Source organism: Metabacillus sp. 22489 (assembly GCF_052044855.1).
Taxonomy (GTDB): domain Bacteria; phylum Bacillota; class Bacilli; order Bacillales; family Bacillaceae; genus Metabacillus; species Metabacillus niabensis.
This window is the reverse complement of record NZ_JBQENT010000007.1, coordinates 57672-115342: the sequence shown is the minus strand read 5'-3', so window position 1 is coordinate 115342 and position 57671 is coordinate 57672. Positions and strand designations below refer to the sequence as shown.

49 protein-coding genes and 1 riboswitch (2 of these 50 cut by a window edge) are annotated in these 57671 nt (G+C 36.8%); of the genes, 27 read left to right on the top strand and 22 right to left on the bottom strand.

Annotation, left to right across the window (positions count from 1 at the left end):
- From ACTJJ9_RS06460 to ACTJJ9_RS06450, 3 genes are all read left to right on the top strand, one after another.
- A protein-coding gene (locus ACTJJ9_RS06460; RefSeq protein ID WP_145581620.1) for a carbonic anhydrase crosses the window boundary here: on the top strand, positions 1 to 350 show its 3' portion. Its footprint begins 157 nt before the window's first position; only the last 350 of its 507 coding nucleotides appear in the window; the start codon falls outside the window, past its left edge; it ends in the stop codon at positions 348 to 350.
- 710 nt (positions 351 to 1060) lie between these two features.
- Complete coding sequence (locus tag ACTJJ9_RS06455; protein WP_145581619.1) at positions 1061 to 1948, top strand: LysR family transcriptional regulator; 888 nt, start codon at positions 1061 to 1063, stop codon at positions 1946 to 1948.
- A 187-nt stretch (positions 1949 to 2135) separates the two neighbouring features.
- Positions 2136 to 2480 (top strand): hypothetical protein, encoded by a 345-nt coding sequence (locus ACTJJ9_RS06450; RefSeq protein WP_095299690.1) that lies wholly within the window; start codon positions 2136 to 2138, stop codon positions 2478 to 2480.
- Positions 2481 to 2551: 71 nt separating this feature from the next.
- On the opposite strand, the gene blaOXA is transcribed toward ACTJJ9_RS06450, so the two are convergent.
- Both blaOXA and ACTJJ9_RS06440 read right to left on the bottom strand, forming a co-directional pair.
- Positions 2552 to 3370 (bottom strand): class D beta-lactamase, encoded by an 819-nt coding sequence (blaOXA, locus tag ACTJJ9_RS06445; protein ID WP_255451851.1) that lies wholly within the window; start codon positions 3368 to 3370, stop codon positions 2552 to 2554.
- A gap of 281 nt (positions 3371 to 3651) precedes the next feature.
- Entirely contained in the window at positions 3652 to 4254 is a 603-nt protein-coding gene (locus tag ACTJJ9_RS06440; protein ID WP_145581618.1) for a LysE/ArgO family amino acid transporter, read from the bottom strand.
- 102 nt (positions 4255 to 4356) lie between these two features.
- Here ACTJJ9_RS06440 and ACTJJ9_RS06435 point away from each other — a divergent pair, with 102 nt between their 5' ends.
- Positions 4357 to 5781 carry an aminotransferase-like domain-containing protein gene (locus tag ACTJJ9_RS06435; RefSeq protein ID WP_145581617.1) on the top strand — a complete coding sequence of 475 codons (1425 nt, stop codon included), beginning with the start codon at positions 4357 to 4359 and terminating at the stop codon, positions 5779 to 5781.
- 780 nt (positions 5782 to 6561) lie between these two features.
- The gene (locus tag ACTJJ9_RS06430; protein ID WP_145581616.1) at positions 6562 to 7119 is read left to right on the top strand and encodes a competence protein ComK; all 558 of its coding nucleotides are present in this window, start codon (positions 6562 to 6564) and stop codon (positions 7117 to 7119) included.
- Between the two features lie 72 nt (positions 7120 to 7191).
- Here ACTJJ9_RS06430 and ACTJJ9_RS06425 read toward each other — a convergent pair whose 3' ends face one another.
- Both ACTJJ9_RS06425 and ACTJJ9_RS06420 read right to left on the bottom strand, forming a co-directional pair.
- Positions 7192 to 7965 (bottom strand): SH3 domain-containing protein, encoded by a 774-nt coding sequence (locus ACTJJ9_RS06425; RefSeq protein WP_145581615.1) that lies wholly within the window; start codon positions 7963 to 7965, stop codon positions 7192 to 7194.
- Between the two features lie 7 nt (positions 7966 to 7972).
- Positions 7973 to 8899, bottom strand: a complete 927-nt coding sequence (locus tag ACTJJ9_RS06420; protein ID WP_145581614.1) for a hypothetical protein — start codon at positions 8897 to 8899, stop codon at positions 7973 to 7975.
- 695 nt (positions 8900 to 9594) lie between these two features.
- Between ACTJJ9_RS06420 and ACTJJ9_RS06415 the strand changes: the two genes are divergently transcribed.
- A complete protein-coding gene (locus ACTJJ9_RS06415; protein WP_145581613.1) occupies positions 9595 to 10023 on the top strand; it encodes an HIT family protein in 429 nt (142 codons plus the stop codon).
- A gap of 57 nt (positions 10024 to 10080) precedes the next feature.
- On the opposite strand, the gene ACTJJ9_RS06410 is transcribed toward ACTJJ9_RS06415, so the two are convergent.
- Positions 10081 to 11160, bottom strand: a complete 1080-nt coding sequence (locus ACTJJ9_RS06410) for a nitronate monooxygenase (protein WP_145581612.1) — start codon at positions 11158 to 11160, stop codon at positions 10081 to 10083.
- A 274-nt stretch (positions 11161 to 11434) separates the two neighbouring features.
- Between ACTJJ9_RS06410 and ACTJJ9_RS06405 the strand changes: the two genes are divergently transcribed.
- A complete protein-coding gene (locus ACTJJ9_RS06405) occupies positions 11435 to 12295 on the top strand; it encodes a LysR family transcriptional regulator (RefSeq protein ID WP_145581611.1) in 861 nt (286 codons plus the stop codon).
- Between the two features lie 61 nt (positions 12296 to 12356).
- On the top strand, positions 12357 to 13139 hold the full coding sequence (gene murI / locus ACTJJ9_RS06400; RefSeq protein ID WP_145581610.1) for a glutamate racemase: 783 nt from the start codon (positions 12357 to 12359) through the stop codon (positions 13137 to 13139).
- A 119-nt stretch (positions 13140 to 13258) separates the two neighbouring features.
- Here murI and ACTJJ9_RS06395 read toward each other — a convergent pair whose 3' ends face one another.
- The 12 genes from ACTJJ9_RS06395 to ACTJJ9_RS06340 all read right to left on the bottom strand — a co-directional run bounded on the left by ACTJJ9_RS06395 (position 13259) and on the right by ACTJJ9_RS06340 (position 27013).
- Positions 13259 to 15538: an EAL domain-containing protein gene (locus ACTJJ9_RS06395; protein ID WP_255451850.1), complete on the bottom strand. Its 2280-nt coding sequence runs from the start codon at positions 15536 to 15538 to the stop codon at positions 13259 to 13261.
- 87 nt (positions 15539 to 15625) lie between these two features.
- A riboswitch (cyclic di-GMP riboswitch) is annotated at positions 15626 to 15706 on the bottom strand.
- A 161-nt stretch (positions 15707 to 15867) separates the two neighbouring features.
- On the bottom strand, positions 15868 to 17421 hold the full coding sequence (locus ACTJJ9_RS06390; RefSeq protein WP_145581609.1) for a polyamine aminopropyltransferase: 1554 nt from the start codon (positions 17419 to 17421) through the stop codon (positions 15868 to 15870).
- An 18-nt stretch (positions 17422 to 17439) separates the two neighbouring features.
- Positions 17440 to 17835, bottom strand: coding sequence for a DUF350 domain-containing protein (locus tag ACTJJ9_RS06385; RefSeq protein WP_095299701.1), 396 nt, complete (start codon positions 17833 to 17835; stop codon positions 17440 to 17442).
- A 114-nt stretch (positions 17836 to 17949) separates the two neighbouring features.
- Positions 17950 to 18561, bottom strand: coding sequence for a DUF4247 domain-containing protein (locus ACTJJ9_RS06380; RefSeq protein ID WP_186324181.1), 612 nt, complete (start codon positions 18559 to 18561; stop codon positions 17950 to 17952).
- Between the two features lie 141 nt (positions 18562 to 18702).
- A complete protein-coding gene (locus tag ACTJJ9_RS06375) occupies positions 18703 to 19371 on the bottom strand; it encodes a PspA/IM30 family protein (protein WP_095299703.1) in 669 nt (222 codons plus the stop codon).
- A 12-nt stretch (positions 19372 to 19383) separates the two neighbouring features.
- Positions 19384 to 19893 (bottom strand): DUF4178 domain-containing protein, encoded by a 510-nt coding sequence (locus ACTJJ9_RS06370; protein ID WP_095299704.1) that lies wholly within the window; start codon positions 19891 to 19893, stop codon positions 19384 to 19386.
- Between the two features lie 375 nt (positions 19894 to 20268).
- Positions 20269 to 21003, bottom strand: a complete 735-nt coding sequence (locus ACTJJ9_RS06365; protein WP_145581607.1) for an ABC transporter permease — start codon at positions 21001 to 21003, stop codon at positions 20269 to 20271.
- Positions 21003 to 21710, bottom strand: a complete 708-nt coding sequence (locus tag ACTJJ9_RS06360; RefSeq protein WP_145581606.1) for an ABC transporter permease — start codon at positions 21708 to 21710, stop codon at positions 21003 to 21005. Before ACTJJ9_RS06360 ends, ACTJJ9_RS06365 begins: the two co-directional genes overlap by 1 nt.
- Entirely contained in the window at positions 21688 to 22623 is a 936-nt protein-coding gene (locus ACTJJ9_RS06355) for an ABC transporter ATP-binding protein (RefSeq protein WP_145581605.1), read from the bottom strand. Before ACTJJ9_RS06355 ends, ACTJJ9_RS06360 begins: the two co-directional genes overlap by 23 nt.
- Before the next feature lie 342 nt (positions 22624 to 22965).
- Complete coding sequence (locus tag ACTJJ9_RS06350; protein ID WP_145581604.1) at positions 22966 to 24318, bottom strand: sensor histidine kinase; 1353 nt, start codon at positions 24316 to 24318, stop codon at positions 22966 to 22968.
- On the bottom strand, positions 24315 to 24983 hold the full coding sequence (locus ACTJJ9_RS06345) for a response regulator transcription factor (RefSeq protein ID WP_145581603.1): 669 nt from the start codon (positions 24981 to 24983) through the stop codon (positions 24315 to 24317). The genes ACTJJ9_RS06350 and ACTJJ9_RS06345 overlap by 4 nt, the downstream gene beginning before the upstream one ends.
- A 281-nt stretch (positions 24984 to 25264) precedes the next feature.
- A complete protein-coding gene (locus ACTJJ9_RS06340; RefSeq protein WP_186324180.1) occupies positions 25265 to 27013 on the bottom strand; it encodes an SEC-C domain-containing protein in 1749 nt (582 codons plus the stop codon).
- Positions 27014 to 27184: 171 nt separating this feature from the next.
- Between ACTJJ9_RS06340 and ACTJJ9_RS06335 the strand changes: the two genes are divergently transcribed.
- Positions 27185 to 27814 (top strand): 5-bromo-4-chloroindolyl phosphate hydrolysis family protein, encoded by a 630-nt coding sequence (locus tag ACTJJ9_RS06335; protein WP_145581601.1) that lies wholly within the window; start codon positions 27185 to 27187, stop codon positions 27812 to 27814.
- Positions 27815 to 27826: 12 nt separating this feature from the next.
- Positions 27827 to 28963 carry a toxic anion resistance protein gene (locus tag ACTJJ9_RS06330; protein ID WP_145581600.1) on the top strand — a complete coding sequence of 379 codons (1137 nt, stop codon included), beginning with the start codon at positions 27827 to 27829 and terminating at the stop codon, positions 28961 to 28963.
- Positions 28964 to 29151: 188 nt separating this feature from the next.
- Here the strand turns inward: ACTJJ9_RS06330 and ACTJJ9_RS06325 are convergent, their stop codons facing one another.
- The gene (locus ACTJJ9_RS06325) at positions 29152 to 29340 is read right to left on the bottom strand and encodes a hypothetical protein (RefSeq protein ID WP_095299713.1); all 189 of its coding nucleotides are present in this window, start codon (positions 29338 to 29340) and stop codon (positions 29152 to 29154) included.
- A gap of 348 nt (positions 29341 to 29688) precedes the next feature.
- Between ACTJJ9_RS06325 and ACTJJ9_RS06320 the strand changes: the two genes are divergently transcribed.
- The 6 genes from ACTJJ9_RS06320 (at position 29689) to ACTJJ9_RS06295 (ending at position 34798) form a co-directional block, all read left to right on the top strand.
- A complete protein-coding gene (locus tag ACTJJ9_RS06320) occupies positions 29689 to 30402 on the top strand; it encodes a response regulator transcription factor (RefSeq protein ID WP_145581599.1) in 714 nt (237 codons plus the stop codon).
- Positions 30399 to 31766 (top strand): sensor histidine kinase, encoded by a 1368-nt coding sequence (locus ACTJJ9_RS06315; protein ID WP_145581598.1) that lies wholly within the window; start codon positions 30399 to 30401, stop codon positions 31764 to 31766. Before ACTJJ9_RS06320 ends, ACTJJ9_RS06315 begins: the two co-directional genes overlap by 4 nt.
- A gap of 32 nt (positions 31767 to 31798) precedes the next feature.
- The gene (locus ACTJJ9_RS06310; RefSeq protein WP_145581597.1) at positions 31799 to 32521 is read left to right on the top strand and encodes a PepSY domain-containing protein; all 723 of its coding nucleotides are present in this window, start codon (positions 31799 to 31801) and stop codon (positions 32519 to 32521) included.
- A gap of 107 nt (positions 32522 to 32628) precedes the next feature.
- On the top strand, positions 32629 to 33162 hold the full coding sequence (locus ACTJJ9_RS06305) for a PepSY domain-containing protein (protein WP_145581596.1): 534 nt from the start codon (positions 32629 to 32631) through the stop codon (positions 33160 to 33162).
- A 111-nt stretch (positions 33163 to 33273) separates the two neighbouring features.
- Positions 33274 to 34092 (top strand): histidinol-phosphatase, encoded by an 819-nt coding sequence (locus tag ACTJJ9_RS06300; RefSeq protein WP_145581595.1) that lies wholly within the window; start codon positions 33274 to 33276, stop codon positions 34090 to 34092.
- Positions 34093 to 34279: 187 nt separating this feature from the next.
- Entirely contained in the window at positions 34280 to 34798 is a 519-nt protein-coding gene (locus ACTJJ9_RS06295) for a PilZ domain-containing protein (RefSeq protein ID WP_186324179.1), read from the top strand.
- Between the two features lie 99 nt (positions 34799 to 34897).
- On the opposite strand, the gene ACTJJ9_RS06290 is transcribed toward ACTJJ9_RS06295, so the two are convergent.
- From ACTJJ9_RS06290 to tagU, 3 genes are all read right to left on the bottom strand, one after another.
- The gene (locus tag ACTJJ9_RS06290; RefSeq protein ID WP_145581593.1) at positions 34898 to 35314 is read right to left on the bottom strand and encodes a hypothetical protein; all 417 of its coding nucleotides are present in this window, start codon (positions 35312 to 35314) and stop codon (positions 34898 to 34900) included.
- Between the two features lie 119 nt (positions 35315 to 35433).
- On the bottom strand, positions 35434 to 35691 hold the full coding sequence (locus tag ACTJJ9_RS06285) for a hypothetical protein (RefSeq protein WP_095299721.1): 258 nt from the start codon (positions 35689 to 35691) through the stop codon (positions 35434 to 35436).
- 175 nt (positions 35692 to 35866) lie between these two features.
- Positions 35867 to 36814 (bottom strand): polyisoprenyl-teichoic acid--peptidoglycan teichoic acid transferase TagU, encoded by a 948-nt coding sequence (gene tagU, locus ACTJJ9_RS06280; RefSeq protein ID WP_145581592.1) that lies wholly within the window; start codon positions 36812 to 36814, stop codon positions 35867 to 35869.
- A gap of 405 nt (positions 36815 to 37219) precedes the next feature.
- On the opposite strand from tagU, the gene ACTJJ9_RS06275 reads away from it, so the two are divergent.
- From ACTJJ9_RS06275 to ACTJJ9_RS06260, 4 genes are all read left to right on the top strand, one after another.
- On the top strand, positions 37220 to 41356 hold the full coding sequence (locus ACTJJ9_RS06275) for a leucine-rich repeat domain-containing protein (RefSeq protein ID WP_145581591.1): 4137 nt from the start codon (positions 37220 to 37222) through the stop codon (positions 41354 to 41356).
- 255 nt (positions 41357 to 41611) lie between these two features.
- Positions 41612 to 42424, top strand: a complete 813-nt coding sequence (locus ACTJJ9_RS06270; RefSeq protein ID WP_095299724.1) for an SGNH/GDSL hydrolase family protein — start codon at positions 41612 to 41614, stop codon at positions 42422 to 42424.
- A gap of 337 nt (positions 42425 to 42761) precedes the next feature.
- Positions 42762 to 43643 carry a UTP--glucose-1-phosphate uridylyltransferase GalU gene (galU, locus tag ACTJJ9_RS06265; RefSeq protein ID WP_145581331.1) on the top strand — a complete coding sequence of 294 codons (882 nt, stop codon included), beginning with the start codon at positions 42762 to 42764 and terminating at the stop codon, positions 43641 to 43643.
- A gap of 28 nt (positions 43644 to 43671) precedes the next feature.
- A complete protein-coding gene (locus tag ACTJJ9_RS06260) occupies positions 43672 to 45003 on the top strand; it encodes a UDP-glucose dehydrogenase family protein (RefSeq protein WP_145581330.1) in 1332 nt (443 codons plus the stop codon).
- Positions 45004 to 45134: 131 nt separating this feature from the next.
- Here ACTJJ9_RS06260 and ACTJJ9_RS06255 read toward each other — a convergent pair whose 3' ends face one another.
- Entirely contained in the window at positions 45135 to 47402 is a 2268-nt protein-coding gene (locus ACTJJ9_RS06255; RefSeq protein WP_145581329.1) for a cell wall-binding repeat-containing protein, read from the bottom strand.
- A 363-nt stretch (positions 47403 to 47765) separates the two neighbouring features.
- Between ACTJJ9_RS06255 and ACTJJ9_RS06250 the strand changes: the two genes are divergently transcribed.
- The 7 genes from ACTJJ9_RS06250 to ACTJJ9_RS06220 form a co-directional block, all read left to right on the top strand.
- A complete protein-coding gene (locus tag ACTJJ9_RS06250) occupies positions 47766 to 49619 on the top strand; it encodes an SH3 domain-containing protein (protein WP_145581328.1) in 1854 nt (617 codons plus the stop codon).
- A 280-nt stretch (positions 49620 to 49899) separates the two neighbouring features.
- Complete coding sequence (locus ACTJJ9_RS06245) at positions 49900 to 51747, top strand: N-acetylmuramoyl-L-alanine amidase (RefSeq protein WP_145581327.1); 1848 nt, start codon at positions 49900 to 49902, stop codon at positions 51745 to 51747.
- A 179-nt stretch (positions 51748 to 51926) separates the two neighbouring features.
- Positions 51927 to 52940, top strand: coding sequence for a methyltransferase domain-containing protein (locus ACTJJ9_RS06240; RefSeq protein WP_186324160.1), 1014 nt, complete (start codon positions 51927 to 51929; stop codon positions 52938 to 52940).
- Complete coding sequence (locus tag ACTJJ9_RS06235) at positions 52940 to 55153, top strand: glycosyltransferase (RefSeq protein WP_145581325.1); 2214 nt, start codon at positions 52940 to 52942, stop codon at positions 55151 to 55153. Before ACTJJ9_RS06240 ends, ACTJJ9_RS06235 begins: the two co-directional genes overlap by 1 nt.
- A gap of 59 nt (positions 55154 to 55212) precedes the next feature.
- The gene (locus ACTJJ9_RS06230) at positions 55213 to 55524 is read left to right on the top strand and encodes a hypothetical protein (protein ID WP_145581324.1); all 312 of its coding nucleotides are present in this window, start codon (positions 55213 to 55215) and stop codon (positions 55522 to 55524) included.
- 45 nt (positions 55525 to 55569) lie between these two features.
- Positions 55570 to 57177, top strand: a complete 1608-nt coding sequence (locus ACTJJ9_RS06225; RefSeq protein WP_145581323.1) for a glycosyltransferase family 4 protein — start codon at positions 55570 to 55572, stop codon at positions 57175 to 57177.
- Between the two features lie 303 nt (positions 57178 to 57480).
- Positions 57481 to 57671, top strand: the start of a protein-coding gene (locus tag ACTJJ9_RS06220) for a nucleotide sugar dehydrogenase (protein WP_145581322.1). It continues 1066 nt past the right edge of the window; only the first 191 of its 1257 coding nucleotides appear in the window; the start codon lies at positions 57481 to 57483; the stop codon falls past the right edge of the window.

The window sequence follows — 57671 nt, the reverse complement described above, 5'->3', positions numbered from 1 at the left end:
GAGCTGTTGTCATTGCTATTTATCAAGAAAATGTTGAGGAGATTTTAGTTGTTGGAACAAAAGATCAACGGACTCCCACAGTTAAAATACCAACTCAACTTGAAGCAATAAAAGACAAGATAAATACATTGGATTATCTTTTTCAAAATAGCACACCTGAGTTTCAGGGCGGTACACTAGATGAATGGCTAAATGGAAAAGAAAACATCATTGAAAATATCGAAAAGAGTGTTGATATCATCAGACATCATGCATTAGTTCCGCCAGAAGTTAAAGTTCGTGGATTAGTGGTGGACAATCAGGATGGGAAATTCTTAATTGATGATATTCCAACGAGTAATAGGGTTTAACGTTTGATTAAAAGAACATTTTGAATGACATATGATTATCGAGATAGCTGAAAACATCGAAACGTTTTTTGAGGATTGGAATATCCATACCAACATAATCATGAAGTCTCATCCATCAAGGTAATGTGAGCCCATGTCTCTTATTAGCGATTGTCAGCTTTCTTAACCGTAGCGACGTTAAAGCTTTTTTAAGGGGGAATTCCCACTAGGATAGATGCTGACAAGCGGAAACTTATAAAAATTCTCCTAGTACAAAAAAATGAATAAGATAATTAGAAAAAGCAACCTTCGACTGAAGTTGCAATGAGAAATAGGGGGAAGGGAATACTCTTCCCCTTTAAAAATGATTAGTGATTTCTCCAAAGACATTCATCTAAAATAGGTTACACTATCTGGCTACTAAATGATAATTCACCTTTAAGACAAAACGATCGATTCACTTATATAACAAAATAGCTTTCACGATTTCGTAATAATATTCTTTCCACTTGCTAGAGTGCTTTTTCACTCGCTTTCCTCCTTCCTCATCATTTTCTTTATTCAGCCATTTACAGTCATAATGATGTATACGTTCAGCAAAATGGATCCAATTTTAATACCTTGCAGCAAGATTACAAATATTTTATGATAGAATCATAAATCAATAAAGCTGAATATATTGATATAATCAATCGGAAAATTCGATTTATATAATAAAAGAGGTTATGGCAATGGAGATCAAACAATTAATTACGTTTAAAACAGCTGCGGAAAATTTGAATTTTACGCATACAGCAAAAATTTTAAATTTTGCTCAATCAAGTGTCACTGCGCAAATAAAATCATTGGAGTCTGAACTCGGGAAACCGTTGTTCGAGCGTCTAGGAAAGCGCCTGATTTTGACAGAAGATGGGGAAAAGTTTAAATTATATGCTGATAAAATGATTATGCTTAACGAAGAAGCAAAACAAGCAATAAGTGGTGATAAAGAGTCAGCAGGGAGTCTTATTATTGGAGCGCCAGAAAGTCAATGTACATACCGACTTCCTCAAATTTTAAAGGAATTTAAAAACCAGTATCCTAACGTAAAGGTCGTATTTAAGCCAGCATATTCCGACGAGAAAGCTAGGGAGCAGCTCTTAGAGGGGGCGCTCGACTTTGCATTTATAATGGACACCTCAAAGCCTGAAGATGTTTTAAAGGTCGAGAAGCTTATCCAAGAAGATTTCAAAATGGTAGCTTCACCTGATCATCCGTTTGTAACGAAAAAGGAGATCCAGTCAACTGATCTAATCCACGAGACGCTTTTGCTTACTGAAACAGGGTGCTCTTATCGCAATTTGTTTGAAGAAATGCTAAGTGCTGAAGGGGTTTATCCATTAAATAAAATTGAATTTGTCAGTGTGGAAGCAATCAAACAGTGTGTAATGGTTGGGCTAGGTATAGCGGTTTTACCTTCAATGGTTGTTGAAACTGAGCTGAAAATGGGAAAAATGACGGAGATTGCTTGGAATGGGTTTCCTTCTCCAGTTTTTACGCAAATTGCCTGGCATAAAGATAAATGGATGACACCTCACTTACAAGCCTTTATTCAGTTAACTCGTCACATATTAAATTAAGTGAGATACTTTCATTGTTGCAATTTTACAATTTATCATTACATAACAAAACTCTCTTGTTCAATTTTGAGTAGACAAGGGAGTTTTGTCTTAAAGGAGTACCTTGTTGAAGAGATTTTACTAACTAACGATGTTATTGTAACTAAAAGCAAAGGAGAAACGTCCATTTTGTAAAGGGAGGGAGATTGTGAAAAAGCTCGTAGTTAGTTCAGTGCTCATTCTTTTATCTGCTGTTTTATTTGGCTGTAATTTATTTTCGAAAAATGATTTGCCGATTGAAATGATTGCCTTCAACAGTTTATCTGAAAAAGAACAAGATTTAATCCCTGTAAGCCCTAAAGATTCACTTGTTAAGAAAGTGACAGTTGATCACGATATAGAATCATTCATTAATCATGACTATGACAAAGACGAGGTTTACTCTGTTACATTTAACCATACAAATACAGAAACCTCTGGCAATCTAATTGTTTTTGTTGATTTGGACAAAAAGAACGTTGTTGGCAAAGGGGTAGCCAGTAAGAAAAACTAGAATAGAGGGTAAGGTATTTTCATGAAGAAACCTGTAATTTAGGAGTAACTACAGGTTTCTATATCATGACCTTATTTATCCTCTTTCATTATGTTCATTTGCTTTAATGCTTCGTTTGCTATCGTTTTTGCTTCAGTTCCAGATCCATTAAGATTTACGGCAAATACCCATGTTTCTTTATCTGTTTCGATAAAACCGATGTACCACCCTAATCCCATATCTGAAAGCCTTGTTCCTGTTTTTCCGTGAAGAATATACTCATCCTGTTCATCTTGGATCATCATTCGTTTCACTGTCTTTTGGATCGTTTCCTGAAAGGGGAGTTCCTCTTTAACAAGGTCTTCGATGAACTCAACCTGTTCTTTGGCGGAAATCTTCAATGTGCTGTCTAGCCAGAATTGGTCAATGCCTCCTGATATATCTTTGTTTCCGTAGTTTATTTTGTTGATAGATTCCTGCATCTTTTCGTTTCCGATATCTCTTGCCATATCTTGATAAAACCAAACGGCTGATTCTCTCATTGCTGAGGCTAATGAATGGTCACGATTCCAGCCTTCGAATTCTCTTTTCACACCATCCCAACGCTTCACTTCATACTCGTCTCTTACTACACCTGTTTCCAATCCGATTAAAGAATTTGCCACTTTAAATGTTGATTCAGGAGTAAATCTTTTTATGCTTCTTTCCTTGTTATAAAGATAAATATCATCCTTTTTCACATTTTTAAGCACCATAGTCCCGTCTTTTCCATTAAACAAATTTTCGATGTTTAGTTCCTTTGTTTTTTGCGCCTTTGCTTCACTGACATTTACTAGATTTGTTTGAACGAGGAGCATTAAGAGCATAAAGAATGCTGCAAGCTTAAACCACCTTTTCGTTGAATCATTCATCAGTAGAGTGCCTCCCTTTTCCTTTGTTTTTCATTTGTGTATGTTGTTTCATTAGACGTAAATTACGCTTTTCTCAAAATTTCGCCACCCTTCACTATGATTATAAATTGGGAAACTCAAATATTACAAGTGTAATATTTAGATGCCAAAGAATGAAATCCTTCTTTTCATTGCGGTTTTCTCTAAAATTACTCAAAAAGTACTATAATCTAGGAACGTAGAAGAGTAGCAAAAAGATCGATTTCACAATGAAATCGATCCTTTATATGTATTTTACTGTATCACCGTAACCCAATCGCGATATAAATGGCTGTTCCCCAGATAAATATTGAGGAGCATTTGTTGAAGATGTTCATTAATGCTCCTGTCCCATCTAACCTTTTCATTGCTGCACCTGCGACCGTTAATCCGAAGAACCAAATCCAGGATACGAGAATGCAAGCAATCGTAAATAAAAATTGTTCTGTTCCGACATATTTTAATGCACTTGTTCCAATAACACCGACGATATCTAAGATCGCATGTGGGTTTAATAAAGAAACGGATAGAGCGAAAACAATTTGTTGCCGGATTGATAATGCTTTGCCCGTTTCCTTTGCTTTAGGTTCAGACCGCCAAATCGCATATCCCATGTAAAATAAAAACAAAATGCCGACAACCATTAGGCTTATCCGCAGCCATTCAAATTGAAGGACGATAACAGATAAGCCGAATATCGCTAAAACGATCAAAAGTGTATCACATAGGGCGGCAGTTATCGTCGCAGGAAGTGCTTGAAGTAGCTTTGGCTGTGTGGCTCCCTGTGAAAACACAAATACGTTTTGTACGCCTAAAGGTAAAATAAGTCCGAATGCTAGAATGATTCCGTGAAGAATAGGTTCCATTTTTATCAACTTCCTTTCAATTTCTATCTTACTATGATAAAACTTAAAGAAAACGACCAATTGGATGGCTTTTTATCCATCCAATTTAAGAGGGGATATATTTTGAAGTGGGTACCAAACCGCAAGTCTCATTTGACGATTCAAGAGCAAATTGTCGAATGGATAAAAGCTCGGATTGAAAGGGGAGATTGGACTGTTGGCACAAAGCTCCCGACACAGCGACAACTGGCAACACAATTTCATGTAAATCGAAGCACCGTCCAGCTTGCACTTGATGAATTAAAGGCAGATGGTTTACTTGAGTCAAAAATGGGCTCAGGTGTATTTGTTGCTAATCATTCATGGAATGTGCTTTTGAACAGGTCTCAGCCGAATTGGAAGCAGCATATTGAATCAAGTATTTATAAGCCAAACTATCACACGATTCAACTCATCAATGAATATGAGCAATACGACCATATCATCCGCCTTGGAACAGGTGAATTATCACCAGAATTACTCCCGACAAACCAAATTGAACAGTCTTTAAAGGAGATTTCCCTTGATGCAAAATCAATTGGCTATTCACCGCCAAAAGGGAATGAGCGGCTTAGAAACATCATCTGTGAATATGTAAAAAAGCGCGGTATTCAAACAGAGCCAGAGAACATCCTTATCGTTTCCGGTGCGCTCCAAGCCCTTCAATTAATTGCAATGGGATTGCTAGAGGAAGGCTCGATCGTTTTTCACGAGCAGCCATCATACTTAAGCTCTGTCCATCCATTTCAATCTGCTGGAATGCGGATGATTTCAGTTATGCGAAATGCCAATTTATCTGATCATTTAAGAGTTTTGAAAAGAAAAAGGCAGTCGTTATTTTACACTGTTCCGACTTTGCATAATCCAACAGGGGATAGCTTGTCTGTAAAAGAAAAGGAACAATTATATCATGTGTGCAATGAGCTCCAAATCCCAATTATTGAGGATGATGTATACCACGAATTGTTATTTGAGCCAGCTTCACCTGCAATAAAATCGTTTGATACATCTGGGCAAGTCCTTTATATAGGGAGTGTATCTAAAACGTTAAGTCCAGGCTTACGAATTGGCTGGGTTATCGCACCTTCACCTGTCATTACCAGATTAGCAGATATTAAAATGCAAACAGACTATGGTTCAAGTGCCTTTTCCCAAGAAATTGTCGCACACTGGATTTCAACTGGTTTATATGAAAATCATTTAACTAACCTACGTGAGCAATTGAAGAAAAGGGCAGCATTTGTTGAAAGGGTTTTAGAACAACAATTTAGTAAAATGGCTACATGGAAAAGGTCAGAGGGAGGCTTTTATTTTTGGCTACGATTTAATCAACCGATTGTAAATAAATCGTTATTTTTAAATCTACTAAAACAAAATGTGTTAATAAACCCTGGCTATATTTATGATTCAAGTGATTTACATCATATTCGTCTTTCCTATGCGTATGCTTCTTTGGAGGGATTAAAGCTAGGATTAGATCGTCTATTAAATGTAATAGGTTCTAGCTAGACCTTTTCATTGTGATCATAATACTCTATTTTCTCGCGAGAATAGAGTGTTTTTTATTATCATAGCAAAATCTAATAGTATGCTTGAAACACTGATAATTTCAGAGACCAATGTACAGGTTCATATAAGTAAAAAGCTCTATTATTATTTCACTAAGAAAACGTGATGTATTAGAACAACTAAATCTCTATTTTTTTGTAAAATCAGCTATTAAATGTAGTGAAAAATTAATTTCCAATAGGGAAAAAATGTTAAAATTTTGATAAGAATTTGTAAAATGGCTTTATTTTCCTAGGAAAGAAGTTATAATATATTCGTGTTCTTCACCTATGATTCGACTTCACCCTTACTCGCTTTTACCTCGCAAGTTCCGCAACATCTTAGTTTTCGACGTAAAATCTACATTGAAAACGGAGGTGATGATCAAAAATTCCAGTAGATGATAAGGTTTACAAGCTTCGATTCAGAAAAAATAATTAAATGAAAAGGGAGAGTTCAGTGTGATGGTGATGGTAGCAAACGAACATCCTAGATTATTTGATTATGACTACTCATGTATTTTATCCAGGCCATTTAACGTAGTACTAACATTAAAATAGGAGCTTTCAAATGTTAAAATTGTTCGCAAAGGTAGACAAAAATCCTTAAGCACGACAGCTTTGGTGAGGTGTGTGCTTAAGGACTGTTTGGAGTTGAAAAGATTCCAACTACATTTGGTATTATATCCAACTCCACATAAAAATGAAAGAATGAATTTTTTTGAGGGGAGCTATAAAAGTTATGGATGACCAATTATTACCGATCGTTGAGGATCCTTATATTATTCATGAAAATACAATGCTTATTACTCCATTTTACACAGAGCAAGCTTATCTTCATAGCCATGTGATGGAGGTATATCAAGAAATACAGGTTAAAGAGAATCCGAGAAAGATTGTCATGAATAGTTTAGAGTATTTTGGTGCTGATTTACCAGGGAGAAATCAATCGGCAGGCGGAATTTTGCGCAATCAAAGGCTGCTCCCGGTATTAATTAGTGAAAGATCAAAAATGTGTATGATTCCAACCTGTTCACCGACAAAGTCAGAAAATTGCTGGATTTCCTATCGGCATGTTCGAAGTATCGATCCGAAGGGGAATCGTTCAATTGTCACGCTAGAAAACCACAAGCGAGTCGAGCTTAACATTACCCGTGATACGCTAGAAAGACGAATAGAGAAGGCTGCACGATTAGTTGATACATATGAAATTCGTTATCAAAAGATCACCGACTTGTATCGCAGTCAAATCATTGCTGAAAGCCAAACGATTTATAAAATTCCTAGATTTGAAAATTAATGAAATTGAAATGAGAAGGAACGATTCGGACCCTTTTGTATGGTGAAAAGGATTGTTCCTTCTCCTTTAACCCTATGCTTTTACAACAATATTGGCAGAAATCCAGCCTTCTTTTCCATCAGCGGTTTTCACCTTTAGCCAAGTGATTCCACGATTATCAGTTTCTTCTTCCTCTAAGTATGTTACTGTTTCACCTAGTTTTAAGCTATCAACAATATTTCCGTCTAGGGAAGGGGTTTCCCGGATATTGCCGCCTTCTTCATATTGCTCCTTTAGTGTGTATTCTACGCCTTCAACCTGCTTTAAAGTCGTTCCTACCTTTCCTTGCAAATCACTCAAATCAAAGCCTAAAGCTTTTTTTACCTTTTCCTCTGATGCCCATTTTTCAAATTGGTACCACGATTTTGAATAGGTCGTCGTTGGGTTGTTGATAATGGCCATAGGTAAAATGATAGCTAATAAAAGGGCGGTAATCCGGAACGTTTTTCTTAGCGTGTATTTATTTCTTGTCCGTTTTTTGAACAGTTGCTCAGTTTTCATAAATCCCTTTAATAGGAAGGCAATGCTATCCTCCATCACGTCAACCCATGCTGGAATGACATAGTTGCCTTCTTCGCGTCGTTTCATTAGCTTGCGATGTGCAAGCTTCATGAAAGCCAATGAGACGAGTTCAGTTATTTTTTGTAGCAAAATACTGCCCCATTTAATTAGACGGGGGAGTAGGCGTATAATAATTGGTCTTAGGCATACAACCACGATATATGTGATGATGGCGATTCGTAGCCAAACAGGCAGTAATGACAGTGGGACCCAAAGCCAAAATAGTTGATTGATAATGGTTTCCACAGTTCACCTACTCTCCTTTTGTTGAATGATAAAGACGTTTCAAATCATCTAGAGGATCTGCCTCATAGCTGACATCTGATAGACGCTTGCTCTCAGGTATAGGGTCATGTGGGAAGTATGCTCTTATTTTCGCAATTTGCTCCTTCGCTTCAAACTCACTAACGGAAGGGTCAAGCAGCAATTTTCTGACTTGGTCCTGCACTTCGAGACGGAAGCCTTCCTCATTTTGTAAGCGAGCTTTCACGATATCACGAGCATCCTGATTTTCCTCAGCAATAAGTAAGGCAGTCAGCAAGTCGCCCTTTTCGATTGCATCCTGTATTTCCTTAGCAAGTGAGCGAGCCTTTATTAATCTCTTTTCCCGTCGGTGAACCTCAAGCTCATGCTCCTGGTCAATCTCTCTAAATTTCTTGTCATGCTCCTGATCATTTGTACTTTGCTTCACAAGAACATTTATATCAGTAATCGCAACACCGACTTGTTTTAACCCTGCAACCATTGATGAATGCTCGTGAAGATCCTCGATATGACGCTTCACTCGTTTTGACTCAGAAATTGGGTAATCGATCGTAATTTCCTCAAGCCAGTATGGAAGCTTCTTTTTAATATAGGTGACGATTTCTCCAGCATTTTGTTGGATTAATGAAATTGGGTCAACAACCTTATAATCAATCGATAAGTCAATTAAAAATTGGCGACCGCGATCCTGAGAAGGGACCTCTTTTTCAAAATGAAAATTTAACGTCGACATATTGACGATGTACATCTTCGTATATTTTCCTGCCCGTAAATCACTGCGTGAAATGCGGTCACCATTTTTCACGACTAAAAAATTATTATTTTCATTTGTATAAACAAAGGCTTGTGTCATTGATGATGCTGGTGGCTTCTCAAAAAAACTAAATTTGACTGGTTGTACATCAATTAAATTCATCTTGTCGTCCTCCTCTTTGTTCCATCAGTTCTATCGGTTCTGAAGTCATATGTAGCTTCAGCAAATGATTTATTCGGTTATTGGCATATATATGCTCGTAATTATGAGAGCAAAAAGAATTAAAATTCATCTTATTCATGTTAAGCTGCTTTAAAAAATTCGGAAGTCTCAAGAAATAGTTAGCTAAATTTAACCCAGCAATTGTTGACCCCATCAATAAAAGAATGGAACTCCTTGCAAACTGTTAAACTAGTCCTCTTCAAAAATAATATATTCGTTAAGTCGATGATATAACTACTTTTTGGCTGAAAAGGCATCTTAAAAAAATTGATAAGTGAAATTGTCGGGTAACCCTGCACTTCCTCCTCCAACATTTAAAAAGGACGTGTCCATCGTTTTTAATAACTTATTCACTTGAATCACAGGATAGAAGAGTCATAACGGATTTTCTTGTAAACGTAAAAAGCTTACTGATTCGCCTTGGCGATTTTCAGGTTGATTCGACTCCCAGACTAGTTGCTCGTTCTACAATTTCCTTTCTTGTTCGACATATCCTAATTCTATTATACAAAATAAGGGTCTTTATTCACAGGGGAAGACGAGCGGAGGAGGAGGGATGGCGGAAAAAGAGTAGTTTAGGAGGTAAAGAAGGAAATTATATAAAGGAAAAAGAAATACAACAGAGAGGTGATTCTGTGAAATGTTTAGGGTGTGAGTTAGCTAATAAGATGAAACCTGTGAATGTCGTTTATGAGGACGATTTTATTTGCTGCATTTTAGACCATGACCCATTTAATGAAGGACATGTTATGATCCTTCCAAAAGAGCATTTTGAAGATGTTGATGAACTGGATGAAGAAACGGCGAATGCTATCATGCTGATATCAAGGCTGCTTTCTAAAGCTATTAAGACACTATATAGACCTGATGGGATAACTATATGCCAAAATGGGGGAATATTTAGTGAATTATCTCATTATCATATGCATGTTGTACCAAGATATAAGCATCAGTCGTTTGCTGATTTCTATTTAGAAACCCCTTTAAATAATGAAGGCTTAAAGAGTAAATTGTTGGAGACAAGAAATAAATTAGTAGAAGTAATCAAAAGAATTCTTCAATAAGGTATACATGAAAACCTAGCTTTTATGGCTAGGCCTTTTGTGTATTTTAGCATTACCTTACTCCATAGAAATTAATTTTCTTGCTTCAGCTATAATAGTTTGAATTAATGATTCAACGGTTTGATTTTTCGCCAATCTTGGGCTTTGACCAGACCATAGTGACGTAAAATCTTGCTTGTTTTGGAGAATAGAAGCTTTGCGAATATCTTGAGTAAGTGTATTTTGAATAGGGAAGTCTGGTAAAAATTTTTCGTGTTTCTTCATTTCGATAATAAATTTATTATTAATACCTCTGGCCCATTTACCTGAAAATGAACGAGTTAAAACCGTTTCGTCTTCTTTAGCATGAAGGATTGCTTCTTTATGAACCTTATGTGCACCACTTTCAATACAGGTCAAAAAAGCCGTCCCCATTTGTACACCCATTGCGCCTAAACATTTCGAGGCTATTAACCCTCTTCCATCCATAATTCCTCCTGCAGCAACAACAGGAATGCTAACATTGTCAACAACCTGGGGAATTAAGGACATTAACCCAATCGAGCTTTCTTGTGAACGGTTAATAAAGTTCCCGCGATGTCCACCAGCTTCACTACCTTGAACAACAACAATATCCATTCCTGCTTTTTCGTTTTCAACTGCCTCTGTAACAGTTGTAGCAGTTCCGATCAGAATTATGTTTGATTTTTTTAATTCAGTCATCCATTCTCTAGAAGGAATGCCAAATGTAAATGAACAAATAGGAACCTTTTCTTCAATGACAACTTTTATTTGTTGAATAAATTCCTCAAAAACACTCTCGAAATTTGGTGGTTCAACGTTATCTTTTTGGGGTAAATGTAATTGCCGACGAATAGGGTCTAAGAGTTGATTGGAAGATTTTATTTCATTCTCTGTCACTCTAAATTCGTTAGGGACAAATAGATTAATCCCAAACGGATTTGAAGTTAGCTTCTTTATTTCCCTAATTTGTTCTCGTATTTGAACAGGAGTCATATACCCTGCGCCAATCATCCCTAGCCCCCCAGAATTTGAAACCTCAGCGACTAATGATGAGGTTGTTATCCCGCCAGCCATAGGAGCTTGTATAATAGGGTATTTAATGTTTAAAAGCTCTGTCATTTCATTATTAAACATTATTTCTCACCTCGTCTGTCATTTGATTTTCCTTTAGATTTCTCTCAAGATGATAAGGATTCCTAGAAAGATGGACCCCATCAACTGTCCAATCGTATAAATAGAGTTTAGAAAGGCAATGTTCAACTGCAATTAGAGATTCATTTTCGAAGTTGAAATTCTTCCAAAAAATAATCTATTTAAAGCATATCTCTTTTTTGGTATATTGAATAATACATAATAATGAGATTTGCTATCAGGTATTTTGATATCTGAAAAGTGGTGGAGGAATTTTATGGATTTGCACTCGTTGAAAATTTTCCAGACTGTCGCAAGGCTAGGGAGTATATCGAAAGCAGCAAGAGAGCTTCAATATGCACAGTCTAATATTACAATGAAAATTCAGCAGCTGGAATCGGATCTTCAAACAACGCTTTTCTATAGGCATAATCGTGGTACTGTATTAACAACTAAAGGAAGACTGTTGCTTTCGTATACGGAAAAAATATTTGATCTTATAGAAGAAACGAAACATGTGATGATGGATGAGCAAACGCCAAAAGGTTCTTTAATGATTGGTTCAATGGAAACAACCGCAGCAGTTCGCCTGCCAGTCCTATTTTCAAAGTATCATAGACACTTTCCAGAGGTAGATTTAACGTTAAAAACAGGCTCTACTGAACAAAGTATTCAAGGTATTCTTCAGTATGAACTTGATGGTGCCTTTGTGTCTGGACCTATTCATCACCCTGATCTCATAGAGAAAGAAGTATTCGAGGAGGAACTCGTTATCATTACAGATAACGTCCATCCATCAATAGCTTCAATCAAAGATATTCAAACAAGAACATTGCTTGTTTTTCATAAAGGATGTGCTTATCGGGAAAGGTTTGAACAATGGCTACACATAGAAAAAATGATACCCTATAAGATAATGGAGTTTGGCACGATAGATGGAATTATCGGTTGTGTAGCTGCAGGTCTCGGTATTAGCATGCTTCCTTCCAGTGTAGTCGAAAATCATGTACAAGCAGGAACTGTTAAACAGCATTCATTGCCGAATTCCTACGGGAAAGTCAAAACGATGTTTATTTATCGAAAGGAAAACTATTTACCAATAGCTTTGTTAAAATTTATTGAGATGTTAAGTGAATAGGTAATTCTTTCGGAGATGATGAAAGAATAGAACAGCATTAATAAAGGGAAGAGTGAAAGTAATGAGAATTGGTTTTTTTGATTCTGGTATCGGTGGAATAACTGTACTTCATCAAGCATTGAAGTACCTACCGAATGAAGACTATATCTTTTATGCAGACACCTTACATGTTCCATATGGAGAAAAGCCAAAGGAAGAGGTAAGGGATTATATTTTTCGTGCGGCCGACTTTATGGCAAATCAAGGTGTGAAGGCATTGGTGATTGCTTGTAATACTGCTACAAGTATCGCGGTTGATGATCTTCGAAAAAAGTATGATTTCCCTATTTTAGGGATTGAACCGGCGGTAAAGCCTGCTGTTCAAAGCTGTAAAGGAAAGCGAAAAAAAGTATTAGTATTGGCGACTAGCTTGACACTCAAAGAGGAAAAATTCCATAATCTCGTAAAAAGTATAGACCATCATGATATTGTTGAAAGCTTGCCACTCCCTGGTCTAGTCGAATTTGCCGAGAGCTTTGAATTTAGAGAAGAGGTCGTCGTACCATATTTAAGAGAAAAGGTAGGTGCGTTGAATTTAGAGCAGTATGGAACGATTGTTCTTGGCTGTACACATTTCCCATATTTTGAAAATAGCGTAAGGGAAATCTTTCCTGAAAAGGTGGACATTATTTCAGGAAGTGTAGGTACCGCAAAAAATCTAAAGCGAATTCTCGAAGCAAGGAATCAAATGAACGATGGAACAGGGGATATTGTCTATTTTCAATCTGGTTCTAAAGTTGTTGATAAAGAAACCTTGGTGAGCTATAAAAAGCTAATGGGAAGGTTAGATGAGCTGGAACTATAGTCACTTAAATTAAGTCATTTCTGCTTCATGCTAAAGGTAGTGGGGAAATTCAGGATAAGAAAAGGACATACCCTATTAGTCTAATAACATAGGATATGTCCTTATTTATCTTTCCCTTTTTAAAAATTCGTACTCTTACAACCTAGTGTGCTTCCGCCTATTTTTATTTGTATGAGTAGATGATTGAATTGTTCAGTCGGAATTGGTTTTGAAAAGAGATAGCCTTGTCCATAGCTGCAGTTGAAGCTTGAAAGAACCTGTGCTTGATGCTCATGCTCAATTCCTTCAGCAACGATATTTAAGTTGAAATTTAATCCTAAATCAATAATTGTTTTTACCATCGACTGATTTTTTGGATCTGAAATATTGTCAATAAATGATTTATCAATTTTTAGCGTATCAATTGGAAGCTCCTTTAAAACATGCAAGGACGAATAGCCTGTTCCAAAGTCATCAATCGATAGCTTTACTCCAAGCTTTCTTAGCCCGGATAAAATCAGTAGCGATTCATTCATGTTTTGCATGATGCTTTCTGTTATTTCCAGTTCTAAGTACTGTGGATCAAGTCCAGATTCAGTAATGACCCTTTTAACCGTTAATAAAAAATCACTGTCTTGAAATTGGCGGACAGAGACGTTGACGGAAACAGAAAGATAGGGGAGCCCGCTATTCTGCCACAGTTTATTTTGCTTGCAGGCTGTCATAAGCACCCATTCGCCAATGCTAATAATTTGTCTAGATTCCTCAGCAATCGGAATAAACTCACTTGGTGCAATGACCCCTAATGTAGGGTGTTGCCAACGTAATAATGCCTCCATACCAACTAATTTTCTCGTTTTCAAATCAATTTTAGGCTGATAATAGAGCTGCAGCTGATTTTTTCCAATGGCGTTACGCAGCTCAGTTTCAAGCAGCATTTTTCGATTCATCGTTTCATTTAGCTGAGAGCAATAAAATTGGTAGTTATTTTTTCCTTTTTCCTTAGCTAAATACATGGCGGCATCAGCATTTTTAAGTAAAGAGACAGGGTTTGCTGCGTTTTCTGGATACATGCTGATGCCAATACTCGGTGTTATCGTTATGTCATAGTCAGCAATTTTAAATGGCCTAGAAAATTCAGCTAGAATCTGTTTAGCTGTTGTGATACTATCGTCTTTTGTCGTATTGACTACTAGAAAGATGAATTCATCGCCACCCATTCGGTAAATGCGTGCACTTTCCTTTGCGATTGATTTTAGTCTTTTCGCCACTTCTTCTAATAGGCTATCGCCAATATAATGTCCAAACGAATCATTGATATTTTTAAATCGATCTAAATCGAATAAAAGCAATGCAATTGGGTTCGGGCTTGAATCCACTTTTTCTTGAAGCTGGGTAAAATCCTCTGTTAATTTTGCGCGATTGTATAAGCCTGTAAGAGGATCGTGGTATGCTAAATGATGATATTCAGCAATTAATAAATAATTTTTTCTTACTAAAAGAATTTGCCTGCCAATAATTAAAAACAAGGTTAGGCAAAGACCGATCGTAAGGGAATTAAAATACCAGTTTGTGCTTTCTAAATAAAGGACGAGTAAAATCATGACGCTTAAGTAAGGGAAGATATAGCCATTATTTTTTGTTAACGTATCTGTAAACCATTCTCGCTCATTTGCCTTTTCCTTCGTGTACAAGCCTCCAAGTCCAATGATTAAGATGGCAATCGTTAACAATGGATCAGTCATATTCCCTGGCAAAAAATCATTTTTTAGATTTTGGAAAATATAGATGACATCCGCGATAACTAGAATAATAGAGCCGCCCATAATAAAAAGGGAAGACCTTTTATCTTGGATAGCGGGAAACAGATAGAATAAGTAAGTGATTGTAAATGATATGCTCCAAATGATGACTGGAAAGCATAACGAAATAATCGTTGAGAAAAGCGAGAAATTTCTATAAGGCAAAATAGGATTTACGATGTAATGAATACTAACCGTCATGACAACTGTCATAAAGATGATGAGATTAAAGAAAAAAGGACGATTTGGATTTGTTTTGATTTGTCTAATTTTATATGCTAACCCGGTAAGAAATAGAAAATAAGCGGATAATAAAATGATAGCGATTTCTATATTGTGTGTCCGGTTAGTTAAAAGAAAACATAATAAGGTGAAATGAAATAGCGTAAAAAATAAAATCCCAATACTAAATAGGAGCCAAAAATAGCGATTTTTATCTGCCATCGTTTGATAAGCTTTAAACGTCCAAGAAAAGCTTACAAGGCCTGCGACAATGGGAAGAAAGGATGCGATAAAGGCTCTCATCCAGAGATTGTCGTGAAATAAAATGAGACTAGCGTAGTATACTGCAATAAGAATGAAAAAGAATAAGTAGGCTGAACGCTTTGATTTTAACATCGTAGTACCTCACAGTTAGTCACTAAAAGTAAATTGTGTAAATAAAAAAGGCTATTTCCCATTGGTAATAACCTTTTTCGCTATTCCTTTGGTAACTCAGCCACCATAGTTTCCTTTAGGTCTGTAGCTTTGCGTCTTCACCTTTCGATGAGTTTGCCTTTTTAGTAGAATAATTCTATTTTTTCTTACATTCTATCATAAAATGCCTCATCACATCATTCTTTTTTCCTAGATTATATGTGAAATTGTCGTAATTTGTCGACAAACAAATATAATAAAAACGAGCATCCTTCATTGGGGACTGTCCCCAAGAGGTTGCTCGCTTTGCTTTAGTAGCTTTTCCATGCTTTTTCGTATTTTTCGATAATCGTTGGACGGGTTAGTGTGTTTGTTTCGATTGGTACTTTTCGCCCCTTTTCATCGACGATATCTTTGTCAATATCCTTGCCGAACGTTGTAAGACCATCGAGGACATCATTCGTTAAAAATTCCGTTTCGACGGTTATTTTTGCATCTTTTAGGTTGACGGGCTCTCGTTTCGCAAGAACAAATCCCCAATCTCCAAAGCTTGGGACATCTACGTGAAGGTTGGCTGTTTGTAGGTCAGCAGCCTGAACGGTTTGGTTAATCGACCAATAAACCTCTGTTGCAAACGTTGGGCTCGTTGCCTGGATCATCATTGAGCCGCCTGGTGTTAAATGATTTCGCAGCAGCTGATAAAACTCAAGTGTATACAGCTTGTTCAATGATTCATTATTCGGGTCAGGCAAATCAACGAGAATGACGTCGTAAAATTGCTTGTCCCTTTTTAAATATTGAAACGCGTCCTCGTTAACAACATTGACACGTTCATCCTCATACGAATGTTTATTTAATGTGACGATATCACGATTCGTTTTACCGAGCTCAACGACCTTTGGATCAAGGTCTACGAGTGTCATCGATTTAACCTCATCATATTTTTGCAGCTCGCGTAAGGCTAAGCCGTCACCGCCGCCAAGAATAAGAATGTTTTCTCTTTTCTCCGCTGTTGCCATTGTAGGATGAACAAGTGTCTCATGATAGCGATGCTCATCAGTTGAGCTAAATTGCAGCTGACCATCAAGGAAAAGCCGCAAATCACCTTGTTCCTTCGTTAAAATGATTTGCTGGTAGGCGGTTTGCTCTGTATAAATTATCGGGTCTCGGTAAAGCTTTTGTTCAAACGTAAACGCTGTTTCCTCACCGAAAAATATCCCGACGATGAGCAGAAGGAAGATTGCAATCCCAGCTGTAAAATGGCGTTTGAACGTTTTTATTTCCTTTTTAAAATAGAGAAGGATCCAGAGTGCCACGATGACATTAATTAATGCTACGATAAACGCTGTTTTCACTAGGCCAAACTCTGGTCGAAACAAGTAGACGAAGAGGATACCACCAATTAATCCACCTGCGTAGTCTGAAAAAAGCACTCGTGCAGTACTTTTTTGAACGGTGACACCAATTTCATTTGCTTTACGAATTAAAATCGGTAATTCAACACCTGTTAATCCTCCAACAACTAATGTAATCGTATAAAGGAATAATGAATCCATTCCTTCGCTTAAAAACGCGGATACCCCGAAGAGGAGGAAGGTTGAAAATCCGGCTAGAATTCCAATGAGATATTCAATCCAAACAAATGATAAAATTAAATTTTTTGTTACTCTTTCACTTATTGACGCACCGATTCCCATTCCTGTTAGAAAAAGAGAAATGGTGAGGGTGTATTGCTTTACACCATCACCAAGTAAATAAGAACCAGCTGCGCCGAATAGAACCTCGAAGATAATCCCGCAAACGGAAACGATCCCTGAAGCCCAATAAATCGCTTTGCTTTGTTTATTCTTTTTCTCACTCACTATAAAAGTCGTCTCCTTATGTTACGTAATCGATGCACCGATGACAAATCCAAGGCCGATCGATACACACATGCTGATAATGCCGACTGAAATGTTTCCCTTTTGCAATTGTTCTTCAACAGAGAATTTTCTTGTGAAAAGCTCAAATAGAAGATAAGCAACCATTTGCAATAAAATTCCGTATGCGCCCCAAATCAGTGTATCTAACACATTCGCACTATGGTAAATCGAGAAGGATAGAATAATACAGATACCGACGATTTTCCCGCCAATCGAAAGAGAGACAGCGTGGTTTCCGTTTAGTACCTCATCCCAGTCTTTATATTTCTTTGTAAGGAATTCGAAAATAACTAATCCAATAAGTACAATAATAATGGCGATTACGAAGTAGACAGCCGTTAAAATAAATGGTTCCATCTGATTCATCCTTTCTCATATTCATTTTTTTGTGAAAGCTATAATGACAAATTTTGTTGCTTTCGGTTGAGTTCCTGAGGTTCCCTCTTGACTCTTTTTGCTCCTAGTGAAAATTTATTTTCCAGCACCAGGTCCGCCACCACGAACGGTTGACGTACTTCCTCTTACAGAAGTGGAACCGCTTGTTGAACTTTTATATGTACCGCCTGATGCTCCATATCCTTCATAGCAGTCATCATTTGTTGCAGAGCATTTTCTTTCCCTTTTGTTTGCCCAATTATCGTCCCTAAGAATATCATCTAAAATCCATAATGCAAATAATCCATTGAAATAATTAGGATGATAATTGTTCCGGACAAAGTCATAGGAGGATATTTCGACCATTGTGTCATCCTGATTTTCTTCAGAAAGAGTTAGACTAATAAAAACATCCTGGTAAATAAGGACTTGCTTATTATTGACCTTTTCGCTTATTTCACGTGGTTTTTCATGATCCTGTAGTTCTTTTGACACTTCATCGATTGATTTGTTTTCTGCGAGGTAGATTTCTGAGATGTCATTTGATCCTGACTGACCTGTGACAACGTCTTGAAGGATATAATTCGTATCGATATATTCGGCTATTTCATCTTTGAAAATCGTTCCGCTCGTTGATCCTTCAATATTTCCACAAGCGGCTAAAAGGAGTGAAAAAGATAGCATAACAAAAAGAAGTGGTTTTTTCATTGACTCACCCTCTTTCATTTTGGAATATGAATTTGTTTTCATGATAAAGGGGCTGTTTTTAGTAAGGATGAGCCCTCACGTTGAAACAGTCCCTTCATACGTATTTGTTTGATTCACTTGTAGTGTGTACGTAATAGGTTGTTACTCTTTTCCTAATTTACGTTTTAACGCAGCAAGCTCGTCATCAACATCATTTTTTTCTAATGATTCGAATTCATCATCAAGGCTTTTGTTTGAAGAGCGTAAGTCTTCACTTGTTTCTGCTTCTGCTTCAAATTGGAGAACCTTTTCTTCCATTCGTTCGAAGCCTCGTTTTGATTCGTCAGAACCAATACCAGAAAGGGTACGGTTCATTTTTGTTTTTGCCTTCGCAGATTCCGCACGAGCTTTTAAGGAATCCTTTTTTAGCTTCATTTGATAATATTCAGCCTTCATTTCATCAAGCTTTTTACGCACAGCTTCAGAATCAAGCTTCGCACGTTCGTATGATTCCTTTAATGTTTCCGCTGTTTGTGTGTGAAGCTTTTTATCCTCTAGCGCGCGGCGAGCTAAATCATCGTTTCCAGCTTCAACTGCTTTAAGCGCTTGTTCTTCACGCTTTTCAACCATTTTTTGTGCTTCTTCATATTTCTTTTGCAGCATTTTTTCATTGGCAATTTGCTTAGCAACAGCTGCTTCTGCCTCGCGAATATCTGATTCCATATCGCGCATAAATTGGTCTAGCATTTTTACTGGATCTTCTGCTTTGTCTAATAATGCATTAAGCTCTGAGTCAACAACTGTTTTTACACGTTTAAAAAATTTGAACATTGTTTATTCCTCCTATTTGCTTGCAATAAATTTTAATTCATATTCTTCAATATCATAACCAGCACTTACTTCAATTTCGCTTCCCCATTTTTCAACAGAGAGGTACTTTTCTTCTTCTTCATCACAATAATCATAGTACTCACAAATCATACCATTAATATTCTGATTTCTTCCTATGCCAGTTACGCGTGCTTTCCCTGATTCATCAAGGTAATAAGTAATTCCCTCATGACGAATTTTTTTCGGGATCGGTTCATCCAGCTTTAATTTTACCTTTTCATAAATACCAAGGTAAAGCTCATCGTCCATCTCAACGCTTAACCAAATCGTTTTTGCGACACCTTCAAGCTGGTATGCATACCATTTGAAGCCATGGTCATCATAACTAATCTTTCCAACAACCTTATAATCCTCTAAATCATATGTCACAATATCATTTGGCTGAAGGTTAAATACATTCCGTTCCTCGACGGACCTAGGAGCATCGTCCTTCTTTCCAAACAACCTGCTAAAAAAACTCATGCACCCACCTCAACTTCATATCCTTAAACATACTATAATCATCTCACAACACCTAATACGAATTAAATAGGAGAAAGTTTCGCATTTTCCAGATAATTTTAATAGATTTTTGGGGACAGTCCCCGTTGGGTAGGTAATTAGTCCCTTTTGGTGGGAGAGAGGATGGGAGGGGGGACAGTCCCCGAAAAGGATGTTTTACAAGGGAATTGAGCTAATGTCATTAAAGTGGGGGACTGTCCCCAATCTTGATAGAATAAGGTTTGTGGCACATTAATAGGGGGATTTCGTTGATTTGGGGACAGTCCCCCAAACGGTGTTACTTGTGTTAAAACTTTGGGGACTGCACTGTTTTGGGGACAGTCCCCAAATTGCTACTCACACTGCCTTTTTGTTGATGTAGATAAGACCGCTGGCGAAGAAGAGGATAAATCCGCCGATTATTGCATAGACGAGTGATTCGAATGACATGAAAAATCCGCCCCATGGTCCTTCGCCACCTTTTGGAATCATTGTGAGGAATGGTTGGACCCATGGATAGAAGGGTGCATATGTTTCTGAGTTTGCTACTAAAATATTCGGTACTGTAAACACCACGTTAAATGCTAAAGGTGCGGCGAAGCTAGACCATGCCATCGATATGAGTAACATAATCGCAGCAAGGGGAAGGGTGGCAATCCATCCGCCAACAAAGCTCCTTACCATGACATCATAAGGAATCGGGTCTTCAAATCCTTTAATAAACCCTATCGCAAGCCATTCTACTAAAACAAGACCTTGGTTAATCGCAATAAGCATAATCGTAAGAAAGAATTTCGATAGATACACATTCGTTCTTTTCACAGGAAGACTTAATAATTGCTTCCATCCGCCATTCTTGTGCTCATATCGGCATAAGAAGCTTGTAAACACACCAATAATGAGAGGGAGGAACAAGATGGTATGGATGGGTGTCATAATAACCAGTGGGATCACCCATTCATTTGGTGCCCCTTCAACCTGCTCGGTCAGAAATCCAGCAACAAATGCGAACGCTGGACTGACAAATAATAAAAGCCATATATAAGTTTTCCGCATTTTTAAAAATTCAGATTGCACTAAATTCCAAAACATTATTTCACATCCCTTTTTTGAAAATCAATCATCCCAAGGAAAAGAATGACGATGCCAACAGCTAGTCCAGCTGCTACATACCAAATAGGTTCCTGATCCCCCATTAATGTTGGCCACTTCCAAATGAACCAATCAGGAATATTGCTTGAAAAGAAAGGAGCAATTGTCCCGAAAATTCCAATCGTTAACGGAATCGCCTGATTGTCAAATGTAATCGAAAGCCAAGTTTGAATCGCTAAAATTGGCAGTCCAGCAATTAATGGATAAAAGCTGCTGATTAAAATATCATCGAGCGGCATTGGGGAAGAGCCAAACCCTAATCCAAGTCCTAAAAAAATCGTTCCAACGAATAAAAGGACACATGATAGAAGGAGCATAAACAAAATAATAAAAAACTTAGATGAATATACGACCCGACGTTTTATCGGTAAGCTTAGAAGATGCTTCCAGGAGCTCTGTTGATGCTCGATTGAAGCAATTTGTGATGCTAAAATCGTAATTCCAAGCAATAGTGCCAGTGATGTAAAGCTATTAAGATTACCGAGTAAATCCCGCCAAACATCCTTGCTTCCACCAACTAAATAGTCATAGCGAACCCCGTAATTCACCATTTGTAGTGAGATTACACCGAACGGACCTAGAAAAACGAGAAACCAAAACCATTTCCGTTTGACCTTTAATAAATCAGCTTGCAGTGCCGCCAACATGCTTCGTTCCTCCTTCATTCGTTAAGTCGAGGAAGATGCTTTCCAACGATTTTCGTTTTTCCTCAATACGATAAATTTCATGACCATGCTGAACTAGGTGTGTAATAATGCTTGCAATTTGTTCATCGGAAATATCCTCACATAGCAAATAATCATTCTCGTTTTCTACAATATGTCCCATTGTCAGTAACTGTGTTTTTGCCTTCATCGTATCCTTTACCTTAATGGCGATTTTTGCTCTCGCTTTATTACGAAGGACTTCAATTGAATCCTGGAAAATCATATTTCCCTTTGAAATAATGCCAACCTTCGTCGCCATCTGGTCAATTTCACTTAACAAATGACTAGAAATTAAGATAGTAATGCCATAATCCTTGGGCATTCTTTTAATCAAATCGCGTATTTCATGGATTCCGGAAGGGTCCAGTCCGTTTGTCGGTTCATCTAAAATGAGTAGCTCTGGATTTGCTAAAATCGCTGATGCAATGCCAAGTCGCTGCTTCATCCCAAGAGAATAGCCTTTCACAGCTCTGTCCGCATCCTTCGTTAACCGAACAATTTTTAACACCTCATCAATTCGGCTTTTTGGTACTTGAAGAATTTTCCGCACAGCCTCTAAGTTTTCTCGAGCTGTTAAATGCCCGTAATAAGAGGGAGACTCAACTAATGAACCAATTTTTTTTAATGCTTTTAAATGATTGCCTTTCACATTTTCACCAAATAGCTCAATGCCACCACTCGATGGCTTCATTAACCCAAGTAGCATCCGAATCGTCGTCGTCTTTCCAGCCCCATTCGGACCAAGAAATCCATAAATTTCTCCTTTTTCAATCGATAAATTCAACCTATCTACAACACGATTTCCTTTAAATGATTTTGTTAAATTCGTTGTTTTTATTAATGTTTCGTTCATTTTTATCACCTCATGTATAGCATAGGTGACGTTGGTTAAATCGAAGGATCGGTTTTGTTTAAATTTTGTTTAAAAAAGGGGGTTGGTGTTTTGGAAAAGTTAAATAAAATGAAAGCCTACTTCAGGAAAGGAGGGAGAATTAATGAATTTATACACTTAAACAAACGTTTGAATAACACTCAAAATCGTAATTTGTGTATATGAGGAAGGAAGTTTCTAGGGTGTATTTGTGAAGCTTTTCGGTGGTTTCCTCGTGCAATGCTCGCTTTCTGTGTGGTTGAACACCTGCTTACTTCTCACCAATCCCACATAAATCTCGAAAATAAAAACCCCTCCATATCATTATGAAAGGGGAGAATAGATAGAAATGGTCGTTCCATCGTTTGATGAATCAATCGTCCATTGAAGGCCCATTTCGTTTATCATGACATTAACAATCGTAAGACCGATTCCTGCACCTTGATGTTCACTTTTTTCCTGAAAGCCTGTGCCATGATCTTTAATAAGCAATTGACCGTCTTTTAAGAAAAAACCGATATATTTGCCATCTGAGGCATGTCGGATTACGTTTTGTAGCAGGTTTTCGATAATTCGCTCCATCCATTGTGGAGCAATTTCCCAACTAATTGCTTCAGTTTGAATGTCGATGTCAATTTCAAAGTCCTTTTCCTCAAAAACTGGGTACCAGCTCGCGGCGATTTTTCTTAAGAAGCGAGTCATCTCCGTTTTTTCTGGATGAAATGGATATTTTTTCGCTGATAGAAGGGTGTACGAAAACAAATTGTCGATTAGTTTGCTGACATAATCAATTTTTTCATCTATCGATGCAAGCGCATTGCTGCCTTTTGCTGTCATGACTTCTTCTTTTAGAAGAGAAAGCTGAGCACGAATCGCTGTTAATGGTGTTCGCAGGTCATGTGATAAATTAGCGATTAAATCTTTTCGTAATGTTTCCTCCTTTTGCTCACGGAGGCGGCTTTGTTCTAGCTCTGTTATCATCTGATTAAAGCTGTCCTCAAGCTGGCCGATTTCATCCATTTTTGAAATGGCGATCGTTTGGGGAATTCCAAACTCACTTTTATTTTGCATCGCATTTGATAAACGAAGCAATCGTTTATGAATTTTTCTAAAGAATAGCCATGATATTAAAATAAATACTAGTAGGAAGAGAACTAGAACGTAAATATAAACGTATCCAAAGCGACTCATATGTTTTTGAAGAAGAGGCTCGACTAAGGAGCGCTTCACTTCAATGACCATGAAGCCGTCTGATAGGTTATTACCAAGGAAGGCGACAACGGTAAATGGATCGGAGTTATAGTGATCCTTCATATATTGAACAGTAAAGGATGCTGTCCACTGCTCAGGTAGGTTTTTTTCATACGAGAATTTGTCTCGGGTTTTCCCGTTTTTGTCGACCCAAAAGATATGGGAATCATCGTACTTATTGTGAAGGGTTGCTAGTTGCTGCTTTATTTGCTCATCACTAGCCCCTTGTAACTTTTTCGCTTCACTGTGCCATTCCTTTTCTAACTTTTCAAAGCCATCATATGCATCTGATTTTTTCTGATCATCTATGGCCATTAGCGGAAGTGTGACAATTGTTGAAATGATTGGCATTGAAAATGGGATTAGCAATACCGCGAAGAAAATGATCAGTAAGTATTTAAATTGTAATGATTTTACTAGCTTCATGCTCTCACCCTGTAGCCGATTCCACGGATCGTTTCAATGATTTCAGGTTGTGATGGGTTGATTTCTAGCTTTTCTCGTAAAAAACGAATATGGACCATGAGCGTTTTATCTCCCTCAATATAAGGCTCCTCCCAAACCCCTTCATAGAGCTGTTCCTTTGTGAGAATTTGATTTAGGTGACGGAGAAAATAGGAGAAAATTTGAAATTGCTTGCCTGTAAGGAGAATTTCTTCACCTGTTAATGAGTTGATAATGAGATTGCTAGAAAGGTCGATTTCTAAATGCTTTATTTTCCTTTTAGACGTTGTTGTCCGGTCAAACCTCCGCAATAAAATCTCCACACGTTTTGCTAGCTCATCGGGGTGAAAGGGCTTCGTTACATAATCCTCAGCAAATTCAAGGCCCTCGAGCTTGTCCTCAATTGAACTGCGTGCTGATAGCATAATAATTGGCATCTCAGGCTTTACCCTCTTAATACGCTTTCCGATGGAAAACCCATCTAAACCAGGCAGCATCACATCTAAAATCACCAAATCAACATCAGCGAAGCTCTCCGGCAAGTTGAGCCCAGACGTCAACCAAACAACCTCATACCCTTTAGCCGTCAACTCATCCTTAACCCACTGACCGATCTCAACCTCATCCTCTATATATAAAAGTCTCATACTAAACGAAACACCCTCCTTCATAGTAAATATCTTACAGGAGAATTGATATGGGGGACAGTCCCCAAAACAAAGATAATCAACAAAATTTAATTGTACAAGTGGAATTTGGGGACTGTCCCCAAAAAATAAAAAAAGCACCTATCCTTATCATTTTGCAATGATTGAAGGGTAGATGCTTCTTATTAAAGCAGTAAAAGGGCATGATTTGGGGACTGACCCCAAATTATGCCCCTTTACCAATAATTAGGTGAAATATGCAAGCGTGGGGACTGTCCCCCTTACTTAAGCCACTTCGCAAATGCTTTAATGGTGCTTGTGAAGTCCTTTATTGCGGTTTTAGATAGGGTTTCATAGAGCGCTGGAAAGTCCTTTTCGATGACCTTTGTCCAAAACTCTTCATTGTTACATTCTGCCCAGCTTGTGAGGGTAGGGTATGATTCTAAAATGATTCTTAAATCAAAGAGACTGCTACGATATTTACGTATTGTCCCTTCAGATTTCCCATCGGTTTTTTCCTTATAAAATTGAACGATATCATCTGAATAGAAGTTGTTCACCGTATCAGGTGTGAAACCAAGCTGTTCCAAGTATTCGATATCCTTTTCGTTCACGACTGGCTGATTTGCTTTGACAACCTCTAATGTTGATGTTCGCGCTTCGCCACCTGTAACAAATGGTGATAATGGAAGACCGAGCTTCCTCCGCATTGAATTGTAATCAGCGGTTATCTCAACTTTGTCAAATTGCTTTTTCACTTGTAAATACATATTATACTCGATTTGTTTTAATAGATTATCGGCATCATCAAATCTTCCAGCCTCAACTAATTCCATAATCGAGAGACCATCAAATTGACGAAGAGGGCGATCGAATACAAAGCGAATATCATTTTGTGCGTATAAGGCAACATACTTTGGTGTATCATTGTCTAATGTCACCATGACATCGCGAATCTCTGCTTGGAACGGTATTGTAAAACGACTAGTTTCTTCCTCTAAGAAGGTCAAAACACCACGGTCAAGTAAATCTTGAATCATCGCTTTAAACTCATTCACATGTTCCAAAGCAAGACTATTATATTTTAATCTATTTTTTTCAATAAATAGCTTTCCATATACTTCAGCTAAAAAGACAGGCTGAGAAAATTCGCTATCTGTGTATTGATACCAGCTACCAGCGAGGCTACCTTGCTTTTTCTCGTCTTCCCAAACATCAATCTCAAAAGATTGTTGCTCTTGAAGGAAGCTAGTTAGCTTGAGTTCATCTTCAACTTGATAGTGAAGAATATATTCTATGATTTCCTGGTCAGGCTGATTTTCTCTTTGCTCGTCAAACATCAATGCCGTTAAAATTTCTGGATAATAATCTAGTAAAATTTGTTGATGATCCTGCTTTTTCTCTTCAACAAGAGCTTGTACCTTCGCCATAGCACGAGCCACCCCATCGGGACCTTCAAGGCTACGAACACCGTTGAAATAATGCAAGTCTTCAAACGGCTCGAGCATTGTGATTGTTCCGAACCATGGAGCAAAATAAGGAACATTTTCTTTCGAGTTTGCTACCTTAAACGTTTCAGATGTGAAGACATCTTCAAAGGTAAGAGTCTCGTCCTGTTTTTCGACACACTGAACAATTTTCGGCGTTAACGTATTCCAAGTATCCGCCATTTTTCTTTCATCCTCTGAAAGTCGTCCACCGGTCTCGAGAATAAACCATTCAATACCGCGAAGTCCGTTTTCAAAGCGATGGAAAAAATAAAGCCAATATTGAAAAAGGCCTTTAACGAGTCTTTCCTCAATTTTATAATTTGTCCGTTTTTTAAATTCTGATTGCAATTGATAATATGAAGTAGGAGGGACCTGCTTCGTTATAAAATCACGCACCTGTAAAACGAGCGCTTGTTTCGCTTGAAAAAATTTCTCTTCCTTTACTTCATGTAGCTGAATGATGCTTTCTTTTTGCAAACAGCATTTTTTATATTTTTTTCCACTTCCACATGGACATGGATCATTTCGTTTTATAGCCAAAAATATCACCTATCTATCTTTACAGTTAAATTTACAGACATATGTGATTTTAGATGATTAAAGAAAACTATTCAAGTTTTCATGATTGAAATGAAACTTTCTACCTTCAATATCCGTACTATAAGTTGTATGATAAAGATAAGATTTCACTTCAAATAGGAGTCGATATAAATGAGGCAAATTGCAAATTTTTTTATACGCTCATCGGTAGCGACCGTTTCAACAGGGACGGTTTGGCTTGTCAGCTATTTCGCACTTAGCCAGCCTTATCTGCTCGCCAGCGTATATGCCGTAGGTGGAGGAGCAGTCGCTTACTATTCTGTAAAAGGGATAACAAATCAAAAATTTTTAAAACAGAATCAACTTTCTCGCAAAGAATACAAATACATTAAGAAAAATCTACAAGAGGCGAGCAAAAAAATCAGCAGGCTGCGAAAATCGCTCTTACATGTTCGCTCGATCTCATCAATTAAACAAAATCTTGAGATATATCGAGTCGTGAACAAAATTTATACGATTGTCAAAAATGAGCCAAAGCGGTTTTATCTCGTCGAACCATTTTTTTATTCCCATTTAGATTCATTAGTGGAAATTAGTGAAAAATACGCCTTTTTAGCCTCACAGCCGAAGAAAAATGCCGAATTAAGCATTTCATTAAGTGAGACGCGCAGGACTATTTCAAGTTTAGGCGAAACATTAGAAAAGGATTTATATGATGTCCTTGCAAAGGATCTAGATAACCTGCAGTTTGAAATTGATGTTGCCAAGCTTACTATTGATAAAACGAATAATCGAACGTAAGGAGTTATGAGGATGAATCAACACAACGAACTAGATGATTTATTAGCGAATCCTTTTGGGGAAAATGAACTAGTTATTGATAAGGACGAACCAGTAGCTGAAAAGCCGAAGCGATTAATTGATGTACTACCTGAAGAAAATCGTCAAAAGGCGATTGAGCTTGCGGCGCAAATTGATCCGAAAAATCAACAGGCGATCTCACTTTATGGGTCTCAAGCTCAATCAAAGCTATTAAACTTCTCGCACACGATGCTCGACCATGTGCAAAAGAAGGATAGCGGAGAAATCGGCGAAATTATTAGTGATTTAATGAAACGGCTTGAGCAAGTAAGCCCGGATGATTTAAAGCCTGAAAAGAAAAACCTGATTACACGGATGTTTGGAAAAATTTCAAACTCTGTTCAAGAGGTGCTATCACGCTATCAAAAAACGGGAGCACAAATTGACCGAATTAGTGTGAAATTGGATCATTCAAAAAATGAGCTGCTCCGCGATATTAATGTTTTAGAGCAACTCTATGAAAAGAACAAGGAATATTTTCACGCCTTGAATGTCTATATTGCAGCTGGTGAATTAAAGCTCGAGGAATTAGAGAAAAAGCTTATTCCTGAGATGAAAAAGAAGGCCGAACTAACCCAAGACCAAATGGCGTTCCAAGAGGTAAACGACCTTATGCAATTTGCTGACCGTCTTGAAAAACGGACGCATGATTTAGTATTGAGCAGACAAATTACGATTCAAAGTGCACCGCAAATTCGCTTAATCCAAAGCACGAACCAAGCGCTCGTCGAAAAAATTCAATCGTCGATTACAACAGCGATCCCGCTTTGGAAAAACCAAGTCGCCATCGCCCTTACACTTCTTAGACAAAAAAATGCTGTCGAAGCGCAAAAGCTTGTTTCAAAAACAACAAATGATTTATTGCTGAAAAATGCTGAATTGCTTAAAGTGAACACAATTGAAACAGCGAAGGAAAACGAACGAGGTCTCGTCGACATCGATACGCTCAAAAAAGTCCAAGACCACCTTGTCTCAACACTTGAGGAAACCTTGCGAATTCAAGCAGAAGGACGTGCAAAACGCCTTCAGGCTGAACAGGACCTTGCTTCAATGGAAACAGATTTAAAAAATAAGTTAGCAAGACTATAAAAAACGAAGCCCCATCTCGGTTAATATGAGAAGGGGCTTCGTTTTTTTGGATGGGGGACAGTCCCCAATCCTTGCTTATGACACAACTATTTATAACGATTGTTTTTTAATATTGAATGGATGCTTTCAATTTTATAAAAATATGACCTAATTAGACCTAATGGGAAAGTCTAGAGAAAGAATCAGCCTTAACTTCGCTCATCTTGTTCAAGAAATGATTCATCTGGCAATTGTTTAAGCTCTCTTTCAATCTTCCTCTGTGGCGAATGCTCCCTCGGTTCCTCAACAGTAGTGTCTCCATTAAAAGCATATGCACTACCAACCGACAATAAATAAAAAAGAATAAGCAAAAAAATAGCAATCTGTTTCTTCGTCACACCATACACCTCCTAAATCCTTCTAGCACCTATTCTCGTCAAAAAGAAACAAATCTAAACGTGAAAAACTAACACCTCAAACCCGAGGGACAGTCCCCCGCCCCTTATTGGGGACTGTCCCCAATAAGCGATAAATCCCAATATTAATAGGTTTCTAGCTTGTAAGGTGGGCGAAACAATAGAAATTGGGGACAGTCCCCAAAAAAATCATAAACCTTCAAAAATAGATATTGATTGGATCATTTTGGTATGATGAAAGTATGGAAATGAACGGAGAGGGACAGTCCCCAAAACAAGGGTGGTGGGGACTGTCCCCGCCAAACGTCCCTACAAAAGGAGGTCTTTCAAATGAACAAACAAACTATTCTGATTGTTGAAGATGAGGAGAAAATCTTGCGTTTGCTTGAGCTTGAGCTTGGTTATGAAGGGTATGAGATAGGGAAGGCGATGGATGGAGTGGAGGCGCTTGATGCTTATCGTAATGGAAAGTGGGATTTAATTTTACTCGATGTGATGCTACCTGGATTGAGTGGTATTGAATTGCTTCGGCGAATTCGCGCGAATGACTTAGTAACACCAGTTATCCTTTTAACGGCAAAGGGCTCAGTTGAGGATAAAGTATCTGGTCTTGACTTAGGGGCAAACGACTACATCACAAAGCCATTTCAAATCGAGGAGCTGCTCGCAAGAATCCGTGCGGTTTTACGAATGCGCTCCAATCTGCCAACACAAACGGAAGCAGAGACAGGAGAAGCTGATGAGTGGCTTACTATCTCTGATTTAAAACTAAACGAAAAAACCCGTGAGGTTATCAGACAAAATCAAGAAATCGACCTAACACCAAAGGAATACGACCTGCTTCTCTACCTGCTCAAAAACAAGCGTCAAGTGCTAAATCGTGATCAAATACTAGAGGCTGTTTGGGGCTATGACTACTACGGTGATACCAATGTTGTTGATGTGTACATTCGCTATATTCGAAAAAAGCTTGACTATCCATTTGAAGCACCACTTATCCATACCGTTCGTGGCGTTGGGTACGTGCTAAAGGACGCAAAATGAGATTACGAAATAAAATCAACCTATACACAGCAGTCCTTTTTGTATGTTTATTACTCATCATGAACATCTCAATCTATCTTGTTTTTAGCAACCTCATGATAGCGAATGAACGAAACCAAATAAAGGAAGAAACTGAAAAAGTAGCTAAGGATATCAGCCAAGGGATAAAACAAATCAACCCAAACGAGCTGCTTCGTGCCTATGTGCCGATAAACGGAAAGGTTCAAGTCATAGCTGAAAATGAAGCATCTCTTATATCCGGTACATCGATAACAGAAAAACAATTAAGTGAACGAAAAACGGAATACTACCAAGGGGAAACAAGTAAAATCATCACCTTTCAGCAAAAAAAGTATGCCTTCGCATCGATACCAATTATTTGGTCTGACGGAAGCGTTGTAAACCTACAATTAACAAGCAGCATCGCAGATATCGAAGAAATTTTATCAACTCTTCGCATTGTGTTAATTATCGTAACGCTGATTGCGATGATACCTGTTATATTATCAAGTCGAATTTTAAGTAATCTTATTACCCGGCCCATTCAATCGATGATTGCCACGATGAAGGAAATTCAACGAAGCGGTCAATTTAAACGCCTCACACTTAATAAAAAATCTAAGGATGAGCTCTTTGAAATGGGGAGCACATTTAATCATATGATCGATCTATTAAAAACAAATTTTGAGAAGCAGGAGCAATTTGTTGCAAATGCATCACATGAATTAAAAACACCGTTAACGATCATTGAAAGCTATGCTGATCTATTAAAAAGACGTGGGAAGGATCGCCCGGAATTATTTGACGAGTCGGTTGAGGCAATCCATTCTGAAGCAATCCGAATGCGAGAAATGACCGAACAACTCCTGCTTCTTGCAAGACATGACGACCAATGGAAGCTTGAAATGAAGCAAATGAAATTAACTGAAACTGTAACAGAATCGGCAAAGGTCTTTCAAAATGCGTACCAGCGAAAAATCAACATTCAAAGTACGGAAGATATTTTTGCAATAACGGATGAGCAAAAGCTAAAGCAGCTACTCTTTATCTTTTTTGACAATGCAAGGAAATATAGTGAAGACGAAATAACTGTACACATAGGTAAACTTCAGGAAAGTCCTTACATCAAAATAGAGGATAGGGGAATTGGGATACCAAAGAGTGACCTGCCGAAAGTGTTTGACCGATTTTTCCGTGTCGACAAAGCGAGGAGCCGAAAGCAAGGAGGGACAGGCTTAGGACTTTCGATGGCAAAGGAAATTGCCGATGCAATCAATGTTCGGATCGAGCTCGACAGTCTTGAAGGAGTTGGGACAACTGTAACATTGTTTTTCTCAGCAAATTCTCATTTTCCTAAGCTATAATTCAAGCAATAAACGTTTAGAGAGGTGGAAAAATGAAAAAAACGATATGGCTAATCGGCATAGTCCTAGCAGCTATCCTTCTTGTCTATATTGGCTTCCAATGGCTCTCACCGGCTTTTTCAGCAAAAGCATTAACAGAGGAAGAAGCAAAGAACGTAGCTTTAGAAAGATATGCTGGTGAAATCATAAAAACAACTAAGCAAAATGATAAATATCAAATTGAGCTTCAGGCTGAGACAGGGCTATACCAACTAGAAATTGACGCAAATAGTGGTGATATAATCTCAGTTTCTCAGCTACAGAAGCAAGTGAACAAACAAGAACAACGAACAGAGGAGCAACCAAAGCAATTAACTGAAGCCGAGATAAAAGAACGAATTTCCTCTCAAGGGACAGTTAAATCACTGAAGCTAATTGAAGGAGAAAAACCTCATTATGTAGCAGTCATTGATCAAAATAACGAAGAGATTACGTTAGAGCTTGATGCTTACACAGGCGAGACAACGAAAGAAACGCCAAATGCAAAACCTTTGTTGGAAGAAGAGGAAGCAATAGAGATTGCCAAGAAAGAGTTTAAGAAGGAGGGGGAAGTTGAAGACGTAGAATTTTTTCCTTCTGGTGAGCCAACTCCTTATTACCTTGTTGAAATCGAAGGAGAAGATGATGAAAAAACCTATGAAATTGATGCATATACTGGTGCTTTAAGAAATATTTTTGATAGCTCTATAGATGATGACGATGATGACTCTGAATAAAATATTATCGTTTTCTCATCAAATTTTAATCTTTCTCTCTCTTTCCTCTCATCTAAGGTGTTTAAAGTAGTACATGTAAGAGAAAAACAATCTTAGGAGGAAAAGAAATGAAGAAAATTATTGCGATTACATTAGCAGCCGTTGTTGTTCTTGGTGGCGGAGTAGCAATCAATCATAGCTTTGCGGAGGAAAAACAACCAGCTGATGTCATAGGGATTGATAAAGCGAAGGAAGCAGCTCAAAAAAAGGTTGATGGGGTTGTCGAGGATGTCGAGCTTGAAATGGAAAATGGTAAGTCAACTTATGAAGTAGAGGTAGATAAAGATAATAAGGAATATGACATTCATGTTGATGGTACAACAGCAGCTATTTCAAGAGTAGATGAGCGTGACGACAACGACGATGATGATGACTTTGATGACACGAATGCAACAGCTACAAATAAAACGGTGATTACAGAAAAAGAAGCAATTGAAATCGCTAAAACAAAAATTGACGGAGAGCTAATTGAAATTGAATTGGATCATGATGACGGTCGTTATGAATATAACATGGAATTTAGAACAGCAAACGGTGAAGCAGAAATAACAGTAAACGCTGAAACAAAGGAAATCATTGAGCTAGAGCATGATGATGAGTAAGCAAAATCGAAGGGTCAGTCCCCAAGACTGGCCCTTTTCATCTAGATAAAAGCAAAAATCTACGCTATGATAGGTATTGAGATTGGATAATTTTAGTAGGAGGGAATAAAGATGACGAGTACTGTTAAATTTGATTTGCATACCCACCATCATCGTTGTGGTCATGCGATAGGGACAATTGAGGATTATGTAAAGCAAGCGATTGAGTATGGACTACATTATATTGGTATTTCCGATCATTCACCTTATTTTTATAGTGATGAGGATCAGCTCTATCCAACAATTGCGATGGCAAAAAGTGAATTTGTTCCGTATATTGAAGAAGTCCTCCGTCTGAAAGAAGCATACAAAGATAAAATTCATGTTCTTTTAGGTGTGGAAAGTGATTTTTTCCCAAACTATGTAAACATTTACCGTGATCAATACCTCTTACATCCTTTTGATTATATTATTGGGTCTGTTCATTATGTACAAGATATCAATATTTTTAAGAAAGAGCGCTGGGACGGCTTGTCTACAGAACAACAGATAAAAGTGAAAGAGGAATATTACACTCTTATCCAACAGTCGGCAAAAAGTGGTTTGTTTCAAATCCTTGGACATATTGATGCGATGAAAGGCTTTTATCCAGCGTTTTCCGATATCAAAACTGATATTATTGAACAAACATTAAAAATCATTTCTGATTCAGATGTCGCGATTGAAATTAATACTTCAGGAAAAACAAAGGATTGCGGTGGCTGGTATCCTGCTGATGATATTTTAGAACGGGCGCTTTATTACAATGTTAAGGTAACCTTTGGCTCAGATTCCCATAAACCAGAACGAATTTGTGATGATTTCGACCTTGTCAGAAAAAGATTGAAGGAAATTGGTTTTAAAGAATGGGCATATTTTGTTGAGAAAAAAAGGGTGATGACTAGCCTATAATGTTTGATGGACTTTTGACCTATTTCACGATAAACTAGCAGTAAAGATAAAAATTGATTACTTATACATATAAGCAGCTTCAACACGACATCTAGACTTAATTTAAAAATAGCTTTTCCGGACTTGGTAAAGCTATTTTTCTCACGGAGAATGAAAGCGGTTTAAAATGGTGGATGGAGAGTTGAGAATGGAGTATATCTTAATCATACAAGGGATCTTTATCATTGTGTTGCTCGTATTATATTTAAGAGGGGAATACTTGTTAAATAAAAAGGGGGACCAAATATCTCTAATCGATAGTGAGGAAAGCTGGGAACAACGGTTAAATGGAAATAGACGAAAGCACTATCGACTGGGAATAGAGGATGTTATTTGTTCAATTGAAATCATTCATTTTGGAAGCTTAGATAATCAGATGAACAATACGGAATTCGAAGGATATATTGATAATATAAGCGCAGGAGGATTAAAATTTACGACAAAGCAAGACCTACCAGTAAAAGGTAACATCACAATAGAGGTGAAATTTCAAATAAAAGAGAAAAACTATGCAATCCAAGGGAAAATTGTAAGAAGAGAAGAATTATTAGAAAACGAACTTTACGGATACGGAGTCGAATTCAACCACTCCTCTCGCTCACAAATGATAAACCTAACAAACACCCTACTACAACTAGAAATCGAAACCTTGAAAAAAGCCCGCTGACGTGGGGACAGTCCCTACAAAGACAGTATTTCTAAAAAACTAGCTAGGGAAAATCAAAATTTAATAGCTGGTTGGGGACAGTCCCCAACATAATCAGCTCTAGCTATATTTATTTTTCACCTTGCGAAAAAGGAAGCGAATGAAAATAAAGAAAATCGCAATTACGACATAAATGAAGAATATGGCAAAGAATCCCCATAGACCGATGATCGCATCAGCAAACTCCATATTTCCTCTGTTCGTTATCCCTTGTTGGATTTCGATCGCGAATACGAGTACAAACATAAAGGTTAATGTATATAAAAAGGCAATGATCTGGATACCATATGGTAATTTAGACAACCACTTTGACACTACATATACACACGCAAACGTTGTCATCCCAATAAACCCCATAATCCAAAAATGCATGTCCTTATCGGACATTTGCAGCCCTAACACATCATTCAACACAACAATTAATAGATCATGAATATTATTCATAATCTCAACAAAAAAACGAATCCACTCTCCCATATAACCTCTCACTCGCCCCACATATCATTTTTACCTATTATACCACGCAAATAAAAAATGGGGGACAGTCCCCCATCATAGCAATGCGTTAAAACAATAAAGTGGGGACAGTCCCCAAATTACATTCCACTAAAAATCAAAAACATTCCTGCAGCAAAAAGCAAAATAAATAATAATATTAGAAGGATGGCGATAATTAAAATAATCCAGCCTACGACCTTTCGTCCAGTAACAATTAAATAAATACCTAAAACAATTGGTCCGAATAAGAATCCTAAAATTCCCCATAACCAAGGGCTACGATTGAACTTAGGAGCATCAATTGCTAAATAAATTGCAATCACTATGGATACAATAAAACCAAAAGATAATTCCATTATATATCCCTCCCAAATATCCGCTTACCTTATAGGATATGGTTAGAAATTAAAATTATTCATATGGGGACAGTCCCCCAATCAGTTAATGCGTTAAAATCACAAAGTGGGGACAGTCCCCCACAACAGTCCCCCACAACAAAAAAATGCCAGCCCCTACAGGCTGGCATTTCAATTAATTTGCGTTCGCAGTGTTTGCTGGAATTTCTAAATGTTCCTTCAGTTGGTTTGATATTGCTAATCGTTCATCTTCAGGAACTATATAATAGTAGATACCGTCAATTTTTTGTCCGTCACCTTTTACTTCGAATTGTTCTAATTTTTTGCTAGCTTCTTTATAGTTCGCTTGGATATCCCACATTTCATCAAATGTTAGATTTGTTTTTACATTTTCACGAACAACGCCGAACATGTCACCGAATTTTGTGACAGATGAGATGTTAGCACCTTTTTTAATAACAGCCTCGATAATTTGGCGTTGACGATCTTGACGACCGAAGTCACCGCGTGGGTCTTCCTTACGCATTCTTGAATACGCTAAAGCCTTTTTCCCATCCAATTGAATAGTCCCTTTAGTAAAATGATATCCTTCGTATGTGAAGTCTAAATTGTTCTCAACCTCTACTCCACCAACAGCATCAACCGTATCTTTAAAGCTTTCCATATTGATTTTTACAAAATAATCAACAGGTACGTCTAAAAAGTTTTCGACAGTCGCAACAGTCATTTCTGTACCGCCGAATGCGTAGGAATGGTTAATTTTATCTTGCTTCCCTTTTCCGATGATTTCTGTTCTTGTATCACGAGGGATACTGACCATTTGTGTTGATTGAGTATTCGGATTTACCGTCATTAAGATAAGTGTATCAGAACGTCCACGGTCACCTTCACGCTCATCGACACCCATTAGCAGAATCGAAATTGGATCCTTTTCGGTAAACTTCACTTCTTCTGTACGTTTATCTGATTTATCTCTACCAATATCCTCATGGATGCTAGCAACTGTATCGGCAGCTGTTTTGTATAAATAGAATGCATAGCCACCTGTACCTAACACAAGTACCCCAATGATACTAAGTACGATCCATAGCCATTTTTTCTTCTTACGTTTCTTTTCACGCATATATCATTTCATCCTTTTTTAATAAATTTAATGTTTTAGCCTATAAAAGATTATAGTTCTCTCCTACTATTATCACAATCTTTTTTTGTAAAAAAATGTTTCCAATTATGCATATTTAGTTGACAGTTACACACTACTTGAAGGTTACAAGAAGACGCTAAGTAAAATCTAACAAATTTCGCCGCTAATTCAGCCTTTAGGGGAAAACAACCTAGTTATTTAAAGTCTTACATTATTAAGACGTCTAGCACATCGGAAAAGTTACAAAAAAATGAACGAAAGGGGGACAGTCCCCGAAACTCGGCTTTTGTAGAAATTTGTCTAAAAGATTTGCTATCTAATAAGCAAAAATATCACTATAATGTTTCTTACAATATATAGAAATTAATAGGAGGAAAGACGAGCTTGATTAAAAGAATTGTTACTTTATTACTAGTTTTTATGGTGATTTTTACAATGGTAACGCCATTTTCAGCAAATGCTACTGCTGCTTCAAGTGATAGCATACGTCTATTACCAGCACTTAGCAATGAAAAGGGCATCCAGCTTCAATGGGAAACGACTACATCGTCCGAAGTTGAAGAAAGCTTTACATTAATCAAAAATAATGCACAGAGCACAATTTCAAGTGCACAATTAATCTCAGAGAAAACGGACGAAGAGGGTACAATACATAAGGTTTATCAGTTTATTGATGACCAAGTGATACCTGGGGAAACGTATCAATATTCCGTTACACGAAATGGTGAGGAGGAGCTGAAATCTGAAGCAATCTCCGTCACATATACTCAAGCGGAAAAGCTAGAAATAAATGCAACAAACGTGTCAGAAGCTGGATTTGAGTTAAATTGGACTGAAATCCAATTAGCGGACGCTTATCAAGTATTACTTGATGGAAAAGTCATCAAACAAGTTAGTCAGACCACACAATATCAAATGAACAACCTTGAAGATGGGACAAGCTATACAATTAGTGTTCGTGCCATCCAAGGCGAGGAAGTCATTGCAGAAGCAACAAAGCAGGTTGAAACACTAGCGGCAACAACAAAAGCTGTCGAAAAATCAACTGAACAGGCTCAACAAAGTGAAGAGCTAGCTGTAACCTCTACCGAAGCAACAGAAGAAGCAGTTACAATTCCAGACAAAAACTTAAAACGGGAAATAAAATCAGCCCTAAAGCTAAATCGTGATGAGATATATCCATCTGATTTAGAAAAGCTTACTTCACTTGATGTCTCTTACTCAGACATTCATGATTTGACAGGCTTAGAAAAGGCAACGAATTTAACAGAGCTAAATTTAACAGGAAATTCATTGTCTAACTACTCTAGTATTCAAAAACTCACAAGCCTTAAGTCTTTAAATCTATCAGAAACAGATTTTGCTGATTTAACAGCATTATCAAGCCTGAAAAATTTAGAGGTGCTAGATATTAATCTTACAAATGTAACGGATATATCCGCCATTACAAATCATCCAGCATTAAAAGAATTAAATCTTAGTTATCTTGAGCTTCATACACTTTCACCAATTCAACAGCTAAATCAATTAACAACATTGATTGTCTATGGGGAAACGTATGCTCATTTAAACGACCAAATAAATGAATTAAAGAAAACAGGCTTAACAATCTATAGTGATCTAGGGAGTTCTGTTTATTTATATGAAATAAAAGCGACCGAAAATCGTGCAACATTGGAGTGGGAATATGAAGGTGATGAGGATGTTGCGTATTATGAAGTAAAGGTTGCTGAGCAAACGACAAAGGTAGCAGCCGAAGAAAATACGCTAGTCATCGATTCATTAGCTAGCAATACGGAATACCGTGTTGGGCTTTTTGCTTATAACAGCAAGGGCGAGGTTATCGCGAGTACGTTAGAAACGTTTAAAACATTGCCAGCCCCATCAGGTGAGGCCGTTCAATTTAAGGATGAACGACTTGAAAAGGCGATAAAAGCAGAGCTTGGTATTGACCGGGCAATTTACGAAAGCGATATGGAGTCACTAACAGATCTATTATTAGATTATAAAAAAATCAGTGACCTTTCAGGACTAGAAAAGGCAGTAAATCTTGAATATTTGAGTGTTGATGGAAATCCAATTAAGAACTTTGAACCAATTTCCCATTTAACAAATTTAATCAGTCTCTCATTAGGTAATACGGGAATAAGTGATTATTCTATTTTGGAAAATTTGGCTAATTTAGAGTTTTTATCTCTACATGAAAATAATCTTGAAAGTATTGATGTATTGCCAGCGTTAGAAGGTTTAACGTATTTAAATCTTTACATCAATAACTTGAAAAATTTGAAAGGTATTGAAAAATTTCCAGCATTAGTTTCACTTGATGTTGATGATAACCCATTAACATCAATCGCAGGGCTTAACAAGTTAACTGAATTAGAATCAGTTTTATTAAGCAATACATCATTAGATAATATTGATGAGTTATTAAAATTAGCTAATCTTAGCGAAGTTTACCTTTACGGGAATGACTCATTAAACCTTGAGGATGAATCATCTCCAGCACGACAAGTAGTTGAACAGCTAAGAGGTAAAAATGTACAAGTTGAATTTGACAGTTCAGAAGAAGAGCCTGGGGAAGAATGGCTGGATGTATACATTCCAACGGTAACAGAAAACAGAATGGATCTGTTCTGGGATTATTACGGTGAAAGTGAAATCACTAAGTATGAAGTATATGTAAATGATAAGCTTCATTCAACCGTAACTGGTGATGAAATGTATTTGGAAATGGATAAGCTTACACCAAATACAGCATACACGATTGTTGTGAAGGCATATGATGCAAACGGTGAGCTAGTGATTAGCAGTGAGCCAATCACTGAAACAACATGGTCGGAGCCTTCAGGTGAAACAGTTGTCTTTAAAGATGAAAATTTAAAAGAGCTTGTAAAAGAGCAGCTTGGAATTGAACGTGATCCGAGAGTAAGTGATATGGAAAGATTAACTTCATTCTATATTTACGGCTCAGCCATCGAGGATTTAACAGGCTTGCAATATGCAACAAATCTATATGACTTAAATGTGTTTGACCATCAAGACAGTCCATTAGATTTATCAGCAATTCAAGGTTTAAAACAATTACGTTCTATTTTAATAAGTGATGCGCAAATTAAAGATTATTCTGTTTTTGCAAAATTACCTGATCTTGAAGCTCTAAATATAACAAATAGCAATGTAAGTGATCTTTCCTTCTTAAGTGGAATGAAAAACCTAACAGAATTGTCACTTGAAAATAATCAAATAAAGGATATCACTGCTCTTGCAGCACTAACAAACTTAATTTTTGTTAATCTAGCAGACAATAACATTTCAGACCTTTCCCCATTAGAAGGGTCAAAGCATCAGCTAGTCTATTTGGATGTAAGTGGTAATCCGATTGAGAATATTTCAATACTAGCTCAATTTGATCAAATAATCGAATTAATTTTAGATAGAACAAAAATTACTGATATCTCTCCATTAGTAGAGATGGATAGCTTAGGAATGGTATCTCTTTATAATATTTCAACACTTGACTTAACTGAGGGAAGCGCAAATGCTCAAGTGATTAAGAAATTAAAGGAATATCATGTCCATGTTAATACTGAGGTAGATAGCAAGGCTGATATAATCATTGACGATGTAACAGAAACAACTGTTTCGTTCTCATGGGGACAAATGCTACCAAATGGGGTTGGGAAATACAAGGTTTCCTTATATTCCTATGAAAGTGATGAGCCAATTATCGAGGAAGAGATTGATAGCTCGATAAGAAGTCATACGTTTAAAGGACTTGACCCGTTTACAGATTATTACATTACGGTTGATGTGACAGAGGAAGGATATGAGAATACTCTATATGCTGAATTCACAACATTACCTATCGAAGGAACTGTAAAGGACGTCAGCATGTATGTATACAAAACAGTTCAAGCTCCTGAAGCTGGTGCAGCCTTTGACCTTTACGGATTAGATAAAGAAAATGAAGATGTCTATTATTTTGGCGAATCAGATGAACAAGGTCAATTAATCAATTATGCAACAGAGGAGCCAATTGACATTTTTACTCTTCCTATTGGGAACTATGAAATTGTCTTTACTACAGCGGACGATAAAGAATATGTGTTCCAATTTGAAATTACAAGCACTGACGATTATCTTGAGAACCCACTTTTCTTCTTATTAGAGGATGAGGGAGACGAGGATCCTGTAACACCTCCAACTAATGGGGAGAATCCAACAGTCCCAATTCAAGGTGGAGGGGACAAAGACCCGACTCAAGGTGGTAATGACAATGCTCCGACACCAAATAATGATAGTGAAAAACCAACAGCTCCTATCAAAGTAGTTGACAAAAATGGAAAAGATGATAATGCTTTAACACCAATTAAAGCTGGTTCATCAAAAGAAACAAAAAATGAGCTTCCAGAAACAGCTACAATGATGTATAACCTATTACTTATTGGTTTCATTGCTTTATGTTTAGGTGCTGCAGTATTATTTATCCAAAAAAGAAAACAAGTTAAAAATAGTTAAGCGGTAGAAGGGGACCTTTAATGTTCCCTTCTTTTTTGTTTATCCCACAATGCCAATTTTCCGGAGAACAACACCTCAGGCTGGAGGAGGAGCTTATTTGTTATAACATCGCAATACCTCCCCTTTTTCTTACTAGATAAGAAATAGAGTTTACTAGAGTAAGTGAGAAGAAAAAAGAATGGAAATAGTTTGAAATGCCTTTGTTTTTGTGTATAATTTTGAATAGAACATGTCGAAAATTGGAGGATTCTTGTTTTGAATAAGCTTTATGTCTTACTAACAGTAATAGTGTGTGGGGCCGCAATCATTATTGGTAATCTACACTGGAATCATAAAATCTCCGCAAAGGCAGAGAAAACGGTAGCTGAAAAAAAGGTCGAGCAAGTGAGTCCTGTTGAAGAGGAAACTTCCTCCGAAAAGAAGGCGATCGATGTGACTGCACTCTCTGCGAATCTACCAAAAGAGGTACAAGAAAAAATAAAAAATGCTGTAAATACAAAGAAGCCTTTACAGTTCGTCATTTATGGTTCAGATTCAACGGCAACAGACAAAGAGGCATGGCCAGAACTTTTCAAGAAACAATTAACCGCATCATATGGTGAAGGAATCTTTAACATAACTGTTCTTTCAGAAGGAACGAAGACATCAAGAGAAGTTGTAGATGAAAAGTCGTATGAACAAGTAAGTAATGCAAAGCCTGACATCATTCTTTATGAACCGCCTATGTTAAAGGATAACGAAAGTGTAATCGGCATTGAAAACACACTTAAAAACATCGAAACGATGATGGACGCATGGAAGGAAGTAAATGAAGATGTAACGATATTCATACAACCTTCAAATCCATTATACAATGCTAATTTTTATCCAAAGCAAGTAAATCAATTAAAAGAATATACAGAAACGAATGACATTGTTTATTTAAACCATTGGGAAAATTGGCCGGAATTAGATGATGAAAAAATGGAAGATTATTTAGCAGATATGGGTGAACAGCCTAGCTTGCCTAATCAAAGCGGGCATAAGGTATGGGCGGATTACCTAACTAAATATTTTATCGGGAAGTAGACAGGGGAGTGCCCTTGTCTATTTTTTTTTGAGCGAATATCCCTTGCAGTAAATTTAATGATGACACTTAATCGTAAAGCTGAAGGAAAAATCAAGTGGTGACAAATCGGAAGCCTAGTCAAGCTTAAAGCTAAGTACTTAAATGAGTGCATAATTTTTTTTTCAAGCTAATGAGCCAAAGCATTTCCTCGAGTAACTTGAACTTTATAAATATTAAAATTGCGTATTAATAAGACTAATCATGCAGAAAATTTACGAAAGATTAACGTTGGTATGCGTAAAATACGATAAAATGAATACGTATCTATAGTAGTTACTTATTAAAGGAGGAGTTATCATGCAAATTAAAAAAGCAATTATTCCTGCAGCTGGACTAGGGACGAGGTTTCTACCAGCAACGAAGGCGCAGCCGAAGGAAATGCTGCCGATTGTTGATAAACCAACCATTCAATATATTATTGAAGAAGCTGTAGCCTCCGGAATTGAAGATATATTAATTGTTAGCGGGCGTGGAAAGCGGGCGATTGAGGATCATTTCGACAAATCGTATGAGCTTGAGGAAACGTTAGCAAATAAGGAAAAGTGGGACATCCTAAACGAAGTTCAGAAAATTTCTGAGCTGGCAAATATTCACTATATAAGACAGAAGGAACCAAAGGGTCTCGGTCATGCGATCTATTGTGCACGAAGATTTATTGGCAATGAGCCATTTGCTGTCATGCTTGGAGATGACATCGTTCAAACAGTAACTGAGCCTTGCTTAAAACAGCTAATCGATGTTTATGACATGTTCCAAAGTACAGTTGTTGGCGTTCAAAAGGTTGCTGAGTCTGAAGTATCTAAGTATGGAATCGTAAGCTATCGAGAGGAATTAGCGCATGATGTCTTTAGAGTCGATGATATGGTGGAAAAGCCAACACCTGAAGTAGCACCTTCTAATAGTGCAATTCTTGGCAGGTATATCCTAACACCTGAAATTTTTGATATTTTAAGTCAGCAAAAGCCAGGAGCTGGTGGGGAAATTCAATTGACAGATGCATTAAAGCAGCTTTCCGCACAACAGCAGGTTTTAGCCTATCACTTTATCGGGAATCGATATGATGTTGGAGATAAGCTCGGTTTTATTAAAGCAACGATAGACTTTTCCTTACAACGAGAAGATATAAAGCATGATTTACTCTTATATTTGGAAGATATCATAGCGAAAAAGAACGTTTAAAAAATGAATGTTGTAGGAGGGGAAACGGTTGAGAATTACGATTGCTGGAACTGGATATGTTGGATTGGTGACAGGTGTTGCTTTAGCAGAAATTGGTCATGAGGTGATTTGTTACGATATTGACGATGAAAAAGTAAACCGATTAAAGGAAGGAATCTCACCTATTTATGAACCAGGAATTGATCAGCTTTTAGTAAAGAACCAGCTTAACAATCGGCTTTCTTTTAGCTCAGATTGTAGTGAGGCATATTCCACCCTTGACATCATTATGATAGCTGTTGGTACACCGGAAAAAGAAGATGGATCGGCTAATTTATCTTATGTGTATCAAGTAGCAAAGGACATTTCAAAATATTTAAATACTCAACAGGCAATTGTTGTGACGAAGAGTACAGTTCCTGTCGGGACAAATCGTAAGGTGAAGCAATGGATTGAAGAAGAGATAGATTTTCACTCGAAAATACATATCGTTTCTAACCCTGAGTTTTTAAGGGAAGGCTCTGCCTTATATGATACCTTTCATGGGGATCGAATTGTCATTGGCAGTGAAGATGAAGAAGCAGCAACAAAAATGGAGGAGCTTTATTCGCCGCTAAATATCCCGATTATCCATACAGATATTGAAAGTGCAGAGATGATAAAATATGCCTCAAATGCATTTTTAGCTACGAAGATTAGCTTTATAAATGAAATCGCGAATATTTGCGAAAAGGTTGGCGCGAATATTGAAGATGTTTCGAAAGGGATTGGAATGGACCAACGAATCGGTTCTAAGTTTTTACAGGCGGGGATTGGATATGGTGGGTCTTGTTTTCCAAAGGATACGAAGGCACTCGTACAGCTAGCAGGTGATGTTAAGCACAGGTTTCATCTTCTAGAAGCCGTTATTAATGTGAACAATAACCAACCGCTCCTATTACTAAAAAAGGCGAGGAATTATGTTGGCTCTTTTAAAGATGTGAAGGTAGCTGTCCTTGGTCTTGCATTTAAGCCAAACACAGACGATATACGGGAATCGGCAGCTTTGGTCGTTTTAAAGCATTTGTTAAATGAAGGTGCACAAGTGAACGTTTACGACCCGATTGCGATTGCAAATGCCCGAAAGGTTTTAGGGAATACTGTTTCTTACTATGAAACGATTGAAGCTGCTATTAAGGACACAGAGATCGTCTTTATTGTCACCGAGTGGAAGCAAGTAAAGGAGTTTCCTTTACGCAACTATCTCGATTTGATGAAAACACCAATCGTTATTGATGGACGAAATTGTTATGAAGTAAAAGAGGCTGCTGCATTGAATATGACCTATTCTTCAATTGGACGTGAGAGTGTTACTGCGTTAAAAATGGAGATAAGTGAATAAGAAAAATTAAAGGCTAGAAAGGATTTTTATCACCTTTTTAGCCTTTTTGTGTGCCTATCATTATGTAGTTTTCTATTAAAAAACCCCGAAAAAAGCCTTTCTTTCATTCGGGGTTTAGAGTAAATGCTAGATTAATATAAGTCTGTTAAAGTTGTGTTTGGATAATAGAATTTCAAGATCTGAGCATAGGTATAACCTTCTCTAGCTTGCTTTTGGGCACCGTATTGGCTCATTCCAACACCATGACCAAACCCTAATCCACTTAAGTGTAGAGTTGTTATAACGCCAAGCTTATCTTTTAACTGTGAAACCTTTTCTTCATCAACAGCAACCGTTCCACCAAGCACATGAATAGTTTTAATTGATTGTTTATAGCCTGTCAAAAAGCTATCAAGTTTTGTACTTAAATCTGCCCCAACTAAGATAAGTGGAGCTTTTTTAGCAGCAGATAAAGATGAGCTTGTTAATGCGTCTGGGAAGTCAGTACCTGTTGCATAAATAACATCAGTTCCGCTAAAGGATCCTTTGAATTTTTCAAGTAATGCAGCTAAAGTACCGTAACGGTTAGAACCTGACAATCTTGCGACATTGCTTTGCACCTGTTGTACTTGTTGATAGGCAGTAGCAGAAACTGCAACAGGTCCACCTAATACATAGGCTGGCTTGCTTGCATGTGTTGAAATGAAGGTTTTGCTAACTGCAGGTAATGAGCTTGCTCTTGTTAACACAATCGCATAGTTATTTAAAGCTGCAATAGAAGAGCTAGCAAGTGCGTCTGCAAAATCTTCTCCAGATGCAACAAATGTACCTGCAATATTTTTGAGACGTTTATTTATTTCAGCATTTGTTTCATAACGATTATCGCCATATACGCGTTGGACATTATTGTCAGCAATTGTACTAATTTGCTTGATTTGCTGAACAACAGTATCAGAAACAGCTGTATTTCCGCCAAGTACAATGACGTTTGTTGCTTTTAAACGAGTAATTTCATTTACAATCTTCGTGCTTAGACTTTTAGAATCTGTCAACAATATAGGAGCATTCCCATATTGATAAGCTAGTGGTCCAGCTGATAAGGCATCTGCATATTGACTTCTTGTTGCAATAAAGACGGTTTTGTATGGATGACTTGAAGAGAAGCCATTCGGATACAATTCCTTTGAAATTTCTATTGAAGTTTCAATTCGATCATCGCCATTAATTCGTTGGATATCTGTTGAAGTCGGTGACGTAATTTGATCGACAAGTGTGCTTTTCATTGTCATTGTTCCGAACATAGAGCGCATTTGCTCAGCAGATATACTTGTTGGCGCATATGTTTGAACCGAAACATTATTTTGTGCATCCTTCACAACATATTGTATCTTAATCTTTCCGCTTTTGATTCGTTTTCCAGGTGTACGTTCTGGATTAATTGAGAACCCTTCGATAGATAAAATTTTCAGATCAGATGTCGATGGCAACTTAAGTTGTGTTTTTAGCCAAGGCTTCATACTATTTCTTGCAATAGCGTCAGCTTCTTGGATTGAACTCCACCATGCACCAGGATTGTTAAGGTCATAACCGTCTAAAGAAATTTGCTTTGACTGAACATCAACAGTCCAGCGTTGTTTTGGATCGAAAGAATCTTCTTTAGCGATTAGATAAGGGAATTCTGCTTGACCCCAAGCTCCATAGGCAGATTCAATGTATCCTCCGTTACTAGAGGTATAGACAGTATCAGCGACTGAGCTTCCGTATTTTAAAATTTTACCTTCCGTTGCATCAACAACTTCCGATATTTTTGTTGCATAATCAGGATCGCCTAATCCACCATATACTTGATTTCCTTGAGTGTCATTCAATTTATAGTTTAGCTTTGCAGCCTTTGAACGCGCTGCAACAGCTTGTGCTTTAAGTGCCTCTCGATCCCAGGATGCTAGCATTTCTTCTGGAACAACACCCTTAATATAATCTTCTAATGGAAGTGTGTTATAAGGACGTACGTATTTTTCAGATGCAACCTTAAATTCGAATGAACCACGATACTTTCTAATTTTCTTTGCATCCGTATTATTCGGATCGTTGATTTGGACGTAACTAGTTGCGTAATTTGTCGGTGTAAGAACTAGATTTCCTTCAACGATTCCCTTTTTCGTGTTATTTACATATAAAACTAGCTTTTTGTTCTCTACCTTTAATGTAAAACTAGTAAGAGATTTTATCAGATTATCATTGTTCGTATTACCAGTTTTGTATTCACCAGATAGTTTAACGTCTAATGAAGTCTTATTCCCTATGTAATTCCGTAATTCAACTGTTACATTCGGTTCGCTCGCAGCATTTACAATCGGCGAAATTTGTAAGATTGATAGCGCAAGGACAACAGCAAGAGCGATCTTTATTAGTTTCTGCATCTAATACCTCCATATAATATATGTCTACTACATTATTTATAACAAAAATAGACAGGAATTTACATAGTCAATATACAGTATAGTTTAGTAGAGACCTTTTACATGAAAAGATGAATGTAATCGATTCAATAGATGTTTAGAACATTATCTTTCCTACTTTTTCTCTCTTTTTTTGACGTTTATTTGAAATTCCACTAATTTTTGTTTTTTGAAATAAAATCTATTTTTTAAACCTAATGTAAAGAAACGATGACAACCTTGTTAAAAATCTCGCATATGGCTAAAAAATAAATCCTTCTGTCCGATAAAGTAAATAGAGGAAAAAATGATATTTATATAACAAAGAAGGGAGGAAAGATAGATTTGAAAGCTTTCATTTCTATTTGTTTTACAGTACTACTCACTTTTAGTTTCATAGTCTTCTCTCATCCTCAGCAAAATGCTGTTGCTAGTGAGGTTTACTTTACTTATTATGCTAAAAATGATTTGGTTGCATATTCCGGGCGGGGACATCAATATTCAAAGGTAGGTACGTTTGATTTTCAAACTTCCTTTCAAGTGAAAAAGGGTAGTATTCGAAATGGCTGGGCTGAAATCAAATTAAATGGTCGAAAAGCTTATGTAGAAAGTAAATGGATCGTCAATAGAAAACCTCAGGCTACCTATTTCAATTACTATCCTAAAGAACCGATTAGCTATTATGCCGGAAGAGGTACAAATACTAAGCGATATGGTTCGATTGCTGAAGATTCCGTTATAAAGATAAGAAAGGGTTCAGTCTTAAATGGTTGGTCTGAAATCCAATATAAAGGAAATTCGTATTATGTGCAGCATAATAAGCTATCAAATAAAGCACCAATTTACTTTACATATTATGCTACAGTGGATTTTACCCTTTACAATGAAAGGCATACAGGTACACCTAAGGTAAGCGTTCCGGTTGATGCTGTTGTTAAAGTAAAAAAGGGAAGTGTTAAAAAAGGCTGGAGCAGGATTGAGTATAACGGAATAAAAGGATATGCGCCATACAGTAATATTTACAAGAACAAAAATGTTTATTTCACCTATTATACGACAACAAATATGCCATACTATAGCTCGACCTCATTTACAAATAAGGTCGGTACTTTACAAACAGGTGTGGGAGTCCTTGTAAAAAAAGGTAGTGTTGCAAATAATAAGGTTCAAATTAAAGTGAATGGAAAGAGCTATTTCGCGCTTTATAATCAAATGGACAATATTACATATAGTAATGTCGATTTGCGAATACCAGCAAATGTAACAGCTGCTGAGATTAATCGGTATATTTCCGCGTATGAGCAAAAAACTGGAAAGAAAAGTGTTTTTCGAGGTCAGGGACAAGCTTTTATTGATGCTGGGAATAAATATGGGGTAAATGCGTTATTTTTAGCGGCAATCGGTATTCATGAATCAGCCTATGGTACGTCAAATTTAGCAATTTCTAAAAACAATTTATTTGGCTTAAAGGCATATGATGCCGCGCCATATGAAAGTGCTTTACGATTCAAATCTGTTGCGGATTCGATTCATTATGAAGCTCAATATGTCAAATTTAATTATATCGATCCGAATGGAACATATTATGGCGGAGCTCCAACACTTGCAGGAATGAACAATAGCTACTCAACTGACGCTAGCTGGCACACGAAAATTGCAAACCATATGAAAAACATCAAGGCATTTGATGCAAAGTATTATGCAACGAAAAAGCCTAATACTAATCGTGTCGGAAATCCAGGGTATCCTGCTGGATCTGACTACTATCCAGCTGATACAGTAGCGAAGGTTAAAAATGGTGCTAAGCTATCCTTGTATCAATCTCCTTCAACATCAGGAGGAAAAAAGGCAACAATTTCGGCAGAAGAAACGTTTAACTTGTTAGAAAAGCGAAACGACTTTTGGGTGAAGGTTAAATATAAAAATAAACTCTATTGGACCAACAGTTTAAAATACTATGAATATACGAAAACAGTTACGGTAACGAATTTAGTACGTGTTGAAACATACAACTACGGCGGGGGAACAACTCCTCTTTATCAAACAGCAAATACATCAAGCGAAGTAATTGCAACTGCTGACAATAATCAATTTGTAACATTGCTGCAAAACCCAAGCGGAAACTTTATTCAGGTTAAAGATTCAAATGGAAAAATTGGTTGGTTAGATAAAAAGTATGCAAAGTTTTCTTTAAAGTAAAAAACGAATAATTTAAATGAAATTAGGAATTAAGACCGCATGCATTTTGGGTCTATTAGACTATGTGTAATTCTATTAAACTTTTTTATTTTATATGATAAGATTAATAATGTTGAATTTTATCAAGAAATGACGAAATAAAGGGGCTTTGTACATGTAGCAAATAAAAATAATGAGTATTCGTGAAAATAGGGACTCTAGAACTAGTTATTTGGTATTTATCTCCTTTTTCTCGTTGGAGGGGATTTAAATTGTGAATTATGAAAAAGGAGGTTATGAAATGAAGAAAGTATTTGTTAGTTTGCTAGCTGTTTTATTATTTATTTCAGTCGGCTTTAATCCTAATGCTAGCTTCATTCAAAAGGCTGAAGCAACGGCTGTTTATTTTGACTATTATGCAAAAGAACCAGTGAGCTTCTATGCCGGCAGAAGTACAGCTACGAAAAGATATGGTTCAATAGCGGAGGATGCTGTTATTAAGGTGAAGAAAGGTTCTGTCATTAACGGGTGGTCCGAAATAAGCTATAAAGGCAGAGCGTATTATGTTCAGCATGATAAATTATCAAATCGTGCCCCAGTTTACTTTACCTATTATGCAGTAACAGATTTTACTCTTTACAATGAAAGACATACGGGAACGCCAAAGGTGAAGGTACCAAAGGACGCAGCTGTAAAAGTGAAGCAGGGAAGTGTGATAAACGGCTGGAGCAGAATTGAATATAAAGGAATAAAAGGCTATGCCCCTTACAGTAATATTACAAAAGAGGCGGCGGTCTATTTCGATTACTATCCAAAAGAGCCGATAAGCTATTACGCAGGTCGTGGAACTAATACGAAAAGATATGGTTCAATAGCAGAGGATACTCCTATAAAGGTTAGAAAAGGCTCTGTCATCAACGGCTGGTCGGAAATCTTATACAGAGGCAATGATTATTATGTTCAACATGATAAGCTATCAAATAAACCACCGGTCTATTTTACTTACTACGCAATTCAGAACTTCACTCTTTATAATGAAAGACATACAGGAACGCCGAAGCTTTCTGTACCTTCAGGAGCAGTAGTAAAGGTGAAGCAAGGCAGCGTGATAAACGGCTGGAGCAGAATTGAATACAATGGTGTAAAAGGGTATGCCCCATATTCCTATATATCAAGTCAAAAGCCAGGATATTTTGTTTATTATGCGAATAAGAAAACAAATATATATACATCAGCAAGTACAAGCTCCAGTGTAAAAAAAGTTATTAGTAAAAATGAACCGATTAAAATTGTAAAAGGCGGCATTAATAATGGCTGGGCAACGATTGCCGATGGCGGTGGTTTTGTCCTTTCGTCAGATATCGTAAATAAAGCCTTCTATTATGCAAGGGAAAGTCTTGCGATGAGAGAATACGGAAATATTAATGCGAAGCAGCTTGCAACGATTCCAAAAGGTACAGAGGTTGACATCATCAATCGCGACCAGCTCTATGAGGATTGGGTAAGAGTTCGCTACAATGGGAAAATTGGTTATGTATCAAGTAACTATTTAACATTGGAATTAGTGGCAAAAGAAACGCCATTGAACAAAACAATTGTGATTGATCCAGGGCATGGTGGACATGATCCAGGTGCAGTTGGAAATGGCTTACAGGAAAAGGATGTAACATTGTCCGTCGGTAAAATAGTAGCTGAAAAACTAAAACAAATGGGTTATGATGTTCATATGACACGTACTGAAGATATCTTTTTAGCACTAAACGAAAGAACAGATTTCGCTTATAGTTTATCTCCAGGTGCATTTGTTAGCTTACATATGAATTCTTTTTCTGATTCTAATGTGAATGGAACTGAAACATATTCTTCAGGTGAAGGAACATCCTTAACTGAAAAGGAAAAAGAAGAAAGTGCGAAGCTTGCTTCCTTTATTCAAGAAAGACTATTGGATGCCATCGATACAAATGATCGTGGAACAAAAGAAGCTGAGTTTTATGTCATTGACAAAAACTATACTCGTTCAGTATTAGTTGAAATGGGCTTTATTTCAAACCCAGATGATGCGAATATCTTTAAAACTGAAAGCGGAAAAGATAAAACAGCTACTGCTATTGCGCAAGGAATTAATGATTTTTATAATTGGAAGAATTAAAACGTTAATAGTAAAGCTAGCGGTCTATGATTTTGATTGCTAGCTTTTCTTTTTATGGTTGTTGATACCTATACTTATTCGATATAATATATTGAGTCTAATTTAGAATCACGAAACTAAAATTAGTAAAACATAAAATAAATTAAATTAAAATGTAATGATTCATTGGAGGAGTCACTTTGGGAAAAATTTCAATAGATCGAGTGAATGAAGCGTACTATGGTGATTTAGGAACCGATTTTAGTAACAAAACAAGGGAAAGAGTCAATTGGATTGTCACCCATGTTGTGGGAAAGAAGATTTTAGACATCGGTTGTTCACAAGGGATAGTTTCCATCTTGCTTGGACGTGAAGGGAAGAAAATTGATGCGATCGATATTTCGAGTGAGTCAATTGACTATGCGAAAAAGGAATTAGAAAAGGAGCACGCTTCTGTACAAGAAACAGTCAATTTTCGAGTGGCGAATTTTATGACAGAGCCGTTTGATAATGATTACGACACTGTATTGTTGACGGAAGTAATTGAGCATATTAGTGATCCAAAATCGTTTTTGGAAAAAGTGAGTCAAACGATCAAGCCAGATGGAAAACTTATCATCACAGTTCCTTTTGGCATCAATGACTTTATTGACCATAAAAGAACGTATTATTACTCTGCATTGGTTGAGCAATTAAAAGACTTTTTCCAAATTGAAGAATTTACATATCTAGGAAAATGGACAGGGGTTATTTGTAAGCTAAAAACAGAGGAAACTCCATCTTATTACACTGAACAAGCTGTAAAAGACCTAGAACAAGCCTTTTATCAAGTCGAACGGGAATACATAAATCGTATTAAAAGTGATTTGGAGCAAATGAATGACCTGAAATCACAATTAAAGACGAAAACTGAAGAAAATGATGAAGTAAACGAATTAAAAATAGTAAATAAGACTTTAAGAAATACGATTGACGAAAAAGAAGATTTAATTAGACAACTGCAAATTGAAACAGTTGAGCTATTGAATAGAGAAGAAACAGCATTAAAAGCTGCTCTAGTCAAACAGAATAAAATTGATGAGTTAAATAGACAAATTTCTGTATTGGAGCACAGATATAAAGTAATTAGAAAGTCACGGTTCGGACGGGTTCAAGTGAAATATTGGGAATTGAAGAGAAGATTGAAAAAAATTGTTGGAAGAGGTAAGAAATAATGCTGAAACAAGATATCCTAAAGCGTTTAGAAAAAATCCAAGAAATTCGAGCTAATAAACTTGGTTATGAATCACCCAAAGTAACGACTCGGAAAAACGAACAGGCTCTCTACGAAAAAGGGATAAGTATTATTTTACCATCATATAAAGGTGAAAAAACAATTTTAAAGTGTTTAGAGTCTTTAGTGAATCAAACACTCGATGCTTCTCTTTTTGAGGTCATATTAATTATAAATGGTGAAAAAGATCAAACTGAGGAATTAGTGGCAAATTTTATCAATGAACGAAATATCCAAAATATAAAGGTTGTTGTACTTGAAGAAGCAGGTGCTTCAATTGCAAGAAATAAAGGAATTAAACTAGCATCTCGCCAATATTGTACATTTATCGATGATGATGATTATGTCTCTGATAACTATTTAGAAGAAATGTATAAGCTTGCTAACCAAAATACAGTTGTTATTTCCCAAATTTATAATGTTGAAGAGAATGGGAATATTCAATCTTCTAATGTAATCAATCGACAAATCTTAAAATCATTTGTTAGCAATCAAACACCTTATGAAAAGCTTCATACTGTGTTAACGATTAATGCTTGTAAGCTTATTCCGACGATGTATGTGCAAAAATACCAATATGATGAAAGCCTACATAGTGGGGAAGATATTGTATTTTTCACAGAGTTAGTTGTAAAAAATGATTTAAATTATGTTGTTGTTCCTTATACGAAAAAAGCAGTGTATTACCGTACATTAAGAGACAATTCGATTTCACGTCAAGCGATGACATTCGATTTCAACGTAAATCAACGTGTAGCAGTTATTTCTCGTTTAAATGAATTGCTTGAAAGTGACGAAATAACACCTACTAAAGAGGACTTCGTCAAACGCAAAATAAATGCGCAAGGGTCCTTCATTCAAAAATACTATGAAGAACATAAAGATGAATATCAAACAATTATTGATGAGATATCATCTAAGAAATTAATCTATTTCCCATACACGCTATTAAATGAAGATAAAGTAGAGCAATTAATTATTTCATATTGCTTCCCACCATATAACGATACTGCTGGAAACGTTATGGCAAAACGAATGAGAGAATCTGGCATGGTATCGGATGTCGTTTATAATATGATGGATAAAGTTCGAAAAACGAATGTATCTCTTAACCAAATGGTTGATGATTTAATAAATGTTCGTTTGCCTATTAATTCACAAACGAGCTTCTCTCATTGGGCCCACATTAAGAAATTTGTCGATTTAGGTATGGAAGGTATCGATGAGCTTGTTGAAAAGAATGGTGTTCATAAGCAAGTATTTAGTCGTGCTATGTGGGCAGCTTCACACTTTTTAGCGTTCGAATATAAACGGAAATATCCTGAAACAAAGTGGATTGCGGAATTTTCTGACCCACTTCTGTATGATATTGAAGCGAAAAAGCGACATGTTGATATAACGGATCAGTCTTATTTGAAAAATTTAGAGGAAATGGTGAAAAAGACTGGCTTACCTTTCCCAAATGATAATAATCTATTTTTCTGGTGTGAGTATTTACCGTTTCTATTTGCGGATGAGTTAATATTCACAAATCAAAATCAATATCAATATATGATGGATGTCTTTCCTATCGAAGGAATTAAAGATTTTGTAAAAGACAAAGTAACGATTGAACCACATCCAACACTACCAGAACGTTATTATTACATTGAAGATTATGAGTATCCATTACTTTCTGATGATCATGTCAATGTTGCGTATTTTGGTAACTTCTATAGCAAGCGTAATCTGAATGATTTATTTGAAGGGTTAAAGTTTGCCAAGGATGAGGTGAAGGATCGTGTTTTAATTCATGTCTTCACTGCAAAGCCTGCTGAATTGGAAGCACAGCTAAAAGATGATCCATTAGAGGATAGCATTATTGTAAATGGATTTGTTGATTTCTATAAATTCCTAAATTTATGTACGAAATTCGATTGCTTAGTTGTAAATGATTCAACAACGAAAGATAATAAGCCAATTAATCCATATCTACCATCGAAATTAAGCGATTATAAAGGCAGTGGCTCAGATATTTGGGGAATCTTTGAGGAAGGTAGTATTTTAAGTCAAAGTAAGGATGCGACTTATTTATCACCTTTAAATGATGCAAAAGCAGCTGCAATGACATTTGAAAAAATGGTTGAGAAAAAATTTCCTACTAATCAACAGTAATGAAGGAAGCTGTTTTTCAATCCTGACAAAGAACTGAATAAGAAAGGAGCAGGATGTGAATGGGGAATACAGACCAGGAAAAAGTGACGATTGATAAAGAAGAGTACGAGCGTTTAACAAATCTAGTTGAACGATTGAAAGAAGATAAAAAGGAAATGGAAGCTGAATTCAAACAAATTATTTCCAATATCCTTGATGAATTAAAGACAAACGAAAAGGCTGAAGAAAAGCAAATTGCTTCAGGGAATGCAAAAATAAAAGAACAGGCTCAAACAATTGAAGAGTTAACTAGAAAGCTAACTCGATTGCAAAATTCCAAATTAGGTAAGCTGCAAATGAAATATTGGGAGCTAAGAAAGAAAAGAAGATAAAAAATAAACAAATTTAATTAATTTACAAGGATAGGAGGGAAATCGGTGCAAAACAGAGAGCCTATAGAAATTCATCATTATGATGATAAATGGCCTGAAAAAACAGAATCAACATATGAAGTACTTATTCAGTATACGAATGAGTTAACCATAAAAGCTCGGCAAATAAGTCAATTTCCAAGGCCATTAATTATCTATTATGATAGTCAAAAAAAGGTGAACAAAAAAATAAATTCAGAATACACTTATATAGCTAAATTGAATGGTGAAAAACAAGGAAGCTTGCAAGTGCAGCAAGTCATTGTAGGCTATGATAAAAACAACGAAAAAATCTATGTCCAATACAATCCATTAGGCTGTGAGATGAACCTAAGTTTCCCGGAAGAGGTTACAAGCTATTCAATTGGTCTTCGTTTAACTGGAGAGGGAGAAGCGACTCTATCGGATCTTTCGATAGTAGCCTATGAAATACCAAGCTCGGAAAGTAAACAGGAATTATATGATCGCTATAAAGAGATTGATTACCTGATTGTAACGAATGTCTATCCTGAAAAAAATACTTATTATCAAAATATGTTTATTCATAAAAGAGTTTTAGGATATAAGGAAAAAGGACTAAAAGTTGCGATTTACCGACTTAATACTTCACCGGTTAGCGTAGCTAACTATGAATATGAAGGTGTACCTGTATTTATTGGTGGAGAAGGAGTATTATCCGCTTTATTGGATACAATAGCTGTAAAAAAGGTACTCTTTCATTTTATTAACGAAAAAATGTATCGTGCAGTTCGGAATTCAAAGGCACGGAATACACCGAAGATTGTTTGGGTACATGGGTTTGAAACGACAAAATGGTACCGTCGATGGTTTAATTTCTATGATAATCCGAAAAACTTGCGTGATAGCTTGGAGCATGCGAAAAGAAATCAGCAGCAATTAGATTTTATGCATGACATCTATACGGCAAAGGATGACGACATTAAATTTATTTTTGTTTCAAAGTGGTATAAGGAAAATGTTGCCGAAAAGGATACAAGTACGATCATTGGAAATTATCGGATTATCCATAACTTAATTGATGATTCATTATTCAATTACGTGGAAAAGCCTGCTGAGCAAAGATTAAGAATTTTAACGGTTCGACCATTTGCTTCACGGACATATGCCAATGACTTAACGGTAAAAGCAATTTTATCTTTAAAGGACAGGCCGTTTTTTAATGAGCTTGTTTTTGATATATATGGTCAAGGTCCTTTGTTTGATGAAGTTGTTGAACCACTTCGAAACATACCAAATGTCCATTTGCATAATTACTTTTTGTCGCAACAGCAAATTGCTGAACAACATAAAACACATGGCGTATTTTTAAGTCCATCAAGAATGGATTCTCAAGGAGTCTCTTTAGGAGAGGCAATGTCAAGTGGATTGGTGCCTGTTACAAGTGCTGTTTATGCAATTCCCGAATTTATTGATGAATCATGTGGCTTTCTTGCAGAGGGAGAAGATTACAAAGGGTTGGCAGATGCTATTGAATATTTGTATAAACATCCTGAAGTATTTTTGGAGAAATCAGCAAAGTCAGCAGAGCGTATTCGCTATCAGTGCGGGAAAAACAAAATGATTCAACAGGAAATTGAAGAAATATTATTATAGATTATGTTAGAGCTTATTGTTGATTTCTTTCTTGCGGTGAGTGTGTGTTGTGACTCTTTAAGAGAGCGTGTTAAACCATACTGGCGCTAACATCGGGGAGGCTTCGGACTGCACGCGAGAGGCGAACACTGTAAGAGGAGATCAACTATTAAGCTTAGCAGTGCTTAAGTTTTTAATAAATTCATGATTGTGATGCATTTATGGCAATTTTAGTAACAAGATTGACAGGGTTCTAGTGAAGTTGTAATGTTTTTAAGGAAGAACATTAAACAGCTTTACGATCAATAATTGGAGGAATTAATTATGAAGCTAGTTACATTAGGTCTTGGCTATATAGGCCTTCCAACATCAATTATGTTTGCAAAACACGGTGTAGACGTGTTAGGTATAGATGTTCAACAAAAAGTTGTTGACTCTTTAAATCAAGGAAAAATACACATTGAGGAGCCAGGACTTCAGGAAGCACTTGAAGAGGTAATGGCATCAGGTAAGTT

Excerpts from the sequence above, each read along its gene's own strand:
- ACTJJ9_RS06245 (WP_145581327.1), top strand. The coding sequence starts at position 49,900 with ATGAAGAAAGTATTTGTTAGTTTGCTAGCTGTTTTATTATTTATTTCA.
- ACTJJ9_RS06385 (WP_095299701.1), bottom strand. The coding sequence starts at position 17,835 with ATGGAACCATTTATTTTAACGGCTGTCTACTTCGTAATCGCCATTATT.
- ACTJJ9_RS06305 (WP_145581596.1), top strand. The coding sequence starts at position 32,629 with ATGAAGAAAATTATTGCGATTACATTAGCAGCCGTTGTTGTTCTTGGT.
- galU (WP_145581331.1), top strand. The coding sequence starts at position 42,762 with ATGCAAATTAAAAAAGCAATTATTCCTGCAGCTGGACTAGGGACGAGG.
- ACTJJ9_RS06355 (WP_145581605.1), bottom strand. The coding sequence starts at position 22,623 with ATGAACGAAACATTAATAAAAACAACGAATTTAACAAAATCATTTAAA.
- ACTJJ9_RS06300 (WP_145581595.1), top strand. The coding sequence starts at position 33,274 with ATGACGAGTACTGTTAAATTTGATTTGCATACCCACCATCATCGTTGT.
- ACTJJ9_RS06330 (WP_145581600.1), top strand. The coding sequence starts at position 27,827 with ATGAATCAACACAACGAACTAGATGATTTATTAGCGAATCCTTTTGGG.
- ACTJJ9_RS06380 (WP_186324181.1), bottom strand. The coding sequence starts at position 18,561 with ATGAAAAAACCACTTCTTTTTGTTATGCTATCTTTTTCACTCCTTTTA.
- ACTJJ9_RS06410 (WP_145581612.1), bottom strand. The coding sequence starts at position 11,160 with ATGTTTAATAATGAAATGACAGAGCTTTTAAACATTAAATACCCTATT.
- ACTJJ9_RS06235 (WP_145581325.1), top strand. The coding sequence starts at position 52,940 with ATGCTGAAACAAGATATCCTAAAGCGTTTAGAAAAAATCCAAGAAATT.
- ACTJJ9_RS06255 (WP_145581329.1), bottom strand. The coding sequence starts at position 47,402 with ATGCAGAAACTAATAAAGATCGCTCTTGCTGTTGTCCTTGCGCTATCA.
- ACTJJ9_RS06295 (WP_186324179.1), top strand. The coding sequence starts at position 34,280 with ATGGAGTATATCTTAATCATACAAGGGATCTTTATCATTGTGTTGCTC.
- ACTJJ9_RS06345 (WP_145581603.1), bottom strand. The coding sequence starts at position 24,983 with ATGAGACTTTTATATATAGAGGATGAGGTTGAGATCGGTCAGTGGGTT.
- ACTJJ9_RS06335 (WP_145581601.1), top strand. The coding sequence starts at position 27,185 with ATGAGGCAAATTGCAAATTTTTTTATACGCTCATCGGTAGCGACCGTT.
- ACTJJ9_RS06405 (WP_145581611.1), top strand. The coding sequence starts at position 11,435 with ATGGATTTGCACTCGTTGAAAATTTTCCAGACTGTCGCAAGGCTAGGG.
- ACTJJ9_RS06290 (WP_145581593.1), bottom strand. The coding sequence starts at position 35,314 with ATGGGAGAGTGGATTCGTTTTTTTGTTGAGATTATGAATAATATTCAT.
- tagU (WP_145581592.1), bottom strand. The coding sequence starts at position 36,814 with ATGCGTGAAAAGAAACGTAAGAAGAAAAAATGGCTATGGATCGTACTT.
- ACTJJ9_RS06370 (WP_095299704.1), bottom strand. The coding sequence starts at position 19,893 with ATGAGTTTTTTTAGCAGGTTGTTTGGAAAGAAGGACGATGCTCCTAGG.
- ACTJJ9_RS06320 (WP_145581599.1), top strand. The coding sequence starts at position 29,689 with ATGAACAAACAAACTATTCTGATTGTTGAAGATGAGGAGAAAATCTTG.
- ACTJJ9_RS06440 (WP_145581618.1), bottom strand. The coding sequence starts at position 4,254 with ATGGAACCTATTCTTCACGGAATCATTCTAGCATTCGGACTTATTTTA.
- ACTJJ9_RS06365 (WP_145581607.1), bottom strand. The coding sequence starts at position 21,003 with ATGTTTTGGAATTTAGTGCAATCTGAATTTTTAAAAATGCGGAAAACT.
- ACTJJ9_RS06395 (WP_255451850.1), bottom strand. The coding sequence starts at position 15,538 with ATGTTAAAATCAAAGCGTTCAGCCTACTTATTCTTTTTCATTCTTATT.
- ACTJJ9_RS06375 (WP_095299703.1), bottom strand. The coding sequence starts at position 19,371 with ATGTTCAAATTTTTTAAACGTGTAAAAACAGTTGTTGACTCAGAGCTT.
- ACTJJ9_RS06230 (WP_145581324.1), top strand. The coding sequence starts at position 55,213 with ATGGGGAATACAGACCAGGAAAAAGTGACGATTGATAAAGAAGAGTAC.
- ACTJJ9_RS06420 (WP_145581614.1), bottom strand. The coding sequence starts at position 8,899 with ATGAATTTAATTGATGTACAACCAGTCAAATTTAGTTTTTTTGAGAAG.
- ACTJJ9_RS06285 (WP_095299721.1), bottom strand. The coding sequence starts at position 35,691 with ATGGAATTATCTTTTGGTTTTATTGTATCCATAGTGATTGCAATTTAT.
- blaOXA (WP_255451851.1), bottom strand. The coding sequence starts at position 3,370 with ATGAATGATTCAACGAAAAGGTGGTTTAAGCTTGCAGCATTCTTTATG.
- murI (WP_145581610.1), top strand. The coding sequence starts at position 12,357 with ATGAGAATTGGTTTTTTTGATTCTGGTATCGGTGGAATAACTGTACTT.
- ACTJJ9_RS06310 (WP_145581597.1), top strand. The coding sequence starts at position 31,799 with ATGAAAAAAACGATATGGCTAATCGGCATAGTCCTAGCAGCTATCCTT.
- ACTJJ9_RS06350 (WP_145581604.1), bottom strand. The coding sequence starts at position 24,318 with ATGAAGCTAGTAAAATCATTACAATTTAAATACTTACTGATCATTTTC.
- ACTJJ9_RS06430 (WP_145581616.1), top strand. The coding sequence starts at position 6,562 with ATGGATGACCAATTATTACCGATCGTTGAGGATCCTTATATTATTCAT.
- ACTJJ9_RS06455 (WP_145581619.1), top strand. The coding sequence starts at position 1,061 with ATGGAGATCAAACAATTAATTACGTTTAAAACAGCTGCGGAAAATTTG.
- ACTJJ9_RS06315 (WP_145581598.1), top strand. The coding sequence starts at position 30,399 with ATGAGATTACGAAATAAAATCAACCTATACACAGCAGTCCTTTTTGTA.
- ACTJJ9_RS06360 (WP_145581606.1), bottom strand. The coding sequence starts at position 21,710 with ATGTTGGCGGCACTGCAAGCTGATTTATTAAAGGTCAAACGGAAATGG.